A 57,671-nucleotide genomic window follows, 5' to 3' on the forward strand; every position below is an offset into this window, starting at 1 on the left:
TCCTTACCTCTGGCAGTGAGCCCTACAACAATCTTGTTCCCGTCCATAAAAGAAGCTCCCTGAAGGAATGAACCTTTTAGGTGCGGCAGAAAGACTAAAGCTATTCCACAATCCGCAAGACATTTCTTAATCTGAGGACAGAATTCCTTAGGCTTAAGAACTGTCATTTTTCTTATCTCTGGCATAGCAGAAATCAAACCTTTGATATTGATCGGAGCGGTTTGGATACCACGCGCCTTAATCTTTGCCTCCTGTGCCCATGCCATTAATGCCAGATCACTTTTTTCTGTTATTGCCAGACGTCTGCAGGCAATTCTCGTAATCTGCTCACTCCCAAGAAGTGAAAGTTCAACAACCTCAAAATATTTCCTCAGATTGACAACCTTTTCCTTCACTTCTCTAGTCTCCGGAACCCATCCAAACTTTGCCATCTCGCTATAAGGAAATTGTTTGGCTATTTCAGCATCGGCATCCATTGCATTTTCCGTTTCAGCCTTTATAATCTTCTCTCTGTATATTGCCTCAAGATTATTCCAAAACCTTGCCGGCACACCTAAAACCATTTCTAATCTAACTGCGGTCTCCGGCGTAAGCTGCACCTCACCGTTAATGAGCTTGCTGATATGCTTTTCAGACATATCCATCCTGGCTGCAAACTCCTTTTGGCTCATGCCTCTGTCATTCAACTGCTCTTTAATTGTCGCCCCAGGTGGCGTTGCAATATAACTGCGACTTCTCACCATAGTGCTGCCTCCTTGACTTGTCATCTTGATCTCTAATGATAATCGACTATTTCCAAAATGTTTGCTATTTGGATCTCGTCGCCATTCTTCTCGAATACCAATCTATACGGATGAACCAAATCCACCGCGAATTGCCCTTTTCTATTCTGCGTAAGTGGATGACATCGTCCGATATGGAACTGTATCATCATCTCAACAGTATCTGCTGCACTAATTTCATCTATACGCTGCTGTATTTTATCGGCCATTTCTTGACCGTAGGTTCTCTCTGCAGTTTTGGCATCCGTACAAACCTTTTTGATTTTGTTGTTCTTGTACGTGATATCCAAAGCATCACCTCTCTTTCGGATTTACCTTTGAGGTAAATTTATAATAGCACAGATATCTTAATCAGTCAAAATGTTTGTTTACCTAAGAGGTAAATTCTCTTTAACTCAAATTTCACTTTTCATTTCGCGATGTGAGCTTCCAGCGATTGCCTTCATCAGCTCTTCGCTCTGCAAGCGCTTTCTTCTTGTCCAGCAACTCTTTCAGCTCCTTCGTCAATTAACTAACTGACATTTTGTCAGTTTCGGTTGGCAAGATGTACAAACGGGCTCTGTCAATAGCCCGGCGATGCAGCCGTAATCCTATGTACCGAGGGATGCAGGCAAAAGCATAGTGTGGGAGACTTACGTTAGAACCACATGGACATGCTGTAAGCCTTTGAAACTGTATTGGGCAGGAGCCTTTAGCAAGCCCCGATCCCTTTACGGGTCGGGGCATTTGACCTGGTCTTATAACGTATTGAGGGTTGACACAAAAATGCACATGAAATTGCGGAAAGCAATGTTTGATGTTAAAATAATAAAACAAGGAGGGGCATTCCAATGGAAAAAACAGCAAATCAGCTTGGAAGGGTTTTGTATGATACAAGCCGGAATCCAGCGCTGGATATGGCGGTTAAGAAAATCCTCTCACAAAGACCGATCCTGGCGTTTATCCTGAAAAACGCGGTATCCGACTTTGAAAAATTTTCCATGGATGAAATCCAGGGGATGATCGATACACCGCATATCTCATCCATTGCGGTAGATCCCGGAAGCACCAATGATATGATCACCGGCGAACCAAAGGATTACGGGGAAACCGGGGAAGGTCTTACTGTATATGATATCCGATTCGGTGCAGCCATACCGGGAACAGAGGAAGGTGTGACGTACGACGTCATGATCGATGTCGAAGCGCAGGCAAATGAGTACAAACTATACGATATGGAGACACGCGGCATTGCCTACTGCTGTCGGATGATTTCGGAACAGATGGGCAGGGAGGCGAGGAACAGCCATTACGAAAAGCTTCGAAAGGTATACTCCATCTGGATCTGTATGAATTGTTCACAGAAAGACGCAAATACGATTTCTGAATACCAGATACAAAAGGTGCGGCAAGTCGGAAACTATACAAAGAACCCGAGAACTGACCTGCTCTGCGTAGTAATGATCCGTCTTCCAAAAGACGACGGACAGGAGAAAACACAGAACCAGGCAACAAAAATTACAGAAATGCTATCCACGCTTTTGTCGAAGAAAATCAGTCCGGAAGACAAAATACAGGATTTGGAAGAAAAATATGACATACCAGCCACAGAGGCAATTCGCAAGGAGGTGAGCAGTATGTGTAACTATAGCAGTTATGTTTTTACTGAGGGTCTAGACAAAGGAATCATTCTCGGCGCAATCGACACGATGAGAGATGATGGTGTTTCGGAAGAAAAAATTATGCAACGAATTATGAAGAAATATCAGATTTCGGAAGATGACGCAAAACGTCTGATGGACGAAGAAAAAGAGCTTGTCTGATTTGCAAAAGCATTCCCCAAAAGGCTGCCGCACTATTTTCTTAGTGCGGCAGATCTTTCCAATTTGTCTGGCCGGCATGCGGAGTAAAATCTAGTGAACACAATTGCATTTTTCCTTCCGCTTACGTCTTGTTTCGAACCTGCATATTGGTAAAATCAATCATATCGTGTGCTCCATCTTCAGATAATTCCATCTCAGAATATAACGTTTCTTGCACCATTTTTGTTCACATCTTACATGTCAAAGTAAACATTTCTCTAACCAAAACCCATTAAAGGAAGGTAATTATGAAAAAGAAATTTTTTAAACTTATCCCGACAGTTCTAACGGCCACCATGATAATTTCCGCAGCATTACCTGCCTATGCGGATACAAAGCCCGCCGCTTCTGCTTCTGCATTTTCTGATGTCGGATCGAGTGCGTGGTACCACGACGCGGTATACTGGGCAGCGGACAAAGGCATCACAGCCGGAACGAGCAAAACAACCTTCAGTCCGATGAAGTCCTGTACCAGAGGAGAGATTGTCTCGTTTTTGTGGAGATACGAAGGCTCTCCGAAAACGTCCCTTGCCGGAAATCCGTTCAAGGACGTCACGGATCAGTATTATGCCGAGGCTGTGATGTGGGCGAAAAACAACAAGATTACAGCAGGAACCTCCGAAAACACTTTCAGCGGGGAACGAACCATCGACCGGAAAGAGGCCATCACTCTTCTGTGGAGACTCGAGGGCAGCAAAGAGCCGACAAAGGATGCAGGTTTCAGCGATATTCCTTCCGGGAAATATTATTCCAAGGCGGTTGCATGGGCTGCGGAAAACAACATCACCAACGGTGTCGGAAACAACCAGTTCGGCCCGGACAATCCCTGCACCAGAGCACAGATTGTAAAGTTTATCGCGAATACCGACAGCGTTCAGGCGGATGATGGCAAGACAACGGATGACACGAAGAAGACGGATGACGGCAATGTAACGGATGATACGAAGAAGCCGGATGACGGCAAGGCAACGGACGACACGAAGAAGACGGATGACGGCAATGTAACGGATGATACGAAGAAGCCAGATGACGGCAAGGCAACGGACGACACGAAGAAGACGGATGATACAAAGACTCCGGATGACACAAAGAAGCCAGATACTGGAAGCACCTCTGAAGATACCAAGCAGACGGATACCGGCACAACTCCTGCTCACGAGCACAAGTGGGAGCCGATTACGGAAACGGTGCATCATGAGGCTACTGGTCATTACGAAAAGGTTCAGACTGGAACAAAAACAGTTGTAGACGAAGCTGCATACGATGAACAGGTGGATACGGGTAAGAGTCAGTATGTATGTAACAAGTGCGGATTTAAAACCACAGACGGACAAACTATAGGTGACCATACTCTTGATGAAGGATGTGGATATCATACTGAACATATTTATCAGACAATTCACCACGAGACTGTCACACATGAAGAACCTGTTTATACACAGAAGTGGATTCAGGATAAAGCAGCATATGACGAGACTATAACAACCGGATACAAATGCTCCATCTGTGGCGCAACAAAGTAATCTTTATAAATAACACTCCCCCTCCATAAGATAAAAGCCGGAAGCTTTTCGCTCCCGGCTCTCTTTATGTCAATTCTTAAGTTTCATTTCCTTTCTGTCGTTTCATGACCGCAAGCAATGCAAAGATCGCAAGGGCAATCGCAGCGATGGACACGACAAGGATGATTATTCTTCCCGGTCCGCCGGTCTGCAGGATCAGCTTTCCACTGTCCGCAACCCGGAATACCGGATTGGTAACTTGTGTATCGTTGACACTGGTAACCTTATGGTCTTTCAGCACCACCTTGATGTCATCCGACTGCAGTTCTTTTCCATTCGGTGCTGCTGTCTCTCGAATATAATAGGTGCCATCTTCCAGTCCTGTCCATGTGACATAGCCATCGGTTCCGGATATCTGCTCCGGATAATCCTTCGGATTTGCTCCGGTGCTGTCGTTCTGCTGATACCGGGACTTATCCGCTTTCAGAAGAACAAATTTCGCTCCGGCAAGGGACTGATGGTTGTTATCGATCTTCATGATACGAACAGATCCGGAGGTTACATGGTCATCGCCATGCATCAGAAGAACTTTTCCGTGATCATCCCAGCGGATCTCTACCGTATTTGGAATATCAACGCCATTTTCAGGTGTAATCTCCGCGGTAGAATTGATCAGTGTATCAAAGCGCAGCCGTAAATAATCTACGCCCTCATACTGTTTCTTCGAAATCTTCTCCAGTCCGCTGGCTGTCAGAGTGACTTTCAGCGTTCCGCCCACGATTCCTTCGGTTGCTCCGGATATGGTGTAATCTCCGCTGCCCAATGTCAGAAGAACATTTGCGTTCGTTTGCTCGGAATCAACCACATCCACTCTCACATTTCCCTTGTAATCCAGACGGGCGTCAATCGCGTCCGTGAAGGATGCTCCCCTCTGCTCCGGTTTGGAATCTTCCATGCCGGACGGGATCTTTGTTGTGATGCTCCATGTATGGATCTCATAACGGTTGTTGCTGACCTTGGAGACTACTTTCTTTGGTGTTGACACCAGAATACGAATCCTCTGTGCTTCAATGTTCTCTTCTTCTCTTGCCGATACGGACTCTCCGGAAAGATTCAGTGTTTCGAAAGCAACCAGCTGACAGTTCTGATACTGCATGGCATCAAAGCGGTAATGAATGTCCGCGCTTCCAGAAGATGTCAGATTTCCGTCCGTGGCTTTACCGGTTGTAAACGAGGTTTCTGTTGACCGGATTCCGGTATCGGTAAGACTTCCATCCGCATTCACCTTCATCAGCTTTCCGGTTACTTCGTATACCTTGGATGGAGCGAGGTTTTCATAGATCACCTGGTCGGTCAGGGTGACGTTGGTATCAAATGCCTTCGTATCATCCGCTGCCTGTACCGGTTTTCCGTTTTTGTCCAGATCAAAGGCGATGATCTTCTCTTCGTCATTCGCGGTCTTGTCTCCGTTGACGTCCTGATACAGGATCGTGCTGATCTTCGGGAAGAAAACCATCTGCTCTGTATCATTCAGATCCTTATGAGAGACAATCTCTTTACCATCGACAAGGATGGACTCTGTTGCCACCACGGTTTTTCCCTGCATACCGGTTGCATCGAATGTGAAGATGTTCTTCACTTCTCCGGTTTCACTGGTTACGTTCAGGGTTGTCGAAGCCGTAACGGTTTTTCCGTTTATGGTGAGCAGCTGCCCGGTCGTCTTGTCGTACAGCGTTCCGGATACCGTGATCGTCTTTCCAATATAGGAGTTCAGGTTCTTAATGCTTACCGTATCCGTCAGTTTAACATCCTTTTTTGCTTCCGTATACTGTGATCCTTCCTCGTTACAAAGGCTCGTGGATGGTACCGGAATCAGGGTATCATTGACATCCAGTGACGTGTCGGACAGGCTATTTCCTGTTTTCACGGCAATCAGTTTCCCGCTGTCATCGACTCTTGCCAGTACGACAGATCCCAATTTACTTCCGTCGGATACGGTGAAGGACGCGTCGTTTTCATATCCACTTGCGGGTTTGGTTTCCTGAATCGTGATGGTTCCATAAGGAACACTGACCAATCCTCTATCCGTATAAAGTGCGTCGCCTCTAACAAGATATTCATTCAACAAAAGAACTTCATATCTATTTTTGCTCGAATTATATTTCGCTGCAAACACCCATGTCCTTGTCGCCTTCTCCGGAAGGTCCGACAGGCTGCTGTAGTAATTGTTGTAGTACTTTACGGTAAACTCCGTCCCTTCCAGCGAGGGAACATTTGCTGTAGCATTTGCCGTATTTTTGTTGATCGTAATACCGATCGGGTCGGTTCCGGGCGCGTCTTTTACTTCTATTTTTGCTGTATTTCCTTCTGTTACTGTGTCACCTTTGACGTCCGTCGAAAGGATATATCCTTTTGGAGCGGTCAGCTCTTTGACGTAATAGGTTCCTACTTCAAGCTCTACCGTATTGGAATCGCCGTTTGCATCCGTAGTCAACCGTTTTCCGGTATCCTGCGTACAAGCCTTGTCCTTATAGACGCCATACACTGCACCTTTCAGTGTATAGCACGGATTTCCTTCGGTCATCTCCGGATTGGAGGATGACTTGTGAAGACGAAGGGAGCCATTCTTTGGGGTAGGAGTCGGCGTTGTAGGCGTTGGCGGTTCAGGAGTCGGCGTTGTGGGCGGCGGTGTAGGTGTTGTTGTAATAGATGGCGGTGTGGTATAATCATCGATCCTTACGGAAGGATCTGATCCTGTATCTACGGCTTTCGACACCGCCCTGGCAGAACCATCTGCAGTCATTTCGACGAGTGTATAGTGCCAGCCGTCGTCTATGGATACGCCGGATGGTGCACCGGTTTCACGAACCGCTATTACAAAATACTTGTTGTGCACGATCCAATCGTTGACGCTGCTGTATATCATGCTGCCACCGTTGACGATTCGCTTGTTCTCACCCGGATGGATGGTCTCACCCCAGTCATACCACTTATTGCTGCCGTCATTTACACTATAGGAGGAAGGTTTCGTGGTGCCAAAATTGCGGATTTTTGCTTCAAACGAATAACTGTTATTGCTGTAGCCGCTTACCTGGGAGCCATCGACATACTTCTTTACATTGATTTTGAGTTCACCATCCGGAGGGGTGTAGGTGTTATTGACGGTGATTGTTGCGGATCCTGACGCTACTGCTGCACCTGAACCATTATTTTTCATCTCAATGGTCACGTACTTCCATCCGTCATCCTTCGTTACACCGGACGGTGCTCCGGTTTCACGATATGCAATTACATAATACTTGTTTTTAGCGATCCAGTCGTTGAGGCTGCTGTACGTAGAAGAAACGCCGGCGACGGTTCGGGTTACCTGCTGGCCCGGATGGTAATTTGTGGACAATGTACTCCAGTTACCATCATCTACACTCGGTGACGAAGGTTTGCTGCCTCCATAATTGCGCATTTTTATTTCAAATGTGAAGTCGCTGTTTGAGTAGGAGGTATAAGTTGTTACCTGGATGCCGTTTAACGTCTTATCAATTCTGAAGTTGATCTCTCCACCAGGAGGTGATGATGGTTCGTCTTCTGCTACGGCGTAGACAATAACTGTGGTCCTTGGGAAGGTTGCTCCATTACGCACATTACTCAGACCGTATTGATATGTCCATTCTCTCCAGTTCTGATTTGTAGCCTGTCCGTTGTTGTAATGCACGGAATCCCAGGTTGAACCCGGAAGACCGGTACCATCATCTGCCCGCATTCCGGTTACTCTCTGCCAGGTTGTTTCTGTAAGATTGTAAACAGGATAGGCTGTACTGCCGTCTTTTCCTATTGTATAAATACCAATTGCTCCAACAACTCTGGCTTTATGTGTTTTGGAGCGTTGAGCTGCTTCCAGTATGGCACCCCTTGCTGCTCTATTATACAGAGAAACGTAGTTTTCGACTCCATTATGATCTATAGAACTGAGTGCACCACCGATGGCATTATATTCGATCGCTTTTGTCCGAAAATCGGTAATCTTTCTGGTAACTTCATTATCGTTGCCTATATCGGCATTTGCACCTTTTCCGGCATCATACCATACATAAAATCCATGGATGTCGCCAACAACTGACCCTCCTCCGGTTGCTCCGGTATTGCCTGATCCGACATTGGCTGTTTTGATATCATCGGAGGAATTCATGTCGATATCTTCATCCTTCTTGTTATCGTCCGTTTTTGCGGTTGTATAGACCGTCTTTTTATCAGCGGTAATCTTTCCTTCTCTGGAGAAGATGCCGGAAAGACGCGCAGCTGCCTCGGAAGTCGATGTGGAAACGACATAATAATCTACCGTCTCGCCATAGTTGGAGGTGCCGGCCTTCACACCATTTTCATCGACAGAGCCAGCGATAATCGCTTCTTCTACGGATCCTGGGATCGTATACCTGGCGTTGGTACGGTTATTTCCGGCAGCGCCGATTACGGTGATGCCTGCATTTACTGCTTCTTTGATGGCATCCGCGATCGAAGAGGTCTCTCCTTTCTTGGCTCCGGAAAGGGACAGGTTAATGACACGGACTTTTCTTTGGATGGCATAACGGATCGCCGCATAAACGGATGATGGCGTTCCTTTTCCATTTTGATCCAAAGCTTTGATGGATAGGATTTTTGCATCGGGGTTCTCCGATCTGATATCCTCTGCCATTTTCGTTCCGTGACCATTGTCATCTGACGCATTATCACCCAGCATGGAAACTGCCTCAATGACGTTGTCATCTATGGACGCGCCGGTATCAATCAGGGCAATCACGGAATCCGCGGAGATGCTTTTCTTTCCTTCCTGGTTTGCTTCTCTGGATGCTTTTTCCAGAGAAGTGATCGGGTTGGCATCCTGGGTCATTTCATCTGTGGATACATCCGTGATATTGTCACTGTCCGCTGCTTCCAGTTCTGCAGTATCAAAGTCTACAAAATCAGCGCTTAACTGATACTGTTCGTATGCGGATTTTGCCGCTTCTTCTGAATCATACTGGATCAGGTAGACATCGTCATACGAAGACAGAATTTTTCCCTGATCCTTTGCAATGACTGAAGCATCGTCTGTTCCGACCAGAAGGCGGGCGGACGGAAGATCGTTTTTTGTTTTCTGGTTTGTTTCATCCTGGCATTTTTCTGCGGTTGGTTTTTCCGCATCGTCTGCTGCCTCTGATCCATCTGATTCCGATTCAGAAACAATATCTGGTGATTTCGAAGTAGTGTCCGTGAAGGATGCCTGTGAACTGCCAGAATAGTCTGATGTGGAAAGAATGCTTTCGGAGGATGATTGTACTGCTTCCCCGGCAAATGCTGTCACAGGAAAACTTGTTAAGGTCAACGCAACCGCAAGGATGACATTCAGGGTTTTTTGATATTTCCTCATTTTTTCTTCCTCCTGCGTGAAAAAAGCACGATTCCAATCATACATAATGAAACAGCTGCCAGGATTCCATATAATACGGGTGGATTGTCACTCGTCTGCGTTTTACCTGTTTTATTTGGAGGCGTCGGTGTTGGCGGATTGTCTTTATGATTGACAAATTTTACCTGCGCCGGACTTTTCCGCATAATGCGTCCGGATGTGCCTTCTGATGTTGTCTTGTATCCATCCTGGTTCGCTTCCACTTCGGTTACCTTGTAGTCCGAACCACATGGAATCATCGTAATGGTTGCGATTTCTCCGGATTTCAGAGATATTGTGTCTCCGGTCTGTATGGTACCTTTTGTCCCGTTTGATATCTGGTAGGGAACGGTAAGGTCGTGATCCGTCGTCTTGAATTCTACTTTGAAATGGAACGCCTGCTTTGTGTCTCCGGCACTGCCGGTTACCTGCTTGCTGACGACAATCTCGCCCGCGGGCAGGGCCTTTGGTTCCACCTTCAGTTCGTAATTCCAGAAGGTACGTCCGGTTCCCTCTCCGTCGCTGAACGGCAGCTGAAACAGGAACGGGGCAGACGCGAAATGCTCTGCTGCCGGAGAGGTCTCCATTCCAAGGTAAACGCCCAGCTCCATCCCGCTGATTGCGAGTTTTCCGTCCTCTCCCGTCTTTCCGGTATAACAGGGTCTGATCTCCGGATGGTCCTTGTAATATGCCTGTACCTTTGCCGCAATCGTTTTTGCGTCCGTAGTCTGATCAATCACAAGATCCGGAATGATGGAAACGTACTGGTTTCCTACGGATGTGACCGTATCCGGTTCGTCTGCGGACGGTTTTTCTGCCCCCTCTTCCGGGCTGTTGTCCGTTGCGGATTCGGAGCTTACCGCTTCCGTTTCCGTCTTTGCATCCGTATCTGCCGCAGAGTCTGTATCTGCGGCAGTCGCTGCGTTCACGCCTGTGTCCGTTTTTGTTCCGGATCCGGGAACCACCGTGGCATTTTCGTCTGCCAACTTCTGGGGCAGGTCCGCGGCATCTTCTGCCGTGATCTGCATGTTCAGGTCCGCGATCTTGTAGAACGTAAATTCCGCGTCCGTAACCGGATCGTTTCCATCCACGGTGTCCTGATAGTCGATGACAACCGTTCCGGTCTGTGACGGATCAATGACGGATGACCGGCTGTCCGGATTCTCCGCCGCGCCAACAGGCACTGCAGACAACCCAAGAGCTGCGCAGCAGGACAGGCAGAACAGTTTTTTTAAAAATGTTCCTTTCATCCTTCGCTTTCTCCTTTCTTTTTCGTTTTCTTTTTTTTCAGAATGCACACACATCCGATCGTTCCAAGAGCGGCAGGAATCGAGAGCAGCAGCGCCATCTTGATCCATGGCAGCTTGTCGTTGTTCTTCAGGAAAATTGTTTCTCCTTCGGATTTGACAGGGATATCCGGATAAGTCCGTTTCCCGGTAACAAGAAGCCGGTGGTCGTTGATGCCGTAAGGCGTACAGGTGTAAAGCGTGACGAGATCCTTCGCGTCTTCCACCTGCAGGTAGGGATCACAGTCACCCGGCAAAAGGACACGGATGTCTTCCACCGTGTAGACATGTTCTTCATCCAGAATCCGGATGTAGAACTTGTCGCCCTTCGCAAGCTTTGTCAGGTCGGTGAAAATCCGGTTGCTGATGAGCCCTGTATGGCCGGCAATCACCGCGTGGGTGCTGTCTCCGCCATACGGAAGGCTCGTCCCGTACATGTGCCCGGTTTCGTATTCCAGCTCACTGTCCTTTGTCCCATGCGCCACCGGAAGGTAGACGTTGATTTTCGGAATAATGATGTAGGCCATCGCGCCGTCTTTCTGGTTCAGGATGGATTCATATTCCGAATCCGTGGCATCCGCGCCCCGATAGCTGAAGAAGCTTTCCTTCTGCTGTTTGGCGATTTTCTGGTTATATGCTTTTATTTTTTCTTTTTCTTCCGCAATCTCTGACTCGCTCATGCCATCGATTTCGCTGCTGTAACCGGTATACTTTGTTACCGCAGTCGCCAGATGGTACTGATCAAGGATCAGGGGAGAAAGAAGTCCCGCGACTCCCGCAGTAAGAATCAGCCATACGGCAAGAAGTAGTATTTTTCGCTTCATCAGGGTGTCCTCTCTTCTTCTCTCTTTTCCTGCTGCAATCGGATGATCCGGCAGAACATTTCCCATGTCCCGCCGGATGTCGGATTGTGTCAGGACTTATACGGTTTTCTTTTTCTTTCTGGTAGCCAGAACAAGAACGCTGCCCGCGCCGACTACAACCAGGAGGGTTGCGCCGTAAACCATTGCACGGCCCTCGCCGCCGGTCCGAAGGTTCAGGGATTCATAGTTCTCGACATTGAAGGAAGCCGTACCCTGATTTACGGAGATCGCTGCGGTATTTCCGTCCGCGGTAATGGTGGTCTTGTCTGCATCCAGAGCACCGGTTACGCCGTGGTTGGAGTTGGAATCGTCGGTCGGAACCGAAGTCAGGGCGATCGTCACCTTGGACTTCAGGAGCTCGTGGCTCTTTGCGCCGCTCTCGTCTTCTCTTCCCTCGGTTGCGGTCTCGGTCATGATGTAGTGCTCTTCATCAAGGCCCTTGATGTATAGTTTGCCGTCGGAACCCGGATGTACGGTTGTCACAATGTCTTTCGTGTCATCTGAAGTGCGGTCATACAGATGGTAGGTGCCGTCTCCCTCTTTGACGAACTGGACATCGCTGTCCTTCACATGATTCTCATTGCCGCCTGCTCCGGTTCCTTCTCTCTTGAAGGTGAAGGAAACCCGGGTCGGATCCTTCACCCCGTTTTTCTTTACATTCAGCTTGTAGGTATATACGCCAACCTTGTTGCCCTTGATGGAATGATCGGTATCTGTTTCGCCGCCGTTATCAGAAGTGTTCCAGGTCAGGGTCGGCTGGTTCTCTTCCTCCACCTGATCGCCGACATGCTGGGTGTCTTTGTTCAGAACGGAATCAAACAGGATCATCACCTGGCTGTCCTGCTGGATGGCGTTCAGCTTCGCAAGTCCGGCATTGGTCAGAGTAACCGTGAAGGAGCTGTTTCCGTCACTGTCTTTCTCACTCTTTGTCAGGGAATAGTCGGTATCTTTTGCCAGCTCGACCGCGCTTCCGCTCTGAAGCTGGAAGCTGTCATTGAGGGTGCCGTAATCGGTCATTTTCTCCGGGTTCGCAATACGGGGAACGATGTAGATGCCGTTGATCTTGTCAAAAGTAAGACCGTTATCCATGGTATCGGTCTCGACAAATTTGGTGTACGCGTTGCCGTCCTGCAGCATCGGTGCTTCCGGAAGAAGAACCTGGTGAACCGTCTCACCAATCTCATAATCGCCGTGATCAATCAGGGTGTCCTTATCGTCTTCCTTGATGATCCGCTTCGGGTTGTTGATGGTCTGGTTTTTGGGGTAAACCGTGACGTCGTACTGCCATGCGGTTCCCGCCGCGTTATTGCCGATGGTCGTCTGGTTAGTCATCGGGACGGAAACGAGAAGCGGGCTGGACTGGTTGGCAACGACTTCATCACGAGTAGTAGTTCCAATAACATCATCCTGTCCGGTCGCCGTCTGGTGCGGGTCCACGGTGATCTGGCCGCTCTTGTCGCTGTAAGGATTATTGCCTGCAATCTGCGATGCTGTTGACTTGTCATCTCCGGTCTGCGGATCGTAGCCGGAAATGTCGGTCTCGCATACGAGGTACAGGCCGAGCGGAAGCTTGTCCAGCACGATCTCCCCATTCGCGTCGGTTGTGCCGGTGTAAATGGATTTTGCGTTGTTACCGCGGTTGCTGATCACAAAGTCATTCAGGGACTTCTCTCCGCCCTGCGCCGCGTTGATGGTATCCATCACCTTCTGCATGGTTCCCGTGGTGTACGCCTGGGTATCGCCGCTTCCATCTGTACGCTTTACAATCGGATCAGAGTTGTTGGTTACAGCCGTTTTATCTGCATTTGCATCTGCAGCTGCGATCATCTTGTCCTTTGCCGCGGAATTCAGAATCAGGTTCTTGAAATCCTGGTCGAGGTTATCAAAGTAAACGCCGACGCCGTTCTTTGTGGTCAAAGTTTCGATGTCCGCAACCTTGATGGCAGAGAATTCCACGCCCTTCATCGGGGTCTGGGTGGAGCTGGTCGCGCCCTGCACGCCCTTGTTGTCGATGGTTTTGCCGTTGTTTTCCTTTACCTTGAAGATGGTGATGCTTCCGCTCTTCGTGGTGTCAATCGTTGATGCGGTGATCTGCGGGTTGGCGGAATCCGCGAAAACCGGAGCTGCCATGGAGGTCATGGCCATTGTGGCAGCCATGCTGATTGCGGCCAGATAACTGACCCTGGGCTTTGGATTTCTAACATCTCTCATTCCTTTTGTTCGGGGCGCGCATACCTTCTTTGCCTGCCCCTTCTCCTTTCTTCATTTTCGTTTGCTGTTACAATGACAATCGCTGTTCATGCGGCAGCTGCGAGAGCTGCGAAGCAACGGAACAGTTGACTTTATTCCGTATGTGTTGCCCCGCAAGCAGAGCAACAGATATGTGGCGCCCTTGCGAGGTATGGTGGTTTACGGGCCTTGGGCCTGTATCACCCTTCTTTTTCTGCGTGCAGGCATTTTTTCCTCCTTTTTCATTGGATCGTATGTTGAAAATTCTATGAATATAGGAATTGATGATCTTGAAAAAATGGTTTTGAGATTGCTCAATCTGATTTATGAGCGTTTTAAAATTTTTAACGGCGAATTTTTAACGGATCAGCGCACGGGATCTTTCAATTCCGGAGGCACATACCAGGATGCCGGTTGCTGGATCGTTTCCAGGTTTGTTTCTTTTCCGATGATTACCAGACGGCGGGTTGTTCCAGCCATTCCGTCACACGTGGAAAGAGAAACGAACCTTGCGTTTACATCCGGCTTCGGGGAATTTTCATACCTCGTACTTTTCCGCAGCATGTTCTGCCAGTCCAGAAAAGAAGGGCTGTTTTGGAACGTGCAGGTATAGACCTGTGATCCTGCTTCTGTCGTCAGAACGGAGAAAAAAGTGTAGGTACGTCTGGTACCGTCCGGCAGATACAGGCAGAAGGTGTGATCTCTGTATCCGGCATTGACGTACCGGGAGCGGAATTTGCCAAACATCGATCCATCCGCCATGTTGTGACCGTAGATGATGGAATTCTGGTCGTTGAAATACCTGCTGTTCACAGAATCCAGAAGAATGCTTCCGCCGTAGTTATAGGTGTGGTCGGGTAGTGCGTGAAGATATTCGCTGTTGTCATCGCCCTGAAGAACCGGATAACTGATGTCATCCAGCATCAGCCACGCGACGACATCCATGCCTTTGAACGATTCCCAGTTGATCGTGTCTGCGTCTGACCGAGACGCATTCCCAGATCTGGATGAGCTTTGATCTGGAGAAGGTGTGATGACCGCATCTTCCCGGATCCCACGGTAGGTTTTCGCGGATTTGCGGTACTCGGCGGTCTTCGGCAGAAGCTTATACAGGCAAAAGACCAGGACAGCGAAACAGACGAGGATCAGGATAATTTCCAACGCGGAAAATTTTCTCTCCCGAGAAGTCCTTTTCCTGTGCAAAGGACTTCTCTCTGGACATGTGGATTCAGACTTCTTCGGATACATGGTTTTTCCTCCGAATGTGGATGAAGGATTGTGAAATAAACAGAGAAATGAAGGTTTTGAGATGAAAATGTGAAAGGTAAAAGCTACAGAGCGCATGGAAAAATAATCATGCACATCACATGATGGAATACAAATTCAGAACCAGAGGAGAGAAAATAAAATGCAGAGAAATAGACTATAAGAAAAGATGTTAACAAAACAATGGAAAACTGACCGAAAAAGACAGTTCAGAAATGAATACTGATAAATAGATGGTAAACGTAAGTTTTAATGAAATGATGATAAGAATTGTCTGTGAATATATGCATTATAGCATAACAATTTCTGCCTGTAAATAAAAAGAAAAGGTAATTACTGTATAAGTCCAGTCGCAATGTTCTTGGCTCACGGGGAGCTTGCTCACCAGTGAGCAAGAACATTAGCGACAACAACAGGTATGACGATGAAGCGCGAACGCGCGTAAGAGACTGTATCAGCTCTTTCGGCTGCAGGCTCTTCCGGCTACATAACCACTCGACCATGCCCATTGCAGATTATAGCCCCCGCACTCTCCGTCTACGTCAACGGCCTCGCCGGTAAAGTATAGCCCGGGGATCTTCCGGCATTCGAGATGATCCGTCAGTTCTTTCGAAGAAATTCCTCCGGAGCAGATCTGCGCCTGCTTCATGGATGCGGTTCCGGTGATGGTAACGACGTAATGCTTGATGCGACGGGCAATATCCGGATAATCGTTCCGTCTGTTTTCTGATGAATTGTTTTTGGACACGTGTCCGATTTTGCCGCTGAACAAAGGGATGAGCTTGTCGGGAAGAAGGCCGATGAGAAGCTCCGAAAGGGGCGCTCCCGGTCGCAGTGCGGTTCTTTTTTCCAGGTCGGCGGCAAGATCATGTTCCGAGAGATCCGGCATGAAATCGAGCACTGCCCTCACCTTACATCCGCTGCTGATTCGCTCCGCCGCGTACCGGCTGACCTGAAATACGGGAATGCCGGAGATTCCAAAATCTGTGAGCTGGACTTCGCCGGTATCTGTCGCCACGCATTCCGAATCTGTCAGGATTGAAACAGAGGCGTGAACCCGGGTTCCTGCCCAGCGGTTCGTCACATCTTCGCGGATTCGAAGCGGTACAAGCGCAGGAAGAAACGGGACGGTGTCAAGGCGCAGATCGCGGGCAAATTGTATGGCATCGCCGGAGGCACCGCGCACCGCAGACGCCGGGCTTCCCGTAGCGATGATTACGGAACCTGCCTCATAGGTCCAGGTGGATGTGGAGACAAGAAAATGACCATTCCGGCAGTCTATCGCCGTCACCTGTTCTTTTGACTTGATCTTTACCCGGTATTTCTCCGCCTCCAGCAGGAGCAGATGAAGAACCTGGGATGCCTGTTCGGTGTAAGGATAGACCCAGCCATTTCGGTCAATTGTTTTCAGCCCGATTCCGTGGAAAAAATCAAGCGTATCCCGGTTCGAGAAGGCCGTGAAAATACGGCTGGTGAGACTGGAAGCTCCGCCCCGGTAGTGAGAAGGCGACAGATCCAGATTGGTCAGATTGCATCTGCCATTTCCGGTTGCCAGAAGCTTTCTGCCCGGCTTTTCATTCTGTTCGAGAACGGTTACCTTCCGTCCGCTTCGCGCGGCGGTGACGGCAGCCATAAGACCGGAAGCCCCGCCTCCGATTATGATGAGCTGTTCATCCATAGAAATCCTCTTCTCAGCTGTTTATCTGCTGTTTAACTGCTGCGCATTTGCTGTATGTGTCCGGTATTTCAGCTGCATTTTTACGCCAGTACTTTGTAAGATAGCTGCATTTTTACGATGGTATTTTTTATATTCTGAGCGGACAAATGAACGAGATAAAACACGCTGCGCGAGTTTTATCTCGCTATCGCGACGCTCGCCGCACACGAATGCTTCGCATTCGGCTGCGGCTCACTGTTCGCGTAAATCACATCCGCTCCCGCAAGGCGTGAAGCGGAAGGCGAACGCCGCGACAGATCGGTGAAGCCGGCGTCCTGTCAGCGGTATGGAAGCTGCGAAGCAGTGAAGTGACGCATAACTTATACATTGTGGCGCCCCGCAGACCGTTACAAGCTGACAAGCCCCGCGTCTATCACTTTCTGCAGGCTCATGATGATTCCCAGCTTACCATGTGGCCACGTAAGACCACCCTGGAAGTACACGGCGTAAGGCGGCTTGATCGGTCCGTCCGCCGAAAGCTCGATGGAGGAACCCTGTACAAAGGCTCCGGCAGCCATGATGACATCGGAATCATAGCCCGGCATCGGCCACGGTTCCGGAGTGACGTAGCTGTCTACCGGGGCAGCGGCCTGTATGCCCTGGCAAAAGGCAATGACGCCTTCCGGTTTTCCGAAGGTGACGGCCTGAATGATGTCGTGACGGTCCTCTGTCGCGTTCGGGACAACGGGGAAGCCGAGCTTTTCATACACATTTGCGGCAAAAATCGCGCTCTTCAGCGCGCTTGCTGTGACTGTCGGGGCAAGGAAAAAGCCCTGATAAAAGGCAGGGTTGGTGCCGATGGAGGCGCCGACTTCTTTGCCCAGACCCGGCGTGGTCAGACGGCAGGCGGCATTTGCCACACATTCTTTTTTTCCGACGATATATCCGCCGATAGGGGCAAGTCCGCCGCCCGGATTCTTGATCAGGGAGCCGACCATCATGTCCGCTCCGACGTCCGTGGGTTCGATGCGCTCCACGAATTCTCCGTAGCAGTTGTCAACCATGCAGGTAACATCGGGACGGATGGACTTGATGAAATGAATCAGATCGCCGATTTCCTTAACGGAGAAGGTATGACGGGTCTGATACCCCTTTGAGCGCTGGATGGTGACAAGCTTTGTGCGCTCGTTCAAGGCGCTTCGGATACCCTCGTAGTCGAAGGAACCATCCGGGAGCAGATCCACCTGACGGTATGTGACGCCGTATTCCGCGAGGGAGCCTCGTGACGGGCGTATTCCGATGACCTCCTCCAGAGTATCATAGGGCTTTCCGACAGGGGACAGAAGCTCATCACCCGGACGTAGATTTCCGGAGAGGGCAATTCCGAGGGCATGGGTGCCGCAGGCAATCAGCGGACGGACCAGTGCGTCCTCGGTGTGAAAGGTGGAGGCAAATACCTTTTCGAGCGTGTCCCTGCCCATGTCATTGTAGCCGTATCCTGTGGAGGGATAGAGGCATGCTTCGCTGACACGGTTTTCCTGCATGGCGCGGATCACCTTCAGCTGATTATATTCTGCGGTTTCATCGATCTTCCGGAAACGTTCACGCAGAGAATCGGCGATCTCTGCGCAGAAAACTGCGGTTTTTTCGGCGATGCCGAAGCTTTCATACATCTTTATTTCTTCTTCTGTCATTCTTAACCTCTGTTTCTGATACTTTAAAGTGAATATTACTATCGTTGATATAATGAATCGGTAGCTTATACGTTATGTGGCGCCCCGCCTGCGGAGCATGATGGTTTAATGTATATGTCCTGCGGAGCATGGCGGCAGACGACAACAGGATTGTCTTATTAGAAAAAATAGATTTGCACAGATCAATTCAAAGTGGCTGGCTGTCTTCGCATAGTTTTTTGCGCCACAATGCCAGCATATAATTCAGGATGGCGTCATCCTCGTAGTTGAATTCATTTTTGTTGATCCAGATGATGCCGCTCTCCCGCTTGAACCAGGTGATCTGGCGCTTCGCAAAGTGACGGGTGTCGCGCTTGATGATCTCCACCGCTTCGCCTAGCGTACATTTCCCGTCCAGATACGGGAACAGCTCCTTGTATCCGAGCCCCTTCATCGAGACATTGTTCTCCGTGAGGCCTCTTGCCTTCAGACTGCGAACCTCATCGACAAGGCCGGCCCCGATCATCTGATCCACTCTCCGGTCGATCCGGTCGTAGAGCCGTTTCCGCTCGTCATTGAGTACAAAATAAAGGTAGCAGTAAGGGGAGTCCTTCGCCCGCTGCTCCTCATTATGTCTGGATATCGGAGTGCCGGTCTGGTCATAAAATTCGAGAGCCCGGATGACACGTTTGAGATTGTTCGGATGAATTTCCCGTGCCGCCTCGGGATCCTTTTCTGCAAGGATGGCGTGAAGAGCCTGCGGACCTCTCTCTTCTGCCAGTTTCTCATACGCGGAACGGATGTCGGATTTCCCTTCGCTTTCGGAAAAATCGATGTCTCTCAGCACCGCCTGGATATAAAATCCGGTTCCACCGGTGATGATGGGAACCTGGCCGTTTTTCCAGATCTCCTGCATCGCGCGGAGGGCCATGGCTTTGAAAAGAGCAACATTGAAATCCTCTTCGGGTTCCAGAACATCGATCAGGTAATGCGGAATTCCCTGTCTTTCTTCCGGCAGTATCTTCGCGGATCCGATGTCCATGCCCCGGTAGACCTGCATGGAATCGGCGGAGACGACCGCTCCGTTTACCGCCGCTGCCAGCTTCAGGGAAAGGGCGGTTTTACCGACCGCCGTTGGACCGGTAAGTACAAGGACCGGCTTTTTCTTCAGCTTTCCGTAATCAAATGACATGGATGTTTCTTTCCCTCTTATTATTAATGATTTATTTATCCTTGATCATAACTGCCAGATCACACAGATCTCCGGGATTCTTTCCGTGTATTGTGTCACTGGAATTTTCGGGATCCCAGTCGAATATCAAATCACACGATTTACCGGGAATCTATCAGCGTATCCTGTCACACGGTTCATGAGGAGCCTCACAGTGTGTCGGATTACGCTGCACACCGGGTTCCATGCGGCGTATCGTATCACACGATCCGCTTGAATTTTCTGTCCAGATCGTACTTTGTCATTTTGATGATCGTAGGACGGCCGTGCGGGCAGTTGTAGGGATTCTCCAGTGTCAGGAGTTCGTCAATCAGGGCATCCGCTTCCTTCAGGGACAGCATGCTGTTTCCCTTGACGGCTGCCTTACAGGACATGGAGGCAATTTTTTCCGGAATGCTTTCCGGAGAGACGTCTCCGATCTCTGTCAGCTGATCCAGGATTTCCGTGAACAGGCGGTCGGACGCGATTGAATACAGATTATCCGGAACGGAATTGATCTTGAAGGAGTTTCCTCCGAAGGATTCAATCTCGAAACCGAGCTTTGCGAAGACGTCCAGGTTCTTCTCCAGAATCCCCGCTTCCTTCGCACTCAGATTCACGACAATCGCCGGATACAGCATCTGGGCATTGATTTTTTTCTCCCGGTAATTCTTCATCATCCGTTCATAATTGACTTTCTCATGAGCGGCATGCTGATCGATGATGTAGAGAGCATCCTGATATTCGATGATCCAGTAGGTGTCAAAGATCTGACCGATGATGCGGAACTGCTTTCTGGAGCCGGGAGACAGAACTTTTTCCTTCGAGGTAAAGAAACTCATCTGCTCCGGGGCGGAAAAATCCTGTTTGCGGGGAGCAGCTGCCCCGGAGTTTGCCGCCGCAGGCTGTGCCACAGCAGTCTCATCAGCAATACCTGGCGTCGCAGGCCGAGCCTCAGCAGTCCTATCGGCAGTACCCGGCGTCGCAGGCCGAGCCTCATTAGTCCTATCGGCAGTACCCAACCGACAAGACTGCGCCTCGGGAGATTTTGCGTTGTCGGCGGTAGCTGACCTGTGGAATCCGCCGACCGGGTCCGTGTCCTGGCGGGGCGATGCGTTCGTATTCTTACGATCAGAAGTGCTCGTGCCGGACACACCGTACGTGGGAATGTCCGTGCGGGGGGAACTTCGATAGTTCCCGTTCTCATCGCGGACCGATGACACGCCACCGCCTTTCGTGGGTGCCGCACTTTCCGCAGCATCCATCCGCCGGACGCGTTCAAAAGGCTCCGGCGCAGATTTCGAGAGAACCGGAAGCTTTCCCGGCCGGTCTGCGCTGCGCCGCGGTTCATGTCCAACCGGAACCTCGGGGATCCGCTCACGGTTCATGAGCGTATTTTGAATGGCCAGACAGAGCTGATGGTAGATGTCCTCCTGGCTGGAAAAACGAACCTCCATCTTCTGCGGGTGCACGTTCACATCCACCTTTTCTCCGTCGATATTCAGGTACAGCAGAGTGAAAGGATATTTGTGCTGCATGAGAAAGCCATGGTAGGCATCCTCGATTGTCTTTGCCAGAAGGCGGCTTTTCACATATCTTCCGTTCACAAAGTAATATTCATAGTTCCGGTTGCCACGCGCTACATTCGGATTGCCGATGAATCCGTCGATTTCCATCAGGTCAGTCTGTGCGTGAATCGGAATCAGCTCTCTGGTGAGATCCCGGCCGAAAATCTGATAGACGATTTCCTTCAGGTTTCCGTTTCCGCTGGTGTACAGACGGTTCTGTCCGTTCTGAATGAATTTGAACGAAATCTCCGGGTGAGACAGGGCAAGCTCTTCCACAAAGCTGCTGACATGATTTCCCTCGGACATGGGAGATTTCAGAAACTTCGCCCGGGCAGGAGTGTTGTAGAAGAGATTGCGGATGATGAAAGTGGTGCCCTCAGGCGCCCCGATTTCCTCGTACTCCTTCTCCTCTCCGCCTTCGATCGTGTAGCGGATGCCGGTCAGTGCTTCCGGCGTTTTTGTGATGCATTCTACCTGCGCGACTGCGGCAATGCTTGACAATGCCTCGCCGCGAAAGCCCAGCGAAGATATGTTGGTGAGATCCTCCACCTTGCGGATCTTGCTCGTCGCGTGGCGCAGAAAGGCTCTCCGGACCTGGTCGGCGGGGATGCCGGCTCCGTTGTCCGTGATCCGCATGAAGGTGGTTCCGCCGTCCCGGATTTCGATGGTGATTGCCGTAGAGGCGGCATCGATGGCGTTCTCCGTGAGCTCCTTGATGACGGAGGCAGGGCGCTCGACCACCTCTCCGGCGGCGATTTTGTCTATTGTAGCTTTATCCAGTAATTCGATTGATCTCATATGTGCTTACCAGCGGTTTTTCACCTCGTTCTGCAGATGGTTCAACATGTTCAGCGCGTCGAGCGGCGTCATGGTGGAGATGTCAATCTCCCGGATTTCATTGATGATCTTGTCGTTATCGGTCGTATCGAAGAGTGACATCTGCTGCATGTCGACTGTATCGTAATGGCGCGGCCTGCTTTTCTTTGCACGGGATTCCGTTAGATTCTTGATGGCTGCCGTGATGTCGGCATCGGACAGCTGATCGAGAATTTCCTTCGCCCGCGCGAGGACAGCCTCGGGAACACCGGCGAGACGGGCAACCTGGATGCCATAGCTCTTGTCGGCACCTCCCTTTACGATTTTCCGGAGAAAAACGATGCCGTCTCCCTTTTCCTTCACGGCGACGCAGTAGTTGTTGACGCCCGCGATCTTACCCTCCAGCTCGGTCAGCTCGTGGAAATGGGTCGCGAAGAGTGTCTTGGCTCCGATTTTTTTTGGATCGGCGACAAATTCGGTGATCGCCCACGCGAGGGACAGACCGTCAAAAGTACTGGTCCCTCTGCCGATCTCATCGAGAATCAGAAGGCTGTCGGAGGTCGCGTTCCGAAGAATGTTCGCCACTTCGCTCATCTCAACCATGAAGGTGGATTGACCGCTTGCGAGGTCGTCCGAAGCCCCGACACGGGTAAAGATGCGGTCCACAAGACCGATATTGGCCGATGAAGCAGGAACAAAGGAACCAATCTGCGCCATAAGAACGATCAGGGCGGTCTGACGCATGTAGGTGGATTTTCCGGCCATATTCGGTCCGGTAATAATCGCGACGCGGTGCTCCTGCTGATCCAGGTAGGTGTCATTAGAAATGAACAGATCGTCCGGGATCATTTTTTCAACGACGGGGTGACGGCCGTCCCGGATATCAATCTTCCCGCTTTTGTTCAGCTTGGGGCGCACATAGCGATTCCGTTCCGCCACATACGAGAAGGAACAGAAGACATCGAGGCAGGCGATGGCCCTGGCGGTGCGCTGTACGCGGGCGACATTTTTTCCGATGGTGTCCCGGATATCGGAAAACAGCTCATATTCCAGGGAACCGAGCCGGTCCTCTGCTCCGGTGATCTGTTCCTCAATCTGACGGAGCTTGTCGGTGCTGTAGCGCTCAGACCCGGTCAGAGTCTGTTTTCTCTGATAGTAATCGGGGACTTTGTCCTTGAAAGAATTCGTTACCTCGATGCAATATCCGAAAACCCTGCTGTATTTAACCCGGAGAGTGCGGATTCCGGTCTTTTCCCGCTCCTCAGCCTCCAGATCGGACAGCCATTTCTGTCCGTCTTTTTTTGCTGCCCGGTATTTGTCCACCTGCTCATTATAGCCATCCTTGATGATGCCTCCGTCCTTCATGGCCATCGGAGGATCATCGATGATGGCGTCGTCAATCGCGTGAAACAGATCCTCGAGAGGATCCAGATCATTCTGAACATTTTTCAGAAGATCCCCCTGAAATCCGGTCAGAAGCTGACGGATAAAAGGAAGCATCTGAAGGGAGGACTTGAAGGCAATCAGATCACGGGGGTTGGCCGTCTGATAGGCGATGCGGCTGGACAGTCGTTCAAGGTCATAGACCGGCTGCAGATATTCACGGATTTCATCCCGGATCATCGGCATACCTGTGAGCTCCTCAACGGCGGTCAGACGCTTTTCGATTTCCTCTTTATTGATGAGCGGCTGTTCGATGATGCTTCTGAGCATTCGTGCGCCCATGGCGGTCTTGGTGCGGTCCAGAACGCCGAGAAGAGACCCCTTTTTCTGTTTTTCCCGAAGCGTCTCCACCAGTTCCAGATTTCTCCGGGTAGAGCTGTCGAGAAGCATAAAACGGTCGGAAAAATACGGCGTGATGGAGGTCATCTGCTCCATGTTGTTCTTCTGTGTCTCATAAAGGTACTGGAACAGCGCACCGGCGGCGATCGTGCCGCAGCTGAAATCGTCAAGCCCCAGACCCTTCAGGGAGGAAACATGGAAATGCTTCTTCAGTATTTTCTGGCAGGAATCATCATCAAAATAATAGTCATCGAGCGCGGAGACAGAGATCCGGAGCCTGGTCCTGAGATCCTCGAGATCGAGGCCGGACACCATCAGGCTCTGATTGCAAATGATTTCGGACGGCATGAATTTCTGGATTTCATCCTTCAGCTTCTGCGCGGTGTCTGTCTCGGACACCAGACACTGTCCGGTGGAAATGTCCGCGATGGACATGCCGTAGCGGTCGGAGGTACAGACGATACACATGAGATAATTGTTTCTGGTCTCATCCAGCTCCTCCTGACTGATCACGGTGCCGGGAGTGACGACCCGGATGACCTCACGTTTTACCAGGCCTTTGGCCAGCTTAGGGTCTTCCACCTGTTCACAGATCGCGACTTTGTGACCCAGGGCAATCAGTTTTGTGATATAGGTATCCGCGGCGTGAAAGGGAATGCCGCACATGGGAGCCCGTTCCTCCAGACCGCATTCCTTTCCGGTCAGCGTCAGTTCAAGTTCCTCTGACACCATTTTCGCGTCGTCATAGAACATTTCGTAGAAGTCGCCGACCCGGTAGAAAAGAACACAGTCCTTGTATTCTTCCTTTGTGGCCAGATAGTTCTGCATCATTGGTGACAATGCCATTTTCTATAGAAACCTCTCTTTCATCGGACGAACGCCCCTTCTGCATGGGCACGAACCAGCTGTAATAAATGTTGATCCGACTGTTATAAAAAATCGGTCCGGCAGTTATAAAAAGTTGATCCGGCAGGATCTAAAAGTCGGTCCGGCAGTTATATAGAGTCATTTCGCTGTCTCAAACCGTTTCGATCCGGTGTCCCATATAGTAGAAGCCGTGACATTCATCGAGATGAACGGTCACGATTTGTCCGATCAGACTGCCGTCACCGGGAAAATGTACGACGATGTTGTTGTCCATACGTCCGGTTACAAGGCTCTCATCCTGTTCGTTGATCTGCTCCACGAGGACGTCCTTGTCCTGACCGGTGAATCGGGATGTCTGTTCTCTTCCGGTTTTCTGAACCAGGGCGAGAAGACGGTCAAAGCGGTCTTTTACGACATCCTCCGGTACCTGATCTTCCATGGAAGCGGCAGGTGTTCCGCTTCTCCTGGAATAAATAAAAGTGAAGGCACTGTCATAGCGGACTTTCTCCACGACATCCAGCGTTTCGAGAAAATCTTCCTCGGTCTCGCCGGGGTATCCGACGATGATGTCGGTTGTCAGGGAAATATCCGGAATCGCCGCCCTGATACGGTCAACGAGTGCCAGATAGGACTCTTTTGTGTAGCGGCGGTTCATGTCCTTCAGAATCTTTGTGCTTCCGGACTGCAGCGGAAGGTGAAGATGACGGCAGATCTTCGGATATTTGGCCATTACCTCAATCAGCTCGTCCGACAGATCCTTGGGATGCGAGGTCATGAAACGGACCCGGTCAAGACCGTCAATCTGCACAACCTGCTCGAGGAGCCGGGCAAAGGTGACGGGATTCTCGAGGGTTTTGCCGTAAGAATTAACATTCTGTCCCAGAAGCATCACTTCCCGGACACCATCGGCGACGAGGCCCTCGATTTCCTGTATGATTTCGATCGGCTCACGGCTCTTTTCCCTTCCGCGTACGTACGGAACAATGCAATAGCTGCAGAAGTTGTTGCAGCCGTACATGATATTTACACCGGATTTGAAGGGGTACTTCCGGTCAACGGGCAGCTGCTCCACCATGCGGTCGGAGCTCTGCCGGATGTCGATGATCATCCGGTCCGGATGATCCAGTGCCTCGGAGATCAGCTCCGCAGCCTTATAGATATTGTGCGTACCGAAAATCAGATTCACGAAGCGGTAGCTTTCCTTCAGCTTTGATACGACATGCTCCTCCTGCATCATGCAGCCGCACAGACCGATCATCATGTGCGGATTCTTCTTTTTATAGGAGTGAAGTTTTCCGAGTCTGCCGTATACCCTGGTGTTTGCATTTTCGCGTACGGTACAGGTATTGTAAAGAACAAGGTCGGCATCCTCTGTTTCAACCTTTCTGTATCCGATTTCTTCGAGGATACCGCGGAGCTTTTCGGAATCCCGCGCGTTCATCTGGCATCCGAAGGTGACTACATTGAAGGTGAGCGGTCTTCCTGCTCTCTCGGAAATCTCTGCCAGTTTCCGGCGCGCTCTCTCGATAAAATAATACTGCCGGAAGGGCTCGTTTTCCGGCGCGGGTTTTCGGGTATCTATACTGCTGATGATCTGTTCGTAACTCTGATTATTCAAAATTCTGTTTTCCTTTCCTGATTCACCGATATAGTTCGACTATCCGGAAGCTGCGAAGCACGGAGCAATCCGTAGCTTACACAGTTTGTGGCGCTCCGCCTGCGGGGCATGGGGGGTTACTGTATAATTCGCTTTTCGGTTACAAGATATCGCGGGCAGATATCATGTGCGTCAAAGGGAACCGCGTCAAAGATCTGAAATTCAAATGCGACTGCCAGGGTCGTATGCTGGGTGTGCTCGGCCTGATATTTGTCGTAGTATCCGCCTCCGTATCCGATGCGGTGCCGTTTTTCATCGAAGGCAACGCCCGGGATGATGAACAGCGCGCGCTCATCGTGATCCGCGTTCCGCACGATTCCCGGACAGTGGGTGATGGGCTCAAGAATGCCCATGATTCCGGGCTCAAGCTGCCCGAAGTATTCGATATAGTAGAAGTTCATGATGTCGCCGTTTACCTTCGGAACAGCGACCTTCTTACCGTCTCTCCAGCACTGTTCGATAAATTCACGCGTCATGACCTCGTGCTTGTGATCCATGTAGCAGAACACGGAGGAAGCATTTCGATAGGAATCATTCTGTGTGATCTGTTCAAAGATAGCGCGGCTTTTTTCCTTTATTTCCGGGTCGGAAGCTTCTCTTCTTCTGGAAAAAACAATTTTTCTGAGTGCTTTCTTGTCCATAGCTTATCCTCATCAGGTATCCATCTGTTCCAGGTAATCCAGGAGATAGAACTCGTCCTTCGGGTCTGCCAGAAAGAGAGTTCCGATCTGCTCTCCGCGGATAATTTCATGTATAATATGAAAATCCTCTCCGCTTGCGATGATCATGTCGCATCCGCCCATCGTGGCGACCCTTGCGGCGGAGAGCTTTGTCGCCATCCCGCCGGTGCCGGCGTTGCTGCCTGTCGTAGATTTTCCCATATGCATCAGATTGTCGTCAATCCGGTCCACCACGTCGATGAATTTAGCGTCGGGATTTGTATGCGGATCATCGGTATACAGGCCGTCGATGTCGGACAGCAGGATCAGAAGATCCGCGTGGATCATCGCTGCGACAACGGCGGACAGATGATCATTGTCTCCGAAAACGGAAAGGGAGTCAATTTCATAGGTGGCAATGGTGTCATTCTCGTTCACGACAGGGATGACGCCGGCCTTGAACATCTCCCGGAAGCAGTTTACCGTGTTGTATCGGTTCAGGGTATCGAGCATGGTATGCTTCGTCATAAGAATCTGTCCGCACACGTGATTATACTCGGAAAAAATCTTCTGGTAGATCATCATGAGCTTGGCCTGTCCGACAGCGGCGCAAGCCTGTTTCTGTGCGATGGTCTCGTCCTTCTTGCTGATTCCAAGAGTCCCGCGTCCGACCATGATGGCTCCTGAGGAGACGAGAACAACCTCTTTTCCCATGTTTACCAGATCGCAGATCTCCCGGATCAGAACCTCAACCTTGATAAGATCCAGCCGCTGTGTCTCTCTGTGTGCCAGCGAGGAGGAACCGATCTTGATTACAATTCTCTTTTTGTCCTTCAGTTTTTTTCTCACTTCTGCGCTAATACCCATCTCTGCTCTCCCATTAATGATATCCGAATCCATGTGGCAGCTGCGGGAGCTGCGAAGCAACGGAGCAGCTGGCTTGATACAGCTTGTGGCGCCGCGCCCGCGGTGCCCAATGCAATCCAATCCGCGGATAAAACCGGTCAGAAGGTAGGAGCAATCCATGCCTGATCCATGCTCCGGCAATATCCGCGGAACCGTTATTTATGAATGGACTTCAGGATCCCGTGTGATTCCGAGCGCCTGAAGAACTGCCTCCTGCTTCTGCTCCATCACTGCGGCTTCCTCCGGGACCATGTGATCATATCCGAGAAGATGCAGCATGCTGTGAGCAATCAGGAAGGAAATCTCCCGTTTCAGTGAATGCCCGTATTCCTTCGCCTGTTCATCTGCTCTTTCCACCGAAATTACAATATCCCCGAGAAGAAGCTCTCCGGTCTCCGGGTTGAAGGATCCCGCGGCAGTCTCATCATCCTCGAGACAGCTGTAATTCGCGGGGCTCTCCCAGTCCGTCATAGGAAAAGACAGGACGTCGGTCGCGCGGTCAATCTGCCGGAACTCCCGGTTCAGGCGGTGAATCTCATCATTGTCCACAAAAGTCAGGTTTACCTCCGCCTCGTACGGACAATTCTCGGAAGCAAGAACCTGCCGGATGACCTGCCTGGCGGTTTCCTCGCAGTCAGATGGAAGCTCATGATTCTGCTCATTTTCTAGATTTAATGTCATAATCTGCACCTCTGAAACTCCTGCTGTCGATGAACAGCAGCTTTCTATTTCCGTGAAGAAGGCCGTACCTGTCTGGATCCATGGGTATCCCTGCGGGATCTGGCCGTATCTTTTTTCTCGTACTTTTCGTAGGCTTCTACGATCTTCTGTACCAGCGGATGACGGACGACATCTCGGCTGGTAAGTTCACAGAAGGAAATTCCCTCAACTTTACGGAGAACCTTTGCGGCAACATCGAGTCCGGAGGTTACGCCGGCGGCTAGATCCTTCTGGGTCATATCACCGGTGATGACGACCTTTGACCCGAAACCGATTCGCGTCAGGAACATCTTCATCTGCGCGGGGGTGGTATTCTGCGCTTCATCGAGAATGATGTAGGCGTCATCCAGTGTGCGGCCTCGCATATAGGCAAGGGGAGCCACCTCGATCAGGCCCTTCTCCATATTCTTCTGAAAGCTCTCGGCTCCCATGATCTGATAGAGAGCATCATAGAGAGGACGCAGATATGGGTCAATCTTACTCTGCAGGTCGCCCGGAAGAAAACCGAGCTTCTCACCCGCTTCGATAGCGGGACGGGTCAGGATAATCCTGCTCACCTCGTCGTTTCGAAAGGCAGTGATCGCCATCGCCATGGCCAAATAAGTTTTTCCTGTGCCGGCCGGGCCGATGCCGAAGGTGATCATGTGATTCCGGATGGCGTCCACGTATTGCTTCTGACCGACAGTCTTTGGCTTCACTGCCCTGCCGTTTATTGTGTGGCAGATCAGATCACTGTCCAGTTCCAGAACATCGGATTCTCTGGATTCCATCGCCATCGACAGCATGTAATTGATGTTCTGTTCCGTGATTTCGTTGCCGCGCGTGGAAAGCTCGATCAGATCCTCCAGCATGCGGCGGGCCGCCGCCACGTTTGAGGCGGGACCGACGATCTTCAGGGACCCGTCTCTGGACAGAAGAGTCACCCCAAGAGTTCGTTCTATTTTCTTTACATTCTGATCGAATTCCCCGTATACATTCTTCTCATGTTCTGCGGGAATTTCCAATTGTTCCTCAATAACTGCCAATTTATCATCCTCAGCTTAAATGTATGATGGTGTCCCTGCTTACAGGGCGTGTACGTTTCTGTAGAATCTTCCGGCGGAATGACTCTCTGGTGACAGAGAGAAGATACCGGCGGAAAAATCTCCTTCTGACAGAGAAAAATTTCCGGCGGAGTGACTCTCTGGTGACAGAGAGAAGATACCGGCGGAAAGACCTCCTTATGACAGAGAAAGCATCTCAGCGGTAAAAAATGAGAGAAAACCACAGCTGTGTGTGTTCATCGATATAGTACTCCATGCCGCAGGACTCGGCAAGCTTTGCAACGACGATGCCGTGGCCTTCAATGCAGGGATGCATACGGTCGGGAAAACGGCATGGCTTCTCCGGATAGGTGCATTCCTGGCAGATGCCGCAGGAATCCCCGGAGAGGCGGTAGGTCTCCAGACCGGCTTTCCGCATTCTCTGCTCTACAAGACCGGTCGTCTGCTCATGGGAACGCTTCGTCTGAAAAGACTCTGTGAGGTTCATGCTGTCCCGGACCTCGTGTACGGTGGAGAAGAAAAAAGCTCCCCGGTAAGCCATGCATCTTTCCCGGCATTCCGGAACGGTGCCAACCGCCGGCGGACAGGACCAGCTGCTTCCATATCGCTTGCATTCCAGCCGGCAGACCGTCCGAACCTTCTCGGTAAAAGGAATCTGTTCCGGTGTCAGGAAACCGTATTCAAACACGGGAAGATCCTGAATCAAAGTTTCTATATGACTTTTAATATTTTCAAAATCTGTCATGGTATTTACAGCCTGCCCTTCCGGAGCTGATGCGCACACCGGCTGGTATATATGTCAACAGCGTGATTGCCGTTTATTCTGCAGCCTGCCCTTCCGAAGCTGATACAAGCACTGAACTCACTTGTGATACGGCTCATGATGCAGAATGCGGAAACTGCGATAAATCTGCTCCAGGAGAATCATGCGCATCAGTTGATGCGGAAAGGTCATTTTCGAGAAGCTGAGCTTCCGGTCCGCTCTTTGCAGGACCTGCGGGGAGAGGCCCAGCGAGCCGCCAATCACAAATACTATATGACTAATTCCACGTACGGTCAATGAAGAAATCCGTTCAGAAAGCTCAACAGAATCCAGCATCTCCCCGTCGATGGCAAGCGCGATCACAAAGGCATTGTCCGGGATGAGCTTCAGGAGACGGTCTCCCTCCTTTTCCCGGATCGCGTCCTCTTCCGCCACGGATGCGCCTTCGGGAGTTTTCTCATCCGCAGCTTCCAGGATCTGAAGCGTGCAGTAGCGGCTGAGCCGCTTGCTGTACTCGTCGATCCCTGCCTTCAGATATTTTTCCTTGATTTTTCCGACACAGGCAATTGTAATTTTCATATTGATTGTGTTCCTGAATAATTTGTCTTTAAATCGCGGCAGATCAACGAGGCCGGTCATCTGCAGGATTCCGGATGAAAAGGAAAAAATTACAGTGCCGGAAGTCCTGCGAACAGAGAACGTTTTCCAGAAGAAACGAAAACATCCCGGAGTTCTCCGGGATGTTTCGAAACGAGATAAAACGCGCTTCGCGGACGTTGTCTCGTTATCGCGACGATCGCGTAAATCAAAATCACTTTGCGGATTTGGATCTGATGAATTCGTCAATTCCCTTCGCGGCCGCTTTACCTGCGCCCATGGCCAGGATTACGGTCGCCGCGCCGGTAACCGCGTCGCCGCCGGCAAATACGCCTTCCTTGGTCGTCTGACCGTTCTCCTCGCTTGCAATGATACATTTTCTCTTGTTCACGTCGAGTCCGACTGTGGTAGAGGAAATCAGAGGATTCGGAGATGTTCCAAGGGACATGATGACGGTATCACAGTCCATGTTGAACTCAGAACCCGGGATCTCAACCGGGCGGCGTCTGCCGGACGCATCCGGCTCACCGAGCTCCATGCGGATGCATCGGATGGATTTCACCCAGCCGGTCTTCTCATCCGCGATGATTTCCACCGGATTTGTCAGAAGATCAAAGATAATGCCCTCTTCCTTCGCATGATGAACTTCCTCGCGACGTGCCGGAAGCTCCTCCTCGGAACGGCGGTATACAATGTGTACCTCGGCACCGAGACGCAGTGCGGTTCTGGCAGCATCCATGGCAACATTTCCTCCGCCGACAACGACTACCTTTTTGCCCCTGTGGATCGGAGTGTAGTAATCGTCACGATAAGCCTTCATGAGGTTATTCCGGGTGAGATACTCGTTTGCGGAGAATACGCCGAGTGCGGTTTCACCCGGGATATTCATGAAACGCGGAAGTCCTGCGCCGGAACCAATAAATACAGCCTCAAAGCCATCTTCACCGAGAAGCTCGTCGACCTTCTCGGATTTGCCGATAACGACATTTGTATCGATCTTAACGCCGAGACTCTTTACATTCTCGACTTCCTTCTCAACGACCTTGTCCTTGGGAAGACGGAATTCCGGGATTCCATAGGCAAGAACGCCGCCGGCCTTATGAAGCGCCTCAAAGATCGTGACATCATAGCCGAGCTTTGCGAGATCTCCTGCACAGGTCAGACCCGAAGGACCGGCTCCGATAATCGCAACCTTGTGGCCGTTCTTCTCCTTTGCGGGAGTCGGCTTGATTCCGTTCTCTTTTGCCCAGTCCGCCGTAAATCTCTCGAGCTTTCCGATGGAGACCGCCTCACCCTTGATTCCGCGGATACATCTCTCCTCACACTGTGTCTCCTGAGGACATACACGTCCGCAGACAGCCGGAAGAGAACTGGATTCACTGATGACATCATAGGCGTGCCGGAAGTCACCGTCCTTTACGCCGCTGATAAATGCCGGAATATTAATATGGACGGGGCAGCCTTCTACACATCTGGGCTTCTTGCAATTCAGGCATCTGGTGGCCTCAGCCATCGCCTCTTCCTGATTATATCCAAGGCAGACCTCATCGAAGTTAGTGGCACGAACCTTGGGATCCTGCTCTCTGACAGGAACTTTCTTCAGCATATCAACTTCCATCACTTGTCACCTCCGCACATTCCGCAGCCGCCGTGATGGGTATCACCCTCCTGAGCCTTCAGGATCGCACGGCCTTCCTCTGTCTGATACATTCTGTTTCTCTGCATAGCCTGATCAAAATCAATGAGATGACCGTCAAACTCCGGTCCGTCTACACACGCGAATTTGACCTCTCCGCCGACCATGACACGGCAGGCGCCGCACATGCCGGTTCCGTCGACCATGATCGGATTCATGCTGACTACTGTGTGGATGCCGAATTCCTTCGTCAGCTTGCATACGAACTTCATCATGATCATCGGTCCGATTGCAACGCACCAGTCGTAGTGCTTGCCCTCTTTTTCGATCAGATCCTGAAGACATACGGTGACCATACCCTTGCGCTGATAGGAACCATCGTCTGTGGTGATGTAAAGGTTGCATACGGATTTGAATTCATCCTCAAGGATGACAAGATCTTTATTCTTGGCGCCGATAATGACATCTGCGGTCACGCCGTGCTCATGGAGCCATTTAACCTGCGGATATACCGGTGCGGTGCCGACACCGCCGGCGATGAAGACAATGCTTCTCTTCTTGAGCTCTTCAATCGGCGTGTCGATCAGATCGGACGGACGTCCGAGCGGTCCGACAAAATCCTCGAAGGAATCGCCTGCTGTAAGCTCGGCCATTCTCCGTGTGGAATTTCCGATTGGCTGGAATACGATAGTAATCGTTCCGTTTTCCCGGTCGTAATCACAGATAGTCAGAGGAATACGCTCTCCTACTTCATCAACCTTGGCAATGATGAACTGCCCGGGCTGACAATGCTTTGCTACCATTGGCGCCTTAACTACCATACGGTAGATATTTGCGGCCAGGTTGTCTGCAGACAAAATCTTATACATGTTGTCCTCCTGATATAAAAATATATTCGCGCAATTCAAGTATATCATGATTCTTCATATACAATGATATCGTGACCACGCATCCTCACGGAAAACAGAAGCCTTCCGTAATGATCGGTATTAGATCATCTGGATCGGGATGCATCCGGAACGCCGCCGAAATGCATCAGAAGCAGATATCTGTAATAGTTTACCATAAATCAGAAACTTTGTGAGGCTTTTTTCGCAATTTGCAATGTACTTTATCACAAATGTATTGTTGTTCATGCATTCGCACAGCCTGACCGGTTTCGTTCGAGTACTCTTCGGCAGAATTATTACATGCCTTCCTGCACTTTTCCTGACTCGTTCAGTTTGAGTTCTCTTCGGCAGCTTTATCGCTCTCCTTTCCGGTACTTTCAGAACCGGTCTGTTCCCTGTTCTCCGAGTTTGCGGAAGAGGTTGATGAAGAAGCTTCCGGAGTCGGCGTGGCAGTCGGTGTCGGTGTTGCCGCCTCCGTTGGTGTCGGTGTGGCTACCGTCTCCGAATTATAGGCATTCACCGGGTTGTAGGTGTTGCTTGCCTCCTGTGTCGGTGTGGCAGTCGGTGTCGGCGTTGCTGTCGGGGTAACAACTGAGTAAATATAGGTTGCGGATGCCACCTTTCCGAGTTTTCCGTCCTTGCTGCACAGCACCGCGTAGAAGATATGTTCCCCCTGACGCATACTCACTGGTTTGGTATACTTGTTGCTGCTTTTGGTCGGTGTCTGGTCAAAGGCATAGTAACATGTATAACCATCCGGAACCGTAACCGTAATATGGGTGACATCAGTGTCTGTGTCATTGCCGGAGGAAGACGAAACCGATTCAGAACTGCTGCTCTTCCCCTTCACGTGCGTGTAGGTGCCAGATTCCGGTGTTATTTTTGGAGCGGAAGGAGTATCGAGCTCAATGCTGAATTCCTGACTGGAAGTCTCACTGGTGAGCCCCTTGTCTGTGACAACGATTGCCTTGACCGTTGTGGTTCCCTCCTTCAGTTTAAAGGAACCGGTATACTTTGAAGAGGAAAGATCCGGTGTGGAATCATCCGTTGTGTAGTAGATGGTTCCGCTGTCAGAGGACTCGATCGTTATGGTCTGGACAGCATCGTAAGTGCCGCCTTCAGGGGTGATGGTGGGCGCCTTCGGGAGGTAATTCTCATATTTCGCCAGTACCTTCTTGTTTTTGCAGTTCTTCAGCAGGGTGCGTATCGCGTCCGAGTTCCTGTCGGCGGTATATAATTTGATCAGAAGATCATATGCCCTGGTATAGTCGCCGTTTCCGGCAATCAGCTTTTCCAGAACAGACTCTGCGTCACTGTTTTTCTTCAAGGCAGCATAGATTTCTGCCTCCAGATAAAGCCCGTCGTCATTGTCAGCGTCGATTTTCAGAGCCTTTGTGATATAGGACAGGGCATCGTCATAATCGCCGATTTCATAGGAGCTCTGCGCTTTTTCATACTGATAGGCAAAGGACCCATGCTGTTTGCGGAGATGAAGCGATACCGATGTTATGATGACAGCGGCAGCAGCCGCGGCAATCAGCACAATCAGCAGGAGGATCTTGCGGCGGATCTGCTGCTTCCGTTTTTCGATCGCCTGTTCCCGTTCCATCTCTTCACGGCGTCTCTGTGCTTCATCCTCTTTTCTTTTTTTGTCTTCCTGAATCTTGCTTTCAATCGTGACATAGTCAGGCACGAGCTGTACCTCGTGTCCGCATACGGGGCAGATCAGTTCATCATCCGGAAATTGCGCGCCACAGTTTGTGCAAGTCCTCATTGATCAATTCTCCTCCAGGTAATTCTCAAATTGTTCCATCGACATCAAGACTTTGCGTGGTTTTGTTCCTTCTTCTTCTCCGACGACACCGGCATCACAGAGCTGATCCATGATCCTGGCAGCGCGGTTGAATCCGATCCGGAATGCCCGCTGAAGCATACCGATCGAAGCTTTATCCTTTTCAATAATCAGTTTTCCGGCATCCGTGAAATAGGAATCCGTGTCCATCGCGTCTCCGCTTGGACTGACAGATCCGGCGGCGTTTTTGTCGATTGCCTCCTGAATCTGCATCATGTTCTCCTGTGTAAAGTGCAGGACCTTGTGGTTCTCCTTTAAATAATTGACTACGTTTGCGATCTCTTCATCCGTCAGAAAAGCGCCCTGAATACGGGCGGGCTTCTGGTAGCCCTGCGGGTAAAAGAGCATATCACCCTTACCGAGAAGCTTCTCCGCACCATTCATGTCAATGATTGTTCGTGAATCAACACCCGAGGTTACGGAAAGAGCAATTCTCGAAGGCATATTTGCCTTGATTAGTCCGGTAATGACATTGACGGAAGGACGCTGGGTCGCGATGATCAGATGAATGCCACAGGCACGGGCAAGCTGAGCCAGCCGGCAGATCGCGTCCTCCACCTCATTCTGCGCGACCATCATAAGGTCCGCAAGCTCATCCACGACGATTACGATACGGAACATCTTCTTCGGCTTTTTACCGTTTTCATCCGGCGGCATCGCATCTACCTTTTCGTTGTAGCCTCTCAGATCGCGCACGCCCATCTCCGCGAATTTCTGGTAGCGGTCGGTCATCTCCGAGACGGCCCAGTTCAGAGCGCCCGCAGCCTTCTTCGGGTCTGTGACGACCGGGATCAGCAGATGCGGTATCCCGTTATATACGGAAAGCTCAACAACCTTCGGATCAATCATGATGAATTTCACCTCATCCGGTCTGGATTTGTAGAGGATACTCATGATGAAGGTGTTGATGCAAACCGATTTTCCGGAACCGGTGGCTCCGGCGATCAGCAGATGCGGCATCTTCGCGATGTCGGCGATCACCGGCTGTCCGGCGATGTCTTTTCCGACACAGATCGCGAGCTTTGATTTCGCCTTCCGGAAAGCCTCGGATTCCAGAAGCTCCCGCATGCTTACTGTGGTATTTGTCTTGTTCGGGACTTCGATCCCGATCGCGGCCTTGCCGGGAATCGGGGCTTCAATCCGCACATCGGTGGCGGCCAGGTTCAGCTTGATATCGTCCTGAAGACTCAGGATCTTGCTGACCTTTACGCCCATCTGCGGGGTCAGCTCATACTGTGTAACGGTCGGGCCGCAGCTGATGTGGTTGATGGTGACTTCCACGCCGAAATTATGAAGCGTCTGCTGGAGCTTTGCGGCTGTCGCCTTAAGATGCTCGTTCGAGTCGCCTCTCTGATTGGGCTTCGGGGGATTGAGCAGATCAATCGGGGGAAAAACATATTCCTCCGCGATCTCTTCGTCCTGTTCCGGGACCTGGATTTCTTCTGCGCCGCCTGCGGATGCCCTTGCCTTTCGGCCGCCCTTCTCTGGAGAAGTATTTATCTCTTTCGGATCTGCGTGTTCTTCCGGATTTACGTGCTCCTTCAGAACGCCGTTTCCCTTCGGATCCGTCTTCTGCCCTGTCTGTCCCTTTCCGTTTTCAGCAGAAGCGGTATCAACAGCCATGCCGCGTGATGGTCTGCCCGCGGCTTCATCGAAATGGTTTTCCTGACCGGCAGATGGCAGAAGAGACTCTCCTGCCGGTGCGGAGGAAGCTTGTATTCTGCCTGTTCCATTGCTGATGATGTCATCCGGAATTGCCTCAGGTGTAATCAGAAAATCATCTTCCAGGTTATCTTCGTCTTCAATGATCTCCCCGGTCTCAGGATCAAAGGAATGGTCCGGTTTATACCTGTTCTTGCTGCTTTTATTGGTATTGTCATCTGTTTTACGGATGGCCTTGTTATTGGTTTTGCTGTCTCCACTGCCGGTATTGCTGCTGTCCGGCGTCTGAGCGGTCTGCAGTTCCGAGATGATCGGCGCAAGAGAAGCCGCGTCAATGGTTGTCTTTGATACGGGCGCAGACAGCTTCGCAGCGGAATTCGGATCTCTGTCAGGATGCGGAATCGTCTGAGGCTCGACACGGCGGGCCATACGGGTTGTCTCCTCGGCCGCAGCCTGCCGTTCTCTGGTCTTCATGCGAAGCGCCGCCTCCCGCTCCTTTTTCGCGATCGCCGCATCTCTTCTTTCCTGACGGATCAGCCGGCGCTCTTCTCTCTCCTGTTCACGAATGTCGCGGGTGTCATAGAGATAATCGCTGCGGTCACGTATGAGCGAAAAAAGAGATTTCTGCGTAAGAAGAAGCGCAAAGATTACCAGCGCCAGGATCACAATGACATAGGCACCGATCATACCGAAGCCTTTTCCGAACAGCAGAACCAGTATTCCTCCGATGATTCCGCCTCCGGTGTGGTATCTTGAACACTCGCGGAAGATCTGCGCGGGTCCGGCGCTCTTCTCATATCCGCTGAGGATCAGCTGCGCAAAAGCACAGATAAAGATATACAGTCCCGACAGCGAGGTTACCCTTCGCGTGACATCCGGAGAAGCTGAGTTTGCCATCAGGAAAATCACCAGATAGAGAAGCAGAAAAGGAAAAATATATGCAGTGATTCCAAAAAGGCCGAATGCCAGCGATGCCAGAGCGGATCCGACCGGACCGGCGAGACCGATACAGGAAAGAAACAGAAGAATGCTGATGCCGAGAGTCAGGAGAATCCCGACGTCACGTCTGATTTCTGTTTCACGCTTCGCTTTGGCTTTCGTGGAATAACCGGATGTCCGGTATTGTGATGCGGACCCGCCGGATGTTCTTCCGGAGGAACGCCGTCTGGAGGAACCCGTTCCTGAAGTGCCCTTTCCAGAGGAACTTCTTCCGTATGCGCTCCCTCCGGATGATCTGCCCGACGAAGCGGAAGTCCTGGATGATTTCAGCTTCCCCGTCGCTGAAGTCTTCCGGACTCTGCTTTTTGCGGAAACGCCGGACGCGGTTTCCTGTCTCCCCTTACTACGTGCCAATGATTACACTCCTCTTATCCTTTGTCTCAGTGCAGGTATGCAATGATGGATAATACGCCTGCCGCCAGACAATAAACTGCAAAAAAACGATTTAAATTTCTGTTCAATAACCGGATTGTATAACGGAGTACCAGGTATCCGACCGCTGCAGCGACAAGTATCCCTGCGATACACGGTCCAATGCCGACGGTCTTCCCGACAGATACCGGCGACGGCCCCTCAAGAATCAGTCCGCCCAGAATCGACGGAATGCTGATCAACATGGCATACCGGATCGTGTATTTTCTGGAAAAACCAGCGAGACTGCATCCTGCCATGATCATGCCGATTCTGGACACCCCGGGAACCGCTGAAATTCCCTGGAATGCGCCGATGATTAAGGCGTCAGAATACTTCGTGCCTTTCGGTTTCTTCTTCCGGTCGTCCGAGAACGAGGATACCATCAGCATCAGTGCGGTAACCATAAATCCCATGGCGGTGATCAGAAGATTCCGGGCGCCGATTTCGGCGAAACGACGAAGAATCAGGGCGATCAGAAATGTCGGAATCATGGAAACCGCCATATACACCACAAGTCTGCGGTAAGCGGATTTCAGCATCGGACGGTATTCTCCATCCTCCGGATGTCCGAAGTTTTGCGCATAGGTGATCAGATTGAATATGCCGTCCCGGATGAGACCGGTGAGCGCGTTCCACAGACGGAGAAGATCATCCTTCAGAACGAGGCATACCGCTGCCAGAGTTCCGATATGCATCAGCGTCAGAAACTTCAGCGAAAGCCCGGTGCTGATTCCCATAAAACTGCCGGCCAGCACCAGATGTCCGGAGCTGCTGACAGGAAGAAAGGATGCAATACCCTGTATGCACCCCAGAATCATCGCCTGTAGAATAGACATCGTTTACTCCTTATTTGTTCAGAGTTATAAGAAACCGGTCCGAAAAAATCTGCAGGTCGGGACCGGTTTGTGATCATATCAGTTCAATTACTCCTCGTCGAGCTCACCGTCGAGGTTGGTGTACACATTCTGAACGTCATCGCTTTCATCCAGAAGATCCAGAATCCTCTGAAGCATCTTGCGGTCATTCTCATCCGTCAGCGCGGTCTTTGTCTGCGGAAGCATGACGACATCCGCCTCAGACATGACAATGCCCTTCTTCTCGAGAGCTTCCCGAACCGCAGAGAAATCATTCGGAGCAGTCAGGATCTCATAGTAATCTTCCTCTTCATTGAAATCTTCCGCGCCGCAGTCAAGAGCAAGCATCATGAGATCATCTGCGGAACCATCATAATCCTCTTTGCTGACGATGATCTGTCCCTTCTCATCAAACATAAAGGAAACACATCCGGGTGTTCCGACATTTCCGTTTCCCTTTGAAAATGCGCTTCTGACATCTGCTGCCGTGCGGTTCTTGTTGTCTGTAAGTGTCTGGACGATTACGGCAACTCCGCCGGGGCCGTAGCCTTCATAGGTGATGTGCTCATAGTTGTCCGCGTTCGCGGCACCTGCAGCCTTTTCAATACCGCGCTTAATGGTATCGTTCGGCATGTTGTTGGCCTTGGCTTTTGCGATTACATCACGAAGCTTGCTGTTGTTGTCCGGATCCGGTCCGCCCTCTTTCACGGCAATCACGATTTCACGGCCGATGATGGTAAAAATCTTGCCCTTAGCCGCGTCGTTCTTCTCCTTCTTGTGCTTGATGTTCGCAAACTTTGAATGTCCTGACATAAAATTTCACTCCTCATTAAATTGTAAATAGTATATGAATTCAGCGCCGTATACGGTAACCGGCCATGCTGTATACAACACCACAAGCTGTATGCAGAGTCCGGCGGTTTTCATAACTCGCGCTAATTTTAACATTACTTTAAAAATATATCACTGAATGGATGGATCGTCAACCGGCTGCAAAGAGAGTCAAATCGGCTCAACGCAAATACAAAGAGAGTCAAAGCGGCTGCAAAAAGAGTCAAAGCAGCAAAGAAGCAGAAAATTTCAGAGTTCTGTCTCCCTTTGAGGTGACAGCGGAAAAGGCGCGGCGCCGGTTCATCAGAGAAATTCGTGGATGAATTCGAGGATGTTTCCGGCAGTTGCGGAGGCCTCTGAATATTTCTCGGATGCCCGCTCTCCGCATTTTCCGTGAATGTAGACTCCGAGTGCGGCAGCGACACCGGTATAATCTCCGTGCTGCGCGGTCAGACCGGCGATGATTCCGGTCAGGACATCTCCGCTCCCGGCTGTGGATAGTGCGCTGTTGCCGGACCGGTTCAGGAAGCAGCTGCCATTCGGGAGCGCTGTGACCGTTGCGGCGTCTTTCAGAACCACCGTGTTGCGGACCTCCTCGGCAGCATGCCTTGCGATGCTGACGGCAGATGACTTGATATCTGAGGGAGCGATGCCGGTCAGACGGCTCATCTCACCAACGTGTGGTGTGAAAACGGAGGGAAAACGGATTTCCCGAAGGAGGTCGCTGTGCGCCGCAATGAGATTCAGCGCATCAGCGTCAAAAACTGCAGGTATTTTTCTTTCCTGATTCAGACGAAGGAATTCCCGCATAAGAGAAAGCGCCGTATCGCCGGTTCCAAGTCCTGGACCGATCAGTACAGTATCCGCCCATTTCATATCCGCTGCAAGCTGTGGAAAGTCTTTTGCGCCATCCCGGTATGTGGAAATGAGAGCTTCCGGGAACAGTGCGCAGATTGGTGTGCGGTTATTTTCTTCTGTGAAGATTTTCACCATTCCGACACCGGTCAGAAGTGCGGCCTTTGCGGAAAGATATGCCGCCCCGCAGATATTCCGCGATCCGGCGATGACGAGAATCTTCCGGAAGGTTCCCTTGTTGCCCGATTCATCACGCTTCGGGAGATATTCAAGATCACTGTGTTCGATGGTATACAGATGGCAGGCCTTCGTGATTTCTCTGGTAAGCGGAATTCCGATCTGCTTCACTTTGACCTTCCCGGCACAGGCTGCTCCTGGATAGATGTAGAGACCTGCCTTTCCGGTTGTGAACGTGACAGTGAGATCCGCACGGACAGCTGTCCCCATGATCACGCCGGAGTCGGTGTTGACACCGGACGGCATATCGACAGCGGCGACAGGAAGCTCGGAATGATTGATTCGGTCAATAAGTTCGGCATATATTCCGGTGATGTCCCGTTTCAGCCCGATCCCGAAAAGAGCGTCTATAATAAGAGAATAATCCTCCGGATGGAAATCCTCCAGTTCCGCGCCCGGTGTGCTGCGGGCGCGGATGACCGGGATCGGAAAACCCTCGATGATATGAAGCTGCTGTTTCAGCTGGTCACTGAATTTTTCCTCCGGTCCGGCAAGAAAAACCGTGCAGCTGTATCCTTCCTCGCAGAGAACGCGGGCCACAGCGACTCCGTCTCCGCCATTGTTTCCCGTTCCGCAGACGACGAGGATCCGATCCATGTCATACTGCCGTTTTTCAATTTCTGATGCACAGGCAAGTGCCGCCCGCTCCATGAGGACCATGGAAGGCATTCCAGCCGCGACAGCGCTTCGATCCGCGTCCTGATGCTGCCTTGCACTCAAGATCAGTTTCATTCTGTATCCTCCCTTTCTGCTGAAGAACAGCGCAATTCATGAGATCCGATAAACGTTCTCTTCACTGCTCCAATTCATGAGATCCGATAAACGTTCTCTTCTCTGCTCCAATTGATGAGATCCGATAACAATTTTCTTTTCCGTTCCAAAAAGAGCCCCCATCTACGCGAGGGGCTCTTATATCGTCTTGTATCGGCAGGTGTCTACTTCTCTTCGAGTGTCTTGAGGTTGTAGGACAGCCGCATCAGACTTTCGGACAGATGAACATTCTGAACAGCCACATTCTTCGGTACCACAAGGTTCAGATCGGTGTGCGCAAAATTCCAGATGGCGTGAATGCCGTTTTCGATCAGCATCTTGCTTACCTCAATGGCGTATTCCTTTGGGAGAGTCAGCGTCGCGATTTCGACATCATTCTCCCGGAGAAAGGATGGAATCTCGTCCGTCATACGGATTGGAACACCCCGGATGACCTTGCCCTTTAATTCGGGATTATTGTCGAAAAGTCCGATGATACGGAAACTGTTCTTCTCAAAGTTCGTATAATTCGCGAGAGCCTGTCCCAGATGTCCGACACCGATAATGATAATATTGTGTATGCGGTCCAGTCCGAGAATTTTGGCGATCTCCTCTCGAAGATACTGCACATTATAACCGTAGCCCTGCTGCCCGAAACCGCCGAAATTATTCAGATCCTGCCGGATCTGAGAGGCGGTCACCTTCATCTGCTGACTGAGTTCACCGGAAGAAATCCGCTCAACGCCGGCCTCCTGAAGTTCACCGAGATACCGGTAATAACGGGGCAGCCTCTTGATAACGGCTTTCGAAATTTCTTTCTGACTCATAATAAGAAAACCTCCTTGAAGCTACTACCATTATATGTAATTGTCTAATTTTTGTCAAAGTATTTCTCTTTTTCCCGGTGCCCTTGCTTTGTTGTTTTTTTTCGGTATAATTGGAAGGTAAATGCTCCGCCAGAGAAGCGGCGGGACGCAAACAGGAAAAGCTACGAATGTGTGAGGTGGACAGATATGATTCTCTCCTGTCAGAATATCAGCAAGACATTTGGATCAGAGGAAATCCTGAAGGATATTTCCTTTCATATTGAAGAAAGGGACAAGGCCGCTCTGATCGGCGTGAACGGAGCGGGCAAATCGACGCTCCTCCGGATCATTACCGGAGCTCTCAGCCCGGATACCGGAGAAGTCACCGTCACACACGGCAAGACCATGGGATATCTGGCACAGTACCAGGACATGGAATCCGATGAGACGATCTATCAGGAGGTCCGGAAGGCAAAGCAGGATATCCTCGATATGGAGCAGCGTCTGCGGGAAATGGAGCGCCGGATGGACACGGTCACGGGCGAAGAGGCCGTTTCGCTGATGAACCGCTATACAGAGCTGATGCATGAGTTTGAGCTCCAGAACGGATATGCGGCGGAGAGCGAGATCACAGGCGTCCTGAAGGGACTCGGATTTGAGGAAAAAGATTTTGACCGCCGTCTTGGCTCCCTCTCCGGCGGCCAGAAGACACGGGTCGTTCTGGGAAAGCTCCTGCTGACAAAGCCGGATATCCTGCTTCTCGATGAGCCGACCAACCACCTGGATCTCTCCTCCATCGAGTGGCTGGAGAATTTTCTTATCAATTATCCGGGAACTGTGCTCATTGTCTCTCATGACCGGTATTTCCTGAACCGCATCGTCACGCGGGTTATCGAGATCGAAAACGGAAGATCCATGAGCTTCGAGGGAAACTACAACGAATACAGCCGGAAGAAATCAATCGTGCGCAAGGCACAGTACAACGCATGGGCGAAGCAGCAGGCAGAAATCCGTCATCAGGAAGCGGTCATCACCAAGCTGAAGCAGTTTAACCGGGAGAAGTCAATCAAGCGCGCGGAATCCAGAGAAAAAATGCTCGATAAAATGGAGGTTCTGGAGAAGCCGCAGGAAGTCAGCGCGGATATGCGCATTGAGCTGAAGCCGAGGACGGAAAGCGGCAAGGATGTGCTCACCGTGGCCGGTCTGTCCAAGGCATTCCCGGGGCTTCTTCTCTTCCGTAATCAGTCCTTTGAGATCAAGCGTGGAGAGCGGGTCGCGATCATCGGTGACAACGGAACCGGAAAGTCCACCATACTGAAAATGATCAACGGTCTTCTGACGCCGGATGAGGGAAAAATCGTCCTCGGTTCCAAGGTCCATATCGGGTACTACGATCAGGAGCAGCAGCTGCTTGACCCGGAGAAAACAATCTTTCAGCAGATCGCCGACGACTATCCTACGCTGACCGAAACAGAGATCCGGAATGTTCTCGCTGCCTTTCTGTTTACCGGCGATGATGTATACAAAAAGATCTCTTCCATCAGCGGCGGCGAGCGCGGGCGTGTATCCCTGGCAAGACTGATGCTCTCGGAGGCAAATTTTCTGATCCTTGACGAGCCGACGAACCACCTGGACATCATCTCCAAGGAGATTCTGGAAGATGCCTTGAATGAGTATACCGGAACGGTGCTTTATGTGAGCCACGACCGTTATTTTATCAATCAGACGGCGACCCGCATTCTGGAGCTGACCAATCACACTCTGGTCAACTATATCGGCAACTACGATTATTACATGGAGAAAAAAGAAGAGCTGACGCGTGCCTATGCCTCCTCTCCCGCGTCTGACGGCGCGGGCGGAAAAGGCCCCGGCGGCGCAGGAACAGCTTCCCTCTCCTCTTCCGGCTCCGAATCAGGAGACTCCGGATCAGCGCCGGCCGGACAGACTGCCGCAGATGGAATTCCTGCGGCAGCCACGGATTCCTCCGGCTCCGGAAAACTGGACTGGAAAGCGCAGAAGGAGGAACAGGCGAGACTTCGGAAAAAGGAAAACCGGATCCGTAAAATTGAAGAGGAAATCGAGAAACTGGAGGCGAGGAACAAAGAGATCGACGAAGAATTTCTGAAACCGGAGACCGGAACGGACCTGCAGAAATGCCAGGAGCTCGCGAAGGAACAGAACGCGAACAACGACAGGCTTCAGGAACTCTATGAAGACTGGGAGACAGCTTCCGACGAGGAATGACCGGAATGAATTCTATAATGGCCCGAATGAAAAGATGATTGTGGAATACAGGAACAGCCGCTGTGCAGAACTCTGCACAGCGGCTGTTCCTGTTTCCGTGTAAGTATTTACAGCATGGAGTCCAGTGTGTCGCGGATGGCGAGGATGAAATCCTCGGAATTCAGCGTCTTCACATTCGGAAGTGTTGTGATTCTCGCGAGATCTCCGGTCATTTTTCCGGACTCAATGGTGGTGATGGTTGCCTTCTCAAGCTTATTCGCGAAATCGACAAGCTCCGGGAGCTTGTCCAGCTCTCCCCGTTTGCGAAGAGCGCCGCTCCATGCGAAAATAGTGGCCACAGAGTTCGTCGAAGTCTCCTCGCCGCGCAGATGCTTGTAATAATGTCTCTGAACGGTTCCGTGAGCAGCCTCGTACTCAAAATATCCGTGCGGGGATACCAGAACAGAGGTCATCATCGCGAGGGAACCGAAGGCGGAGGACAGCATATCACTCATGACATCTCCGTCGTAGTTTTTGCAGGCCCAGATGAATCCGCCCTCCGATTTCATGATCCGGGCAACCGCGTCATCGATCAATGTATAGAAGTAGGTGATGCCGCAGGACTCAAATTTTTCCTTGTAGTCGTTGTCATAGATCTCCTGGAAGATATCCTTGAAGCGGTGATCATAGGTCTTGGAAATCGTGTCCTTTGTGGCAAACCAGAGATCTTCCTTTCTGGAGAGCGCAAAATCAAAGCAGCTTCTGGCAAAGCTTGTGATGGAATCATCCAGGTTATGTGTGCCCTGTACGACACCCGGTCCGTCAAACTTGTGAACCAGCTCTGTCTTCGTGATTTCACCGTCGTCGGAGGTATACACCAGTTCAACCTTACCTGCCTTCGGAACACGGATCTCTACGTTGCGGTAGACATCTCCGTAAGCGTGACGGGCGATGGTGATCGGCTTTTTCCAGCAGCGGACTACCGGTTCAATTCCCTTTACGATAATCGGTGTGCGGAACACGGTGCCGTCCAGCATGGCACGGATGGTTCCGTTCGGGCTCTTCCACATCTCCTTGAGATTGTATTCCTTAACGCGCGCGGCATTCGGTGTGATGGTCGCGCACTTTACGGCGACGCCGTATTTTTTTGTCGCCTCGGCGGAATCTCTGGTGACCTGGTCGTTCGTCTCATCGCGGTGCTTCAGCCCGAGGTCATAGTACTCGGTCTTGAGATCAATATACGGAGTGAGCAGATCATCTTTGATCATCTGCCACAGGATCCGGGTCATCTCATCTCCGTCCATTTCAACGAGAGGCGTCTTCATCTGAATTTTTCCCATTATATTGTACCTGCCTTCTATTTCGGATTCTTTCGCGATATTCTGCGGGGTGCATCCTGCGCGTTCCGTTTACACGGCATGTCGCAGGATGCGTATTCTGTGCGTTCCGTTCATGCGGTATCCGGAGAGATGCGTGCGCTGAATCCGGTTTCGCATCCCTCTTGCCTGTGTCTGTCCCGGAATCATCGTCCGTGAAGATTCCTGACGGATCCTTCGTTATTACATGGACTTGATACGATCAATCGCCTCCACGGTCTTCTCATAGGTGCCGAATGCCGTCAGACGGAAGAAGTGTTCGCCGCTCGGACCGAATCCGGAACCTGGTGTTCCGACGACATGAACATCTTCGAGAAGATGATCGAAGAAATCCCAGGAGGTCATGTTGTCCGGTGTCTTAAGCCAGATATACGGAGCGTTCACTCCGCCGTATACAGTGTATCCGGCATCCTTCAGTCCGTCATAGATGACACGGGCGTTCTTCTGATAATAGCTCACCTGCTCGCGGATTTCCTTCTGCCCTTCCGGTGTGAAGACGACTGCGCCCGCCTTCTGAATGATGTAGGGAGCGCCGTTGTACTTGGTGCCGTGGCGTCTTGCCCAGAGATCGTGGAGAGAAACGCCGTCCGCATCACGGAGATCCTTCGGAACAACAGTGAAGCCGAGACGGACACCGGTGAAACCGGCATTTTTGGAGAAGCTGCGGATTTCGATGGCACAGGTCCTCGCTCCGTCACACTCATAGATCGAATGGGGAACATCCTTCTCTGTAATGTATGCCTCATAGGCGGCATCGTAGAGGATGACGGCTCCGATCCGGTTTGCGTAATCCACCCACTCCTGAAGCTGAGCCTTGCTGATGGTCATTCCGGTGGGGTTGTTCGGATAGCAGAGGTAGATGATATCCGGATTTTCCTTCGGAAATTCCGGTGTGAAATTGTTGGCTTCGGTACAGGGCATATAGATGAAATTGGAGTATCTCTGCTCGGAAGGAATCCACTCGCCGGAGCGGCCTGCCATGACGTTGGAATCCACATATACCGGGTAAACCGGATCGCAGACGGCAACCTTCGCGTCCTCACTGAAAATTTCCTGAATGTTGCCGGAATCGCTCTTGGCTCCGTCCGAAACAAAGATTTCATCTGCGCTGATCTCACAGCCTCTTCCCTTGTACTCACCTGCAATGGCGTCCCTGAGGAAAGCATATCCGAGATCCGGAGCGTAACCGTGGAAGGTCTCCTTCCTGCCCATCTCATCTACAGCCTTGTGAAGCTCGTCGATAATGACCGGAGCAAGCGGCTGTGTGACATCGCCGATCCCGAGACGGATGATATTCGCATCCGGGTTGGCCTCGGTATAAGCCGCGACCTTCTTCGCGATGGTGGAAAAAAGATAGCTTCCCTGAAGTCGGAGGTAATTCTGATTTGCTTTAAACATCGGTTATTTCTCCTCTCTGTATTTTAATGCGGCGGCTACAAATCCGCGGAACAGCGGATGCGGGCGGTTTGGACGGCTCTTGAACTCAGGATGTGCCTGGGTTCCGATATAGAACGGATGATCCTCTTTCTTAAGCTCGATCATTTCCACAATGTGGCCGTCCGGTGAAATACCGGAGAGCACCATGCCGGCGTCCGTGAGCGGCTTGCGGTAGTCGTTATTGACCTCATATCTGTGTCTGTGACGCTCGTGAATCAGGCTGGATCCATACAGCTCTCTCGCGATGGTGCCTTCCTTCAGCTCACAGGGGTAGGAACCGAGTCTTAAGGTGCCGCCAAGATCCGTGACATCATTCTGATCGGGCATAAGGGCGATCACCGGATGCATGGTGTCAGGATCAAGTTCAATGCTGTGGGCGTCGTGATATCCGCACATATTCCTTGCGTATTCGATGATTGCAACCTGCATTCCGAGACAGAGACCGAGGTAAGGAATCTTGTGTGTCCGTGCATACTCTGCGGCAGCAATCATTCCGTCAACGCCTCTGCCGCCGAAACCGCCGGGAACAATGACGCCATCTACATCACCAAGAACCTCAGCCACATTGTCCCGATTCAGCTTCTCGGAGTCGACCCAGGTCAGATCTACCTCCGCGCTGTTCTTGATTCCGCCGTGCTTTAACGCCTCGACAACGCTCAGATAAGCGTCATGAAGGGCAATGTACTTCCCGACGAGGGCTATGGTGACATGGTGCTTCAGATTCCGGAGGGACTCTACCATATCGGTCCAGTCGGAGAGATCCGGCTCCGGGTCTGAGAGATGCAGACATTCAAGCACAACGTCGGCCAGATTCTCCTTCTCCATGGCAAGCGGCGCCTCATAGAGATATTCCACGTCCAGATTCTGAAGAACATGGCTGCTCGGAACATTACAGAACAGGGCAATCTTGTCCTTGAGCCCCTGACTGAGCGGGTACTCGGAACGGCATACCAGAATATCCGGCATGATTCCGATGCTCTGCAGAGCCTTTACAGAAGTCTGCGTCGGCTTGGTCTTCAGCTCTCCGGAAGCCTTCAGATAAGGAATCAGGGTGACATGGATCATGATGGCGTTTTCATGGCCGATATCATGCTGGAACTGACGGATCGCCTCAAGGAACGGCTGGCTCTCGATATCGCCGACCGTGCCGCCGACCTCGATGATGGCGATCTTCTCTTCATCCTCTGTCTTCGCGCGGTAGAACCGGCTTTTGATCTCATTGGTGATATGAGGAATAACCTGAACTGTACCGCCGCCGTAATCGCCGTGGCGTTCCTTCTGCAGAACGGTGGAATATACCTTACCGGTGGTCACGTTGGAATTGTGATCAAGGTTCTCGTCGATAAAGCGCTCATAATGCCCCAGATCAAGATCGGTTTCTGTTCCGTCGTCGGTGACGAAAACCTCACCGTGCTGGATCGGGTTCATGGTTCCCGGATCCACATTGATGTAGGGATCAAACTTCTGCATGGTGACACTGTAGCCTCTGGCCTTCAGAAGCCTTCCCAGTGAAGCAGCCGTAATTCCCTTTCCAAGGCCGGATACAACGCCGCCGGTTACAAAAACATATTTAACAGACATTCACTCCTCCTCCTGCCGGGCATGCGTGCCGCAGCGTATATATGGTTGCGCCCCTTTCCGCGAAGCCAGAAATATTTATGGCGCCGCCTGCAGCAGGGCTGTTTATTGATCAATTGGACGGTATCAGGCACCTCGCCGATGCTCAGCTGCCTTCAAAGGCATCGCGGATCTCATGGTCCGGAACCTCCATGGGATAGTTGCTGTCAAAACATGCCTTACAGATCGGAAGGTCGCCCACCATGTCCTGAAGCTCGCCGATCTGCATATACCCCAGCGAATCTGCGCCGATGCGCCGGCGGATTTCCTCTGTGGAATTCTGCGAAGCGATCAGCTGCTTGTTGGACGGCACGTCAACACCGAAATAGCAGGGATGAAGAAATGGCGGTGAACTGATCCGCACATGAACCTCCGTCGCTCCGCATTTCTTCATCGTGTGAATCAGATTGGTGATCGTGGTGCCACGGACAATCGAGTCATCTACAAGAACAACTCTCTTTCCCTTAATGACGGACTTTATGACACTCAGTTTGATCTTGACGCTGGATTCACGCTCATCCTGACTGGGCTTGATAAACGTCCGGCCAACATAGCTGTTCTTGTGAAAAGCAATGCCGAACGGTATGCCGGACTCCATCGCGTAGCCCTGTGCGGCTGCCAGTCCGGAATCGGGTACGCCGACAACGATATCTGCGTCTACGGGGTAGGTCTTTGCGAGAGATGCGCCCCCGCGGATTCTCGCGTCATAGACGGCGATGCCGTCAATCTTTGAATCGAGACGGGCAAAATAGATATACTCGAAGATGCAGCGCGCCTGCTTCTCTCTCGGAATGACGCAATCCATGAACTCGGAATGAATCTCTCCGTTCTTATCGATGGTGACGATCTCACCCGGCTTCACGTCGCGGATAAATTCCGCGTCAATGGAATGAAGAGCACAGCTTTCGGAGGCAAGAATGTAAGCCCTGTCTCTCTTTCCGATACACAGCGGACGCAGTCCCCACGGATCCCGGACACCGATCAGCTTGCGCGGGCTCATCATGACGAGTGCGTAAGCGCCTCTGAGCTGTGTCACAGCCCTTTTGACCGCAACCTCAATGCTCGGCGATTTGACCCGCTCCCGGGCAATGCAGTAGGCAATGACCTCGGAATCAATGGTCGTGTGAAAAATCGCGCCGGTGTTCTCCATCTGTTCCCGAAGCTCATAGGCATTGACAAGGTTTCCGTTATGCGCCAGAGCGAGCGAACCCTTGATGTAATTCAGGACAAGCGGCTGTGCGTTGTTCACGTTGAGCGCGCCGGAAGTGGAATAACGGACATGGCCGACACCGATGTTCCCCTTCAGGTTCTGAAGCTCATCCCCCTTAAACACCTCGTTCAGGAGCCCCAGTCCGCGGTAGGAATTCACACGTCCTTTCGGCCCGTTGGTATTGGACACCGCGATGCCGCAGGACTCCTGTCCGCGGTGCTGCAGAGCTTCCAGACCGAAATAGATGGTCCTGCTGACATCTCCGCCGTCCGGATCATAGATTCCGAACACGCCGCACTCCTCTTTTAAGCCTGATTCATAATTTGTCATCAGCTTCCTCCAGTTTCTGCTGTGTGAAAAGTGAATAGCAAAAATAAAACCACTCTATTATACTACATATTCTCTGCGGAGTAATCGCACAAGTTCGCTAAAATGCAAAAATGGATCAACCGAAAGAAAAGCATATTTTACAAACGAAAAACTCACCCTCCGCCGGGGAAGGAAAGATCCCCCGCAGACAGTGAGTCAGAACTTATGGAGCGACTCCCAGACAGGAAAGCGCGAGATTCAAGGATTCTCTCACCGCCTGTCTGCGTACCTCGTTTCTGGATCCTGTGAAATTGTATTTTCTGACCTCGCATCTGCCGTCAAACCAGCAGCCGAGATAGACAAGACCTGCCGGAAATTCCTCTGTTCCACCCGGACCGGCCACACCGGTGGCGGAAAGGCAGAGATCCGCTTTGGCCGTCCTGGCACCGCCCTTTGCCATCTGTCGGCAAACCTGAGGGGAAACTGCCGTGTATTTGCGCAGCGTCTTATTTTTCACTCCCACGAGCTTGTGCTTCGCCTCGTCGCAGTACGTGATAAAAGCCTCCTTCAGTACATCCGATGCGCCGGGCACATCGATGATTCCGGAAGCAATGCCTCCTCCGGTACAGGACTCCACCGTTGTGATCAGAAGCCTGCGCTCCCGGAGAACTGCCACCAGTCTCTCCGCAGCGGAAGAATATCCGGTATCATCCATATTATCTGTGGAAATACTATCTGTATTATCCGTGGAAACAGTGTCTGTATTGTCCATGGAAAGATTATCCGTATTATCCGCGGAAATACTATCTGTATTATCCGTCGAAACATTATCCATACCCCTAGAGGATTTTTTTTTCGCAACAGCATCATCAAGATGATTCATACCGGGATTTCTCAGGCCTCCTCTACAGTCCGCTCTTCTTTCAAAGAGACAGAATAATCTCTCATAAACGACACAGAATGATCTCTTATTAATGACACAGAATTATTTCTGATTGCCGAGTACCGCCTTGTTCTTGATCAGATAATCCAGAAGAGAAATGACAGTGAGCACAGTCGCGATGACAATCAATACGATCTCAAACATTCTCCACGAAGGAATGTTCAGCAGAATCACAATGATCATGACCATCTGTGAGATCGTCTTCGCCTTGCCCCAGTAGCTGGCGGCTATGACAATACCATTGTCCGCGGCGACCAGACGGAAACCGCTGATGATAAACTCCCTTGCGATGATGATGACCACGACAAATGCAGGGATCTCACCGGATCCGGCAAACAGAATAAGAGCCGTGCAGACCAGAAGCTTATCCGCCAGAGGATCCATGAACTTTCCAAAATCCGTGATCAGGTTATATTTTCTGGCAATGTAGCCGTCGGCAGTATCTGTCAGACTGGCCGCGATGAAAATAATCAAAGCGATATATCTGGCCCAGTTCTGAGGAAGATACATAAAGATCACGAAGAAAGGAATCATAACCATCCGAAGACAGGTCAGCTTGTTGGGTAAATTCATATCGTTTTCCTCCCTCATCCCTCTGATTTGCTCAGAAGATCCATGGTATCCTCGTCGATCAGTTCACCAATCAGATCATATTCGAGAGCGCCGGTCACGGTCGCCTTCACAAAATCCCCGGTATTCAGCGTTTCCGGAGTCTGAATGAAGATCAATCCGTCAATGTTCGGCGTATCCGCGTAGGTGCGGCCGACATAGGCATTTTCATCGCTCATGTAGCCCTCGATGAAGACATCCAGCGTGCGGCCGATCAGATTCTCATTCCGCTGCTTTGATACCTCCTGCTGCAGAGTAAGAAGACGGTCCTGTCTGTCTTTCCGGATTTCTTCGTCGATCTGACCGTCAAAAGATGCGGCAGGTGTTCCCTCTTCCTGAGAATACGTGAAAACACCGAGACGGTCAAACTTCATCTCGCGGATAAAATCACAGACCTCTTCATGCTGCTCCTCGGTCTCTCCCGGGAAACCGGTGATCAGAGTGGTTCTGAGCGCGATGTCCGGAATCTCGAGGCGAAGATTTTCAATGATCCGCACCAGATCATCATGGCTGGTTCTGCGCCCCATCCGCTTCAGGATCTCGTCATTGGAATGCTGAATCGGAAGATCCAGATAATGGCAGACCTTCGGAAGTGTCTTCATCGCCTGAATCATCTCCGGGTAGATCTCTTCCGGATAGCAGTACAGAATCCGGATCCATCGGATTCCGTCGATTTCAGAAAGCTTCTCTAGCAGGATATGAAGAGACTTCTTTCCATACAGATCGATTCCGTACCGGGTCGTCTCCTGCGCCACGAGAATCAGTTCCCTCACTCCGTCCTCCGCGAGCTGACGCGCCTCCCGGATCAGATCCTCCATGGGAACACTCCGGTAGGGACCCCGCATTCCCGGGATCGCGCAGTAGGTGCAGTGCTTGTCACAGCCCTCGGCGATTTTCAGGTATTCATAAAAGCCTCCGGTTGTCATGATCCGTTTATCCGCGTCTTCCGGAATCCCGTTCAGGGGCTCCAGAATCGACGGCCGTATCCCGTTTCCGACCTGAAGAATCGCATCCTCGATCTTGTTGTAGCTGTTCGTTCCGATGATCGCGTCAACCTCGGGGATCTCGTCCAGAACCTCCTGACGGTAGCGCTCCGCCATGCATCCGGTGACAATCAGCGCGGTGCAGCGACCCTCGGTCTTATACCGGGCCATATCCAGGATCGTCTGAATGCTCTCTTCCTTTGCGGAATCGATAAAACAGCAGGTATTGATAATGATAATATCCGCCTCGGTCTCGTCGTCCGTCATCTCGTAGCCATGACCGGCAAGCTTGCCGAGCATGCGCTCGGAATCCACAAGATTCTTGTCGCAGCCAAGAGAGATAAATAAAATCTTCATTGAATTATTCGGCTGCGTCATCATCTTCCTCTTCATGCGGGAGAATATTGACCTTTCCCTCATAGAGCTCATCCACAGCTATGGAGAGCGGCTTTCTCTCTTTTCCGTTCCGGTCAACAGCCGCAACCTTCGGCTCGGCACCGTCAATCAGCTGACGCGCGCGCTTGGAGGTCGCAAGGACGATGGAATAACGGCTTGTGACAAGCGGCGCTTCCTCCTGATCCTGACCCTTGTTAATCTTCTCAATCATTTCCACATAGGAAGGATGTATCATTTTCTGTGCTCCTCTCTCTCTTTCAGCTCTCCGCGGATCTCGCGGATAAAATCTCTCTGATGACTGGTCTGCAGATGCTGCGACTGAATCAGCAGATGCAGCTGATCGACACATTCCTCAACGGTATCATTCACCAGAATATAATCATAATGTTCCATGCTCTCAGCTTCCTCGACCGCCCGGGCCATCCGCTGCTGAATCACTTCCTGCGTTTCCGTCCCTCTGCCGGTGAGCCGTCTCTCCAGCTCTTCGGCGCTCGGAGGCGTTACGAAGATCAGCACGGTATCAGGCCGCTTTTTCTTGACCTTCAGAGCACCCTGAATCTCGATCTCCAGGATGACATCCTTTCCAAGGTTCAGCTGCTCATCCACATATGCCGCCGGTGTTCCATAGGAATGGTTTACATAGCGCGCATACTCCAGAAATTCATCATTTCTGATCATCCGGGAAAATTCTTCCTCGGTCTTATAGAAGTAGTCAACGCCGTCCCTCTCGCCCGGTCTCGGGCTTCTGGTTGTCGCCGACACAGAAAGCGCGTAATTATCATATTTCTCCAGGAGCCTCTTCATCAGAGTTCCCTTCCCGGATCCGGAAAAACCGGAAAGAATCACCAGTATTCCCTTGCTCATGACAGATCATCGGTCCTTTCATCAGATAAATCATTAGAAAAATCACTGCCGGCGTTGAAACGGCGCGTTATTGTTTCGGGCTGCAGAGCGGACAGAAGAATCCTGCCGTCCTCCAGGACCAGAACCGCCTTGGTTTTGCGTCCCTGACTCGCGTCAATCAGAAGCCCGTTATCCCGGGCGTGTGACACCATGCGCTTGATCGGCGCTGCCACCGGACTCGCGACGGCAAGAACCTTGTCGGTATTCACCGCGTTTCCAAAGCCGATATTGATCAAACGTGCCATAAAACACCTCCGTGCCCTGCACTTTCAGGCTTCTTGCATTATATCCTTGCAGTACAAAAAAAACAACAGAAAGATATAAGCACCCGCGCCATGTTCCGGGAGATCACTCCACGTTCTGCACCTGTTCGCGGATCTTTTCAATACCGGTCTTCAGATCCACACCAGTATTCGAGGTTTCCAGATCGTTTGCCTTCGAGAGAATGGTATTCGCCTCCCGGTTCATCTCCTGTGCCAGAAAATCGAGCTTTCTCCCGATTCCGGTTCCGAGGATAAGCGTGTCCCGCATATTCTGGATGTGACTCTTCAAACGGACCGTTTCCTCATCGGTGCAGATCTTATCCGCAAACAGAACCACTTCTGCCGCGATGCGGCTTTCATCGATCTGGGAATCCTCAAGCAGATCTCTGGTTTTCTCTTCCAGACGATTGCGGTATTCCGCGATAATCATGGGCTCCCGTTCAATGACCTTGTCCACATCCGCTTCCAGCTCATCGAGCTTGGACAGAAGATCTCTGCGGAGATTCTCCCCCTCCAGATTGCGGGAATGCCGGAAGTTCTCCGCTGCCTCGCGGATGACGTTCTCCAGATCCTTCCAGAGTTCATCCTCGTCCATCTCCTGCTCTTCCATTGTCAGAACATCGGGAAGATTCATCATCTTTGAAACCGTGAGATCATTCGGAATCGAGAAGTCTCTCTCGATCTCCTCCGCAAAGTTCATATACTGCTTTGCAAGCTCCGGGTGGTACTTCAGAGTTGCGTTGCCCTCTGTGAAATCCTCATAGGTGATAAAAATATCGATCTTGCCCCTCTGCGCGTATTCCTTGATCAGTGTGCGGATCTTCGATTCAAATGCGCTGAACTTTTTCGGGGCTTTGACATTCAGTTCGAGAAAGCGATGATTAACCGATTTCAGTTCAACGCTGATTTTCCATCGGTCATTCTGGGCTTCCGCCCGGCCAAAGCCGGTCATGCTGTAAATCTTTTCGGACATATCCTCTTTACCTTTCGGGTAATCTTCCTTGCACATATTTGTGCGCCGTTATATGCAAAAAACATGTATGCAATCTTCTCGCTCTTTTCCAGCGCACAAATTGTGTGCCGTCACATGCCAAAAACGGATGCGGGCGTTCCGGCTGCTGTCGCACAGATCTGTCCGTGCGGCCGCGTCCGTATCTGAACACACAAATACAGGTTAAGTATAAGTCAATTCCCGCTGTTGTGTCAAATTGTATTCGGATTACCGAAAATAGACAGGTGTATTGTCAGGCCTCTTCAATGAGACGGTTCATCATATTCAGAACCCGCTTCTTGTCGGCGCTCCACAGCGGCGCGAGGAGAAGCTTCTTCGGTCCGTCCCCGGTTAACCGGTGGATGACAATCTCCGGCGGAAGGATCTTCAGACATTTTACGACGAGCCTGCAGTATTCCTCCATATCCGGGAGCGGAAAGGGATGGATCCGATATTCCTCCGCCAGACGGGTGCCCTTCAGAATATGAAGAAGCTGCAGCTTCACTCCGTCCGGAAGCGGGCTGAGAGACGAAAGATACCGGACGGTCTGCAGCATCATCTCCTCCGTCTCTCCAGGAAGCCCCAATATGACATGAACGATTACCGTAAGTCCCGCATCCTTCAGGCGGCGGTAGGCATCCTCGAACACCGGGAGACTGTACCCACGGTGAATACGTTTTGCGGTTTCTTCATGTATGGTCTGAAGACCGAGCTCGACCCAGACCGGTTTCCGTTCGTTTAGTCTCTTCAGCATGGATATTTTGTCGTCCCCGAGGCAGTCCGGTCTTGTGCCGATTGACAGACCTGCAATTTCCGGCTGCTCCTCCGTCTCCGAGAAGATACGTTCAAGTCTTCGGGTATCTCCGTACGTATTGGTAAAGGACTGGAAGTAGCCGATAAACCTGCGGTCTTCCATTGCCAGAGTCTTCGGGAGCTTCGGATCAATTCTCTTCCTGGCCGCCGCAATCTGCTCTCTTACCGGAGCGGGATCCGCGGCAAAATCGCCGGAACCGCCTTCCGAACAGAACGTACAGCCTCCGAATCCAAGAGTCCCGTCCCGGTTCGGACAGGTGCATCCCGCCGAAAGGGACAGCTTGTAAATTTTCTGACCATAGGTCTTCTTTAATTCTTCAGATATTCTTCTTATCTTCATCTTTTCATCACACCCCTGCGATATTCTTTGCGTATGCGTGCGGGCTGACAAGACCAGCTGTCTGTGTGGATCCAACATTACCCGGAGATATTCTTTGCATATGCGCAAATTCTGACACATTAACGCGGGCGAGGCAGTTGGATTTCTTTCGTTTGTTGTGTATAATATGCTGTAAACCCTTACGTTCCGCAAGCTGGGCGCGGCAAACTGTGTATGTTGCGGATTGTCCTGCGGTTTGCAAGCGGGGCGCGGCAATCGTATAAACAGCGAAGTGCTCTGTGCTTTGCAATCAGAACACAACAACAGAAGAATGATGAGTACCCTGCGGTGCCCGTTGGTATAAAGCCTGCGCGTCGCTGACAGGAA

General features: G+C 51.1%; 42 protein-coding genes (1 of these 42 only partly in view). 3 read left to right on the plus strand and 39 right to left on the minus strand.

Going from position 1 to position 57,671, the window contains the following annotated elements; all coding sequences use genetic code 11:
- Both ACTQ3A_RS05200 and ACTQ3A_RS05205 read right to left on the minus strand, forming a co-directional pair.
- Positions 1–743 carry the 5' portion of a HigA family addiction module antitoxin gene (locus ACTQ3A_RS05200; protein ID WP_441494277.1) on the minus strand. Its footprint begins 310 nt before the window's first position, so the window shows 743 of its 1,053 coding nt (coding positions 1–743); it begins with the start codon at positions 741–743; its stop codon lies beyond the left edge, outside the window.
- Between the two features lie 32 nt (positions 744–775).
- The gene (locus tag ACTQ3A_RS05205) at positions 776–1,072 is read right to left on the minus strand and encodes a type II toxin-antitoxin system RelE/ParE family toxin (RefSeq protein WP_441494276.1); all 297 of its coding nucleotides are present in this window, start codon (positions 1,070–1,072) and stop codon (positions 776–778) included.
- A 540-nt stretch (positions 1,073–1,612) separates the two neighbouring features.
- On the opposite strand from ACTQ3A_RS05205, the gene ACTQ3A_RS05210 reads away from it, so the two are divergent.
- Together ACTQ3A_RS05210 and ACTQ3A_RS05215 are read left to right on the plus strand one after the other, a co-directional pair.
- Positions 1,613–2,584 (plus strand): PD-(D/E)XK nuclease family transposase, encoded by a 972-nt coding sequence (locus ACTQ3A_RS05210; RefSeq protein WP_441494275.1) that lies wholly within the window; start codon positions 1,613–1,615, stop codon positions 2,582–2,584.
- 287 nt (positions 2,585–2,871) lie between these two features.
- Positions 2,872–4,146 (plus strand): S-layer homology domain-containing protein, encoded by a 1,275-nt coding sequence (locus ACTQ3A_RS05215; protein ID WP_441494274.1) that lies wholly within the window; start codon positions 2,872–2,874, stop codon positions 4,144–4,146.
- A 76-nt stretch (positions 4,147–4,222) separates the two neighbouring features.
- Here ACTQ3A_RS05215 and ACTQ3A_RS05220 read toward each other — a convergent pair whose 3' ends face one another.
- The 25 genes from ACTQ3A_RS05220 to ACTQ3A_RS05340 form a co-directional block, all read right to left on the minus strand.
- Positions 4,223–9,526, minus strand: a complete 5,304-nt coding sequence (locus ACTQ3A_RS05220; RefSeq protein ID WP_441494273.1) for a VaFE repeat-containing surface-anchored protein — start codon at positions 9,524–9,526, stop codon at positions 4,223–4,225.
- Entirely contained in the window at positions 9,523–10,794 is a 1,272-nt protein-coding gene (locus ACTQ3A_RS05225; protein ID WP_441494272.1) for a DUF7601 domain-containing protein, read from the minus strand. Before ACTQ3A_RS05225 ends, ACTQ3A_RS05220 begins: the two co-directional genes overlap by 4 nt.
- Positions 10,791–11,720, minus strand: a complete 930-nt coding sequence (locus tag ACTQ3A_RS05230) for a class C sortase (RefSeq protein WP_441494271.1) — start codon at positions 11,718–11,720, stop codon at positions 10,791–10,793. The genes ACTQ3A_RS05225 and ACTQ3A_RS05230 overlap by 4 nt, the downstream gene beginning before the upstream one ends.
- Positions 11,721–11,750: 30 nt before the next feature.
- The gene (locus tag ACTQ3A_RS05235) at positions 11,751–13,904 is read right to left on the minus strand and encodes a SpaH/EbpB family LPXTG-anchored major pilin (protein WP_441494270.1); all 2,154 of its coding nucleotides are present in this window, start codon (positions 13,902–13,904) and stop codon (positions 11,751–11,753) included.
- A gap of 384 nt (positions 13,905–14,288) precedes the next feature.
- Entirely contained in the window at positions 14,289–15,083 is a 795-nt protein-coding gene (locus ACTQ3A_RS05240; protein WP_441494269.1) for a class B sortase, read from the minus strand.
- A gap of 559 nt (positions 15,084–15,642) precedes the next feature.
- Positions 15,643–16,866 carry an NAD(P)/FAD-dependent oxidoreductase gene (locus tag ACTQ3A_RS05245; RefSeq protein WP_441494268.1) on the minus strand — a complete coding sequence of 408 codons (1,224 nt, stop codon included), beginning with the start codon at positions 16,864–16,866 and terminating at the stop codon, positions 15,643–15,645.
- A 386-nt stretch (positions 16,867–17,252) separates the two neighbouring features.
- The gene (locus ACTQ3A_RS05250) at positions 17,253–18,518 is read right to left on the minus strand and encodes an aminotransferase class I/II-fold pyridoxal phosphate-dependent enzyme (protein WP_441100119.1); all 1,266 of its coding nucleotides are present in this window, start codon (positions 18,516–18,518) and stop codon (positions 17,253–17,255) included.
- Positions 18,519–18,726: 208 nt separating this feature from the next.
- Positions 18,727–19,710: a tRNA (adenosine(37)-N6)-dimethylallyltransferase MiaA gene (miaA, locus tag ACTQ3A_RS05255; RefSeq protein WP_441100107.1), complete on the minus strand. Its 984-nt coding sequence runs from the start codon at positions 19,708–19,710 to the stop codon at positions 18,727–18,729.
- Positions 19,711–19,949: 239 nt separating this feature from the next.
- Positions 19,950–22,094, minus strand: a complete 2,145-nt coding sequence (gene mutL, locus ACTQ3A_RS05260) for a DNA mismatch repair endonuclease MutL (RefSeq protein ID WP_441100106.1) — start codon at positions 22,092–22,094, stop codon at positions 19,950–19,952.
- Between the two features lie 6 nt (positions 22,095–22,100).
- The gene (gene mutS / locus ACTQ3A_RS05265) at positions 22,101–24,740 is read right to left on the minus strand and encodes a DNA mismatch repair protein MutS (RefSeq protein ID WP_441100105.1); all 2,640 of its coding nucleotides are present in this window, start codon (positions 24,738–24,740) and stop codon (positions 22,101–22,103) included.
- A 172-nt stretch (positions 24,741–24,912) separates the two neighbouring features.
- Positions 24,913–26,379 carry a tRNA (N6-isopentenyl adenosine(37)-C2)-methylthiotransferase MiaB gene (gene miaB / locus ACTQ3A_RS05270; protein ID WP_441100103.1) on the minus strand — a complete coding sequence of 489 codons (1,467 nt, stop codon included), beginning with the start codon at positions 26,377–26,379 and terminating at the stop codon, positions 24,913–24,915.
- A gap of 116 nt (positions 26,380–26,495) precedes the next feature.
- Positions 26,496–27,059 (minus strand): 5-formyltetrahydrofolate cyclo-ligase, encoded by a 564-nt coding sequence (locus tag ACTQ3A_RS05275; protein ID WP_441100102.1) that lies wholly within the window; start codon positions 27,057–27,059, stop codon positions 26,496–26,498.
- A gap of 12 nt (positions 27,060–27,071) precedes the next feature.
- Positions 27,072–27,944, minus strand: a complete 873-nt coding sequence (gene proB / locus ACTQ3A_RS05280; RefSeq protein ID WP_441100100.1) for a glutamate 5-kinase — start codon at positions 27,942–27,944, stop codon at positions 27,072–27,074.
- Between the two features lie 198 nt (positions 27,945–28,142).
- A complete protein-coding gene (ybeY, locus tag ACTQ3A_RS05285) occupies positions 28,143–28,664 on the minus strand; it encodes an rRNA maturation RNase YbeY (RefSeq protein ID WP_441100099.1) in 522 nt (173 codons plus the stop codon).
- Positions 28,665–28,708: 44 nt separating this feature from the next.
- A complete protein-coding gene (locus tag ACTQ3A_RS05290) occupies positions 28,709–29,728 on the minus strand; it encodes a PhoH family protein (RefSeq protein WP_441100097.1) in 1,020 nt (339 codons plus the stop codon).
- Positions 29,729–29,942: 214 nt separating this feature from the next.
- Complete coding sequence (locus ACTQ3A_RS05295) at positions 29,943–30,491, minus strand: DUF2284 domain-containing protein (protein ID WP_441100096.1); 549 nt, start codon at positions 30,489–30,491, stop codon at positions 29,943–29,945.
- A gap of 117 nt (positions 30,492–30,608) precedes the next feature.
- Positions 30,609–31,088, minus strand: a complete 480-nt coding sequence (rlmH, locus tag ACTQ3A_RS05300; RefSeq protein ID WP_441100095.1) for a 23S rRNA (pseudouridine(1915)-N(3))-methyltransferase RlmH — start codon at positions 31,086–31,088, stop codon at positions 30,609–30,611.
- A 232-nt stretch (positions 31,089–31,320) separates the two neighbouring features.
- Positions 31,321–32,724 carry an NADPH-dependent glutamate synthase gene (gene gltA / locus ACTQ3A_RS05305; protein ID WP_441100093.1) on the minus strand — a complete coding sequence of 468 codons (1,404 nt, stop codon included), beginning with the start codon at positions 32,722–32,724 and terminating at the stop codon, positions 31,321–31,323.
- Positions 32,724–33,611, minus strand: coding sequence for a sulfide/dihydroorotate dehydrogenase-like FAD/NAD-binding protein (locus ACTQ3A_RS05310; protein ID WP_441100091.1), 888 nt, complete (start codon positions 33,609–33,611; stop codon positions 32,724–32,726). Before ACTQ3A_RS05310 ends, gltA begins: the two co-directional genes overlap by 1 nt.
- Before the next feature lie 349 nt (positions 33,612–33,960).
- A complete protein-coding gene (locus ACTQ3A_RS05315; protein ID WP_441100089.1) occupies positions 33,961–35,406 on the minus strand; it encodes an FN3 associated domain-containing protein in 1,446 nt (481 codons plus the stop codon).
- A 3-nt stretch (positions 35,407–35,409) separates the two neighbouring features.
- Positions 35,410–38,499, minus strand: a complete 3,090-nt coding sequence (locus ACTQ3A_RS05320) for a DNA translocase FtsK 4TM domain-containing protein (RefSeq protein WP_441100087.1) — start codon at positions 38,497–38,499, stop codon at positions 35,410–35,412.
- A gap of 26 nt (positions 38,500–38,525) precedes the next feature.
- Positions 38,526–39,395, minus strand: a complete 870-nt coding sequence (locus ACTQ3A_RS05325) for an undecaprenyl-diphosphate phosphatase (RefSeq protein ID WP_441100086.1) — start codon at positions 39,393–39,395, stop codon at positions 38,526–38,528.
- Positions 39,396–39,482: 87 nt separating this feature from the next.
- Positions 39,483–40,226, minus strand: coding sequence for a YebC/PmpR family DNA-binding transcriptional regulator (locus ACTQ3A_RS05330; protein WP_441100084.1), 744 nt, complete (start codon positions 40,224–40,226; stop codon positions 39,483–39,485).
- Positions 40,227–40,547: 321 nt separating this feature from the next.
- A complete protein-coding gene (locus tag ACTQ3A_RS05335) occupies positions 40,548–42,068 on the minus strand; it encodes an NAD(P)H-hydrate dehydratase (protein ID WP_441100082.1) in 1,521 nt (506 codons plus the stop codon).
- A gap of 203 nt (positions 42,069–42,271) precedes the next feature.
- On the minus strand, positions 42,272–42,913 hold the full coding sequence (locus ACTQ3A_RS05340) for a redox-sensing transcriptional repressor Rex (protein WP_441100081.1): 642 nt from the start codon (positions 42,911–42,913) through the stop codon (positions 42,272–42,274).
- Between the two features lie 186 nt (positions 42,914–43,099).
- Between ACTQ3A_RS05340 and ACTQ3A_RS05345 the strand changes: the two genes are divergently transcribed.
- The gene (locus tag ACTQ3A_RS05345; protein ID WP_441494267.1) at positions 43,100–45,136 is read left to right on the plus strand and encodes an ABC-F family ATP-binding cassette domain-containing protein; all 2,037 of its coding nucleotides are present in this window, start codon (positions 43,100–43,102) and stop codon (positions 45,134–45,136) included.
- A gap of 107 nt (positions 45,137–45,243) precedes the next feature.
- On the opposite strand, the gene ACTQ3A_RS05350 is transcribed toward ACTQ3A_RS05345, so the two are convergent.
- From ACTQ3A_RS05350 to ACTQ3A_RS05405, 12 genes are all read right to left on the minus strand, one after another.
- A complete protein-coding gene (locus tag ACTQ3A_RS05350; protein WP_441100078.1) occupies positions 45,244–46,455 on the minus strand; it encodes an NADP-dependent isocitrate dehydrogenase in 1,212 nt (403 codons plus the stop codon).
- 219 nt (positions 46,456–46,674) lie between these two features.
- Positions 46,675–47,889, minus strand: a complete 1,215-nt coding sequence (locus ACTQ3A_RS05355) for an LL-diaminopimelate aminotransferase (protein ID WP_441100077.1) — start codon at positions 47,887–47,889, stop codon at positions 46,675–46,677.
- 3 nt (positions 47,890–47,892) lie between these two features.
- Positions 47,893–49,509, minus strand: coding sequence for a CTP synthase (locus tag ACTQ3A_RS05360; protein ID WP_441100075.1), 1,617 nt, complete (start codon positions 49,507–49,509; stop codon positions 47,893–47,895).
- 142 nt (positions 49,510–49,651) lie between these two features.
- Positions 49,652–51,085, minus strand: coding sequence for an amidophosphoribosyltransferase (gene purF, locus ACTQ3A_RS05365; protein WP_441100073.1), 1,434 nt, complete (start codon positions 51,083–51,085; stop codon positions 49,652–49,654).
- Between the two features lie 202 nt (positions 51,086–51,287).
- A complete protein-coding gene (locus ACTQ3A_RS05370) occupies positions 51,288–51,947 on the minus strand; it encodes a CinA family protein (protein WP_441100072.1) in 660 nt (219 codons plus the stop codon).
- 102 nt (positions 51,948–52,049) lie between these two features.
- Complete coding sequence (gene pgsA, locus ACTQ3A_RS05375; protein ID WP_441100070.1) at positions 52,050–52,580, minus strand: CDP-diacylglycerol--glycerol-3-phosphate 3-phosphatidyltransferase; 531 nt, start codon at positions 52,578–52,580, stop codon at positions 52,050–52,052.
- Positions 52,581–52,594: 14 nt separating this feature from the next.
- A complete protein-coding gene (gene rimO, locus ACTQ3A_RS05380; RefSeq protein WP_441100068.1) occupies positions 52,595–53,956 on the minus strand; it encodes a 30S ribosomal protein S12 methylthiotransferase RimO in 1,362 nt (453 codons plus the stop codon).
- 4 nt (positions 53,957–53,960) lie between these two features.
- On the minus strand, positions 53,961–54,230 hold the full coding sequence (gene rpoZ, locus ACTQ3A_RS05385; protein ID WP_441100066.1) for a DNA-directed RNA polymerase subunit omega: 270 nt from the start codon (positions 54,228–54,230) through the stop codon (positions 53,961–53,963).
- A complete protein-coding gene (gmk, locus tag ACTQ3A_RS05390) occupies positions 54,227–54,859 on the minus strand; it encodes a guanylate kinase (protein ID WP_441100065.1) in 633 nt (210 codons plus the stop codon). The genes rpoZ and gmk overlap by 4 nt, the downstream gene beginning before the upstream one ends.
- The gene (locus ACTQ3A_RS05395; protein ID WP_441100063.1) at positions 54,856–55,143 is read right to left on the minus strand and encodes a DUF370 domain-containing protein; all 288 of its coding nucleotides are present in this window, start codon (positions 55,141–55,143) and stop codon (positions 54,856–54,858) included. Before ACTQ3A_RS05395 ends, gmk begins: the two co-directional genes overlap by 4 nt.
- A gap of 103 nt (positions 55,144–55,246) precedes the next feature.
- Positions 55,247–56,134 carry a YicC/YloC family endoribonuclease gene (locus ACTQ3A_RS05400; protein WP_441100061.1) on the minus strand — a complete coding sequence of 296 codons (888 nt, stop codon included), beginning with the start codon at positions 56,132–56,134 and terminating at the stop codon, positions 55,247–55,249.
- Positions 56,135–56,405: 271 nt separating this feature from the next.
- Positions 56,406–57,305 (minus strand): TIGR01212 family radical SAM protein, encoded by a 900-nt coding sequence (locus tag ACTQ3A_RS05405; RefSeq protein ID WP_441100059.1) that lies wholly within the window; start codon positions 57,303–57,305, stop codon positions 56,406–56,408.
- Positions 57,306–57,671 lie beyond the last annotated feature (366 nt).

The sequence above is a fragment of the Bilifractor sp. LCP21S3_F8 genome (assembly GCF_052117805.1).
Taxonomy (GTDB): domain Bacteria; phylum Bacillota; class Clostridia; order Lachnospirales; family Lachnospiraceae; genus Bilifractor.

Coding starts and splice junctions, on each gene's coding strand:
- ACTQ3A_RS05210 (WP_441494275.1), top strand. CDS start 1,613: ATGGAAAAAACAGCAAATCAGCTTGGAAGGGTTTTGTATGATACAAGC.
- ACTQ3A_RS05215 (WP_441494274.1), top strand. CDS start 2,872: ATGAAAAAGAAATTTTTTAAACTTATCCCGACAGTTCTAACGGCCACC.
- ACTQ3A_RS05220 (WP_441494273.1), bottom strand. CDS start 9,526: ATGAGGAAATATCAAAAAACCCTGAATGTCATCCTTGCGGTTGCGTTG.
- ACTQ3A_RS05225 (WP_441494272.1), bottom strand. CDS start 10,794: ATGAAAGGAACATTTTTAAAAAAACTGTTCTGCCTGTCCTGCTGCGCA.
- ACTQ3A_RS05230 (WP_441494271.1), bottom strand. CDS start 11,720: ATGGGAAATGTTCTGCCGGATCATCCGATTGCAGCAGGAAAAGAGAGA.
- ACTQ3A_RS05235 (WP_441494270.1), bottom strand. CDS start 13,904: ATGAGAGATGTTAGAAATCCAAAGCCCAGGGTCAGTTATCTGGCCGCA.
- ACTQ3A_RS05245 (WP_441494268.1), bottom strand. CDS start 16,866: ATGGATGAACAGCTCATCATAATCGGAGGCGGGGCTTCCGGTCTTATG.
- ACTQ3A_RS05250 (WP_441100119.1), bottom strand. CDS start 18,518: ATGTATGAAAGCTTCGGCATCGCCGAAAAAACCGCAGTTTTCTGCGCA.
- miaA (WP_441100107.1), bottom strand. CDS start 19,710: ATGTCATTTGATTACGGAAAGCTGAAGAAAAAGCCGGTCCTTGTACTT.
- mutL (WP_441100106.1), bottom strand. CDS start 22,094: ATGAGATCAATCGAATTACTGGATAAAGCTACAATAGACAAAATCGCC.
- mutS (WP_441100105.1), bottom strand. CDS start 24,740: ATGGCATTGTCACCAATGATGCAGAACTATCTGGCCACAAAGGAAGAA.
- ACTQ3A_RS05275 (WP_441100102.1), bottom strand. CDS start 27,059: ATGGACAAGAAAGCACTCAGAAAAATTGTTTTTTCCAGAAGAAGAGAA.
- proB (WP_441100100.1), bottom strand. CDS start 27,944: ATGGGTATTAGCGCAGAAGTGAGAAAAAAACTGAAGGACAAAAAGAGA.
- ybeY (WP_441100099.1), bottom strand. CDS start 28,664: ATGACATTAAATCTAGAAAATGAGCAGAATCATGAGCTTCCATCTGAC.
- ACTQ3A_RS05295 (WP_441100096.1), bottom strand. CDS start 30,491: ATGACAGATTTTGAAAATATTAAAAGTCATATAGAAACTTTGATTCAG.
- rlmH (WP_441100095.1), bottom strand. CDS start 31,088: ATGAAAATTACAATTGCCTGTGTCGGAAAAATCAAGGAAAAATATCTG.
- gltA (WP_441100093.1), bottom strand. CDS start 32,724: ATGGAAGTTGATATGCTGAAGAAAGTTCCTGTCAGAGAGCAGGATCCC.
- ACTQ3A_RS05310 (WP_441100091.1), bottom strand. CDS start 33,611: ATGTATAAGATTTTGTCTGCAGACAACCTGGCCGCAAATATCTACCGT.
- ACTQ3A_RS05315 (WP_441100089.1), bottom strand. CDS start 35,406: ATGAGGACTTGCACAAACTGTGGCGCGCAATTTCCGGATGATGAACTG.
- ACTQ3A_RS05325 (WP_441100086.1), bottom strand. CDS start 39,395: ATGTCTATTCTACAGGCGATGATTCTGGGGTGCATACAGGGTATTGCA.
- ACTQ3A_RS05330 (WP_441100084.1), bottom strand. CDS start 40,226: ATGTCAGGACATTCAAAGTTTGCGAACATCAAGCACAAGAAGGAGAAG.
- ACTQ3A_RS05335 (WP_441100082.1), bottom strand. CDS start 42,068: ATGAAACTGATCTTGAGTGCAAGGCAGCATCAGGACGCGGATCGAAGC.
- ACTQ3A_RS05340 (WP_441100081.1), bottom strand. CDS start 42,913: ATGAGTCAGAAAGAAATTTCGAAAGCCGTTATCAAGAGGCTGCCCCGT.
- ACTQ3A_RS05345 (WP_441494267.1), top strand. CDS start 43,100: ATGATTCTCTCCTGTCAGAATATCAGCAAGACATTTGGATCAGAGGAA.
- ACTQ3A_RS05350 (WP_441100078.1), bottom strand. CDS start 46,455: ATGGGAAAAATTCAGATGAAGACGCCTCTCGTTGAAATGGACGGAGAT.
- ACTQ3A_RS05355 (WP_441100077.1), bottom strand. CDS start 47,889: ATGTTTAAAGCAAATCAGAATTACCTCCGACTTCAGGGAAGCTATCTT.
- ACTQ3A_RS05360 (WP_441100075.1), bottom strand. CDS start 49,509: ATGTCTGTTAAATATGTTTTTGTAACCGGCGGCGTTGTATCCGGCCTT.
- purF (WP_441100073.1), bottom strand. CDS start 51,085: ATGACAAATTATGAATCAGGCTTAAAAGAGGAGTGCGGCGTGTTCGGA.
- ACTQ3A_RS05370 (WP_441100072.1), bottom strand. CDS start 51,947: ATGAATCATCTTGATGATGCTGTTGCGAAAAAAAAATCCTCTAGGGGT.
- pgsA (WP_441100070.1), bottom strand. CDS start 52,580: ATGAATTTACCCAACAAGCTGACCTGTCTTCGGATGGTTATGATTCCT.
- rimO (WP_441100068.1), bottom strand. CDS start 53,956: ATGAAGATTTTATTTATCTCTCTTGGCTGCGACAAGAATCTTGTGGAT.
- rpoZ (WP_441100066.1), bottom strand. CDS start 54,230: ATGATACATCCTTCCTATGTGGAAATGATTGAGAAGATTAACAAGGGT.
- gmk (WP_441100065.1), bottom strand. CDS start 54,859: ATGAGCAAGGGAATACTGGTGATTCTTTCCGGTTTTTCCGGATCCGGG.
- ACTQ3A_RS05395 (WP_441100063.1), bottom strand. CDS start 55,143: ATGGCACGTTTGATCAATATCGGCTTTGGAAACGCGGTGAATACCGAC.
- ACTQ3A_RS05400 (WP_441100061.1), bottom strand. CDS start 56,134: ATGTCCGAAAAGATTTACAGCATGACCGGCTTTGGCCGGGCGGAAGCC.
- ACTQ3A_RS05405 (WP_441100059.1), bottom strand. CDS start 57,305: ATGAAGATAAGAAGAATATCTGAAGAATTAAAGAAGACCTATGGTCAG.